Here is a 41,458-nt window from a genome sequence, read left to right as displayed (position 1 = left end):
ACCCTCGTCCTCCGCAAGGACATCGACCACACCATCAACAGGGTCCGCCTCCGCAAGCTCTGACCCACCCCGCTCCCGGGCCTCCCGGATTCAGCACCAACGTCCCTTCCGAGTGACCGTCCCGATTTCAGCGGTGTCGGGTGCGTTTGGTGAGCAGGAGTTGGAGGTGGGTGTTGAGGCGTTCGGTGGCGTCGGCGAGGTCGATGCCCGTGAGGTCGGTGGCGCGGCGGACGCGGTAGCGCAGGGTGTTGGGGTGCACGTGCAGGGCCGAGCTGGCGGCTTTGACGTCACCGAAGTGGTCCAGGTAGGCCAGCAGGCTGCGCGCGAGGTCCGTGGCGTGCTCGGAGTCGTGATCGTGGAGGGCGCTGAGCCGGGCGTCCCGGTAGCGCTCGTTGCCCTGCAGCACGGTCAGGATCTCGCTGATCACCACCTGCGCGCGCACGTCGGAGATCGTGGCGACCTCGGCGTCGATGTCGTGCCCCAAGGCCTCCAGCACCCGGTCGGCCTCGGCCCGCGACTCCGCCACCTCGTCCAGCGTCGGCACCGCGGAGCCCACTCCCGCCTGCACCCGCGAGGTCAGGTGCTGCTTGGCGGCGGCGACGATCTCGCGGGTCAGCGACAGCGCCGACTGCGCGGCGGAGCGCTCGGGCAGCTCCGGCAGCAGCACGTACACCCGCGACCCGATGGTCGTGACCAGTGCGCTGCGCCGGTAGGCCGAGGCGTGCACCGAGATCAGGCCGGTCATCTCCGCCCGCTGCAGCTCCAGCTCCGAGCGGTCGACGCTGCCCACCGGGCGCAGGGTGAACACCGCGACCACCGCGGGCCGGTCCGCGTCAGCGCCGATGTTGTCGGCGACCGAGCGCGCGTCGACCCGGCCTTCCAGCAGCCCGGCCAGCAGGTTCTCCCGGAGCCTCGGCCCCGCCGTGGCCTCTGAGCGCTGCCGGATCAGCTGCAGCGCCGCCAGCCGCGCGGCACCGAGCAGCGCGCGTTCGGACCGCTCCGACAGCGGGCGCCGGCCTTCCTGCACCCAGATCGAGCCGAGCGGTTGGCTGCCCGCGTGGATGCCCACCGCCATCCGGCGCCGGATGCCCAGGTCCGGTCGCTCGTCGATGCGCACCACGTCCTCACCGGCGCGAAGCCGCTGGTAGACGCCCCATTCGCGCAGCATCTCCAGGTACTGCTCGGGACCTTGGCGGCCGAGGATGGACAGCCGCCGCAGCTCGTCGACCTCGTCGTCGGAGCGCGAGTAGGCCAGCACGCGACTCGCGGTGTCCTCGATGCTGACGATGCCGTCGGTCATCGCCGCGACCGTCTGGGCCAGCGAGAACAGGTCGCCCAGCGCCTCGCCGACATCGGCGTCGCTGGTCAGCCGGGCGTTGTCGATCGCGTTGTGGGCGTAGGCCTCCAGCCGTTCCCAGCGGACCTCCGGTCGCACGCCCAGCAGCGCGATGCCGCCCGCGATCGCGGTGTCCCGCAACGATCGCGCCTCGGGCTCGGAGCCGACCTTGACCGCCACGACCGTGGCGCCGTCGCGCGCCGCGGCTCGCACCAGCGGCGCCGCGACCCGGCCGCGCGCGCCGATGACCAGCACGAAATCGCTGTCGCGAGCGCTGCCGGACTCCTCCTCCGGGTCGACAATGACCACATCACGAACCTCGACGTCCAAGCCTCGCGGTGCGGCGAGCACATCCACCAAGGGGTCACCGACCGCGGCCAGCAGCTGCCGCAGCGGCACTCCCACATCGGTCACTCCGACCGACTCGACATCACGTGCCATTTTTGTCCGATCCCACAAACCGACACCGTCAACGATAGCCAACTCAACAAGCTCCGGGCGCGAGTCACACCCTAACCTCCAATCAACACACCCACGGCGTCTCAAGGAGGCGGAACAGGCATGGACGCGATCACCTCGGTGCCGGTGCCCTACAACGAGCCGGTCAAGGGCTACGCGCCCGGCTCGCCGGAACGCGAGTCGCTGCAGAAGCGCGTGGCCGAGCTGGAATCCGAGCGCATCGAGCTCACCCAGACCATCGGCGGCACCCAGCGCATGGCGGGCGGAGACCGCTTCGACGTCGTCCAGCCCCACGACCACGCCCACGTGCTCGGCACGTCCGCCCAGGCCACCGCGGGCGACGTCGCCGACGCCGTGGCCGCCGCCAAGGACGCCGCACCCGGCTGGGCCGCGACCTCCTTCGACGAGCGGGCCGCGGTCATCCTGCGCGCCGCCGACCTGCTGGCCGGCCCCTGGCGCGACACCATCAACGGCGCCACCATCCTCGGCCAGTCCAAATCGGTGCAGCAGGCCGAGATCGACGCCGCCTGTGAGTTCATCGACTTCCTGCGGTTCAACGTCCACTACGCACGCCAGATCATCGCCGAGCAGCCCCGCTCGGTCCCCGGCGAGTGGAACCGCATGGACTACCGGCCCCTGGACGGGTTCGTCACCGCGATCACCCCGTTCAACTTCACCGCCATCGCCGGCAACCTGCCCACCGCGCCCGCGCTGATGGGCAACACCGTGGTGTGGAAACCGACCCCCTCGCAGCAGTTCGCCGCGCACTTCACGATGCGCCTGTTCGAGGCCGCCGGACTGCCCCCGGGCGTGATCAACCTCGTCACGGGCGACGGCCACGCCGTCAGCGACGTCGCGCTGACCGACCCGGGCTTCGCCGGGCTGCACTTCACCGGCTCCACCGCCACCTTCAAGAAGCTCTGGCGCACCATCGGCGAGAACCTCGACTCCTACCGCAGCTACCCGCGCATCGTGGGCGAGACCGGCGGCAAGGACTTCATCGTCGTGCACCCCTCCGCCGACCCCGCGCCGCTGGCCACCGCGTTCGCCCGCGGCGCCTTCGAGTTCCAGGGCCAGAAGTGCTCCGCCGCCTCCCGCGCCTACGTGCCGCGGTCCATCTGGGAGGGCGGCCTGCGCGAGGAGCTCGCCGACCTGGCGCGCACCATCCGCTTCGGCGACGTCACCGACTTCTCCTACTTCGGCGGTGCCGTCATCGACGCCCGCGCCTTCGCCAAGCACAAGGCCGCGCTGGACCGCGCCAAGACCACCGACACCATCGAGGTCCTGGCCGGAGGCGGCTACGACGACTCCGTCGGCTACTTCGTCGAACCCACCGTGCTGGTGTGCACCGACCCCACCGACGAGGTCTTCACCACCGAGTACTTCGGACCGATCCTCGCCGTGCACGTCTACGACGACACCCAGTACTCCCACATCCTCGACGTCGTGGACTCCTCCAGCCCCTACGCGCTGACCGGCGCGGTGTTCTCCACCGACCGCTCCGCCATCGACGAAGCCCACCGCAAGCTGCGCGGCGCGGCCGGCAACTTCTACGTCAACGACAAGCCCACCGGCTCGATCGTCTCCCGCCAGCCCTTCGGCGGCAGCCGCGCCTCCGGCACCAACGACAAGGCCGGGTCCCTGCTCAACATCCAGCGCTGGACCAGCCCCCGCGCCATCAAGGAAACCTGGGACGCGCCGACCGGCCACACCTACCCCCACATGGGATGAGCACGACGGGGCGCCCCGGACGGGTCCGGGGCGCCCCCCTGTATCCGGAACAGCTTGAGCGTGGGGAGAATTCGGTGTTGCGCAGTGCTTTGCTGGCCGCGGGACGCTCGCCTTCGGTGCGACGGCTCGTCGAGGCCAACCCGCTGACCAAGCCCGTGGTTCGGCGTTTCGTGCCCGGCACGTCGGCCGAGGACGCCGTGCGGGCCACCCGTGAGTTGAGCGGCCACGGCTTGTTCGTGACGCTGGACCGGCTCGGCGAGGACACCCTCGACGCGGGCCAAGCCACCGCCACCGTCCGGGACTACCGGCAGGTGCTGGGCGTTCTGGCCGAGCAGGGGCTCGGCGAGCGGGCCGAGGTGTCGGTGAAGCTGTCGGCGGTGGGCCAGTTCCTGCCCTCCGACGGCGAGAAGATCGCGCTGGACAACGCCCGGCTGATCTGCGAGGCCGCGAGCGCGGCGGGCACCACGGTCACCCTGGACATGGAGGACCACACCACCACCGACTCGACCCTGGGGATCCTGCGCGACCTGCGCGTGGACTTCCCGTGGGTGGGCGCGGTGCTGCAGGCCTACCTGCGGCGGACCGAGCAGGACTGCCGCGACCTGGCCACGGCCGGTTCCCGGGTCCGGTTGTGCAAGGGCGCCTACGACGAGCCGGAATCGGTGGCCTACCAGGGCAAGTCGGAGGTCGACCGCTCCTACGTGCGGTGCTTGAAGGTCCTGATGCAGGGCGAGGGCTACCCGATGGTCGCCTCGCACGACCCCCGCATGGTCGCCATCGCCGGTGAGCTGGCCGCCCGCAACGGCCGCACGGACGCGGACTTCGAGTACCAGATGCTCTACGGCATCCGCCCCGACGAGCAGCGCCGCATCGCCGCCGCCGGTGGACGGCTCCGCGTCTACGCCGCCTACGGCGACGAGTGGTACGGCTACTTCATGCGCCGCCTGGCCGAACGCCCGGCCAACCTCGCCTTCTTCCTCCGCTCCCTCGCCACCCAGGGCTGACCCCTACGGCGCCCGGGCAGTCCCCGAGTTCCACTGAAATTCGGGACCGGCCACCCGGGGTGACTCCGGCGGTGAGGTTGGGGAGTCACCCCGGGTGGGTGGTCAGGGCAGGGCCGTGATGCGGTCTGCCGGTGGTGGGGTGATGTTGGGGTGGACGTTGAGGTAGGCGAGGAAGGCGTCGAGGTCTACCGGGCCGCCTACGACGTCGGTGCCCTTGGTCAGTTCGGTGAAGCCGTCGCCGCCTCCGGCGAGGAAGTTGTTCACCGAGACCCGGTACGGGGTGTTGGGGTCGACCGGCTGACCGTTGATGCTGATCTCGGTGACCTTCGAGCCGATCGGCGCACCCGCCGAGTAGCTGTAGTGCAGACCGGCCGAGACCTGCAGGACGTTGGTCCCCTCCGGGGTCCACTGCTGCTCCAGGACCGCCTTGAGCTGGGCGCCGGTGAGCGTCATGGTCTGCATGATGTTGCCGAACGGCTGAACCGCGAACGCCTCGCCGTAGGTGACCACGCCGTCGCCCTCACCGGCCGGTGAGCCGGGGAAGAGCAGGTCGGCGCGGATGCCGCCGGGGTTGGTGATGGCGATCTGCGGCGAGTTGGCCGCGGTGGCCTCGAACTGCGCGTCGGCGATGACGTCGCCCAACGGCGACTCCCCGGACGGGGCGGCGGCGCGGGGCAGGTCGCCGGTGATGCTGCCGACCGGGCGGTTGGCGATCGGGGCCGCCTTGGTGGCCGCCTCGTCGATCAGCGCCTGAGCGGCGGGGTCGGCGGGCACGTCGCGGGTGACGATCTCGTTGCGCGCCTTGGTCTCCGCGCGCACGACGTCCTGGCTGACGCGGTCGATGGTCAGGTCGGCGACCGAGAGAAGGCGGCCGTAGGAGGCGCCTTGCAGCACCTGGCGCGGGTTGCCCGCCGGGTCGTCGATCGTGCAGTTGTACTGGGCGTGGCTGTGCCCGGTGAAGATCACGTCGACGTACGGCGACGCGGCCTTGGCGATCTCGCTCGCCGGCCCCGGCGTCAGGTTGCAGTCGTCGGGCCCACCGCTCTGGGTGCCGTCGCCCTGGTGCAGCAGCACGACCTGCGCCTTCACGCCCATGGTGTCGAGCATCTTCGAGGTGCGGTTGATGGCCTCGACCTCGTCGCCGAACTCGAGACCCTCGATGGCGCCGGGGGCGACCACCGACGGCAGCTCCTCCAGCGTCGCGCCGATGATGCCGACCCGCGTGCCGTTGACGTTCTGCACGTCGAAGGGCTTGAGCGCGGGACGACCGTCCGTGAAGGTGACGTTGGCGCCGAGCTGCTCGAAGTCCGCGCCGGGGTACGGGTCCCGGAACTGGCAGCCGTCGACGGGGTGGCAACCGCCGTCGGACATCCGCCGCAGTTCCTCGTATCCCTCGTCGAACTCGTGGTTCCCGACGACCGATGCGGACACGCCGAGCTGGTCGAGGAATTCGATCGTGGGCTCGTCGTGGAACAGCGCGCTGTTGACCGGCGAGGCGCCGACGTTGTCGCCCGCCGAGAGCACCAGCGAGTTCTTCACCTCTCCGCGCAGCCGCGCCACGTGGGTGGCCAGGAACTGCGCACCGCCGGCGTCGACGGTGCTGCCGTCGGGCAGCGTGACGCGGCCGGACGAGCCCGCCGGGGGTTCGAGGTTGCCGTGCAGGTCGTTGAACGTGATCAGCCGGACCTGGTTGGTCGACGGCGCCGTTCCCGCTGCCGGGGCCGCCGACACGGCCGGGGCCGCCGTCACCGCCGCCACGGCCAGCACGGCGGTCCCCAGCGCCGCCGGACGGCTGAACCGAGCTGTCTTCACACCGATTTCCTTCCGCTGAGTGCCCTCCGCTCCACTTCCCCGACGCGCCGGAGGGTCGCCAGCGGAGATCTTCTCCTGCGGACATGTCCAAGACCAGCACGACCAGGTGAATGTCTGGAAGCGGACACCCACGGCGCCCGGGGCTCGGCGGACCCCCTGAAACCGGTCTGACCAGGCGAGAAAGCACGGGGAAAGCCCTGTTCCTCAGGATGGACTCCGATTTGGACAGGGCCGCTGGCGGACGTCGTTCACTTGGGGGAGTGATCGGGATGGATTCGGGCACGCTGGATCTCTCCACCTTCCCGGAACTGCCCGGTCGCGGTGCTCTGATCACCGACGGGGACGAGCTGCACGCCTCCGACCTCGGCAATCTCGTCGACCGAAGACCCGCCGCGATCCTGCGTCCGCGGTCCACCACCGACATCGCCGTCGCGGCCGCCTGGTGCTGCCGCAACGGCGTCCCGCTGCGCGCCCACGGCACCCTGCACACCACCGGTGGCCAGGCGCTGTGCCCGTCCGGCGGGATCCAGGTCGACATGCGCAGCCTCGACCTCATCCACGCGGTGACCGACGACCACGCCGACGTCGAGGCCGGAGTGCTGCTGCGCGACGTCGTCTGGCACGCCTGGCTGCGCGGACGCCGGTTGACCTCGGGCCCGACCGGATACCTCCAGCTGAGCACGGGTGGAGTGCTCAGCGTCGGCGGCATCTCCAGCCTGCACCGCGAGGGGGCGATCATCGACCGGGTGCAGGCCGTCGAGGTCGTCACGCCGTCGGGAGCTGTGCGGTGGTGCACTCCGGAGCGCAACGGCGAACTGTTCAACGCCGTCCTCGGCGGGCTCGGCTGCGCGGGGATCATCACGCGCGCGCGGCTCGCGCTGACCCCGGTTTCGCCGCTGACCAGGGTGTACGACCTGCACTTCCCGTCGCTGCAGGAAGCGGTGCGGGCTGCTCGCGTGCTGGTCCGGCGCGGTGAGGTCGACGACCTGCTGATCCGCTGGTTCGCCCCGCAGCGCCACCGCTACCAGCTCCGCTTCACCGCCTACCACCGCGCGGACCGCAAGCCCGACGACGCGCACCTGCTGCGCGGGCTCGGCGTGACCGCGCAGATCTGGGACGTCTCCTACTGGGAGTTCGCGACCAGCACCGACAACCGCTACGAGCCGTTCGTGACGGCCGGTTGGAACCGGGTGCACAAGGTGTGGGCGGACTACTTCATGCCCGATTCGGCGCTGGACGAGTTCCTGGCGGGCACCGCACCGGAGATCACCGACCTCGATCTCAGCGAGACCAGCATCGGGTTGCTGTTCCCGCACCGACGCGCGTCGTTCTCCCGTCCCGGCCTGCGCCTCCCGGACGACGAGCTGGTGTGGCTGTTCGACATGTTCTCCGACGCCGCGGGTCAGACCGATCCGTTCTGGCTGCCGGACCGGCTGCGCCGCAACCAGCGCTGGCACCGCCGCGCCGCCGAGCTGGGCGGAACCCTCTACCCCATCGGCACCGACCTCGACCCGGCCTCCCACGACCTGGTGCTCGCCCACCCCGCCCGGATGTCCTTCGCGCAGGAGGACCAGTGCCTCAGGTGAGCGTCCCTCCGGCACGCGGCACGTCGGGTCAGCGCGTGCCTCGGGCTTCGGCGCGGAAGGTCAGCGGGCTTCGGCCGTCGTGCTTGCGGAAGAACTTGCTGAAGTCTCCCGGCGTGCTGAAGCCGAGGTGGCGGGCGATGTCCGCCGAGGCGCGGTCGGTGTGGACGAGCAGCCGCTTGGCCTCCAGGACGATCCGGGCGTCCAGGTAGGACTTCGCCGAGCGTCCCGTCGCGGACAGCGTTGCGCGGGTGAGGGTTCGAGCGCTGTACCCGAGGTCGGCCGCGTAGTCGGCGACTCGGTGGGTGCGGGTGAAGTCGCGCTCCACCGCCGCCTGGAACCGCTCGAACGGGCTGTCGGCCGGGGTGGCGGGCGGCGGTGCTTCACCCGCGTGGGCCAGTCGCAGCAGCAGCACGGCCAGCAGCATCCGCAGCGACCTGTTGTGCGCCTCCAGCGTCATCGAGCCCAGGTCGGCGTAATCGGCGAGCAGGTGCCGCATTGCCAGATCGACCGCGTCGCGGGCCGAACCTGCCGGCAGCAGCGGGATGTCCGGTGGTGGCGGGTCGACGGTGACGAAGCCGGGGCGCCAGATGACGATCGTGCCGCGCGAGCGCGTCAGCGCGCCGTACTGGTGCACCTGGCCGGGGCGCACCCACAGCCAGCCGCCGGGTTCGACGACGTGCTCGGTGAAGTCGACCGCGTGCGGCAGTGGCTCGGCGTCGGCGTGGACGTGGATCAGGTGGTGGAAGTCGGGCCGCTGCGGACCCGCGAGGTCGATCCCGCGGCGCTCGGCGCGCGAGCGCAGCTCGGTGAAGTCGATGACGTCCATGCCGATCGGCGCGTTCAGCCCCGGCCGGTAGCCGACGTCGGTGATCTCAGTCATCCGCCGTACTGTCCGATTCTCCCCATCGCGTGTCGCCAGAATACCTGCTCACCTGCGTGATCGGCGCTTAGCGTGGAGCCATCAGCACGAGGTGACCGAAAAGGAGAAGCGTGCGACTCGTCGTGGGGATGACCGGAGCGACCGGGGCGCCGCTCGGCGTGCGACTGCTGGAGCAGCTGAGCGAACTGCCCGAGGTGGAGACCCACCTGGTGCTCAGCCGCTGGGCGCGGGCAACGGTGGAGTTGGAGACCGGGCTGAGCACCAAGGAGATCGGCGAGCGCGCCGACGTCGTCCACAACCCGGACGACCAGGGCGCGAGCATCTCGTCGGGCTCGTACCGCACCGACGGCATGGTGATCGTGCCGTGCTCGATGAAGACCCTCGCCGGCATCCGCTCCGGTTACGCCGACGGGCTGGTGGCGCGCGCGGCGGACGTGACGATCAAGGAACGCCGCCCGCTGGTGCTCGTGCCGCGCGAGACGCCGCTGAGCGAGATCCACCTGGAGAACATGCTGGCGCTCTCGCGGATGGGCGTGCGGATCGTGCCTCCGATGCCCGCCTTCTACAACAACCCGGCCTCGATCGACGACTTCGTCGAGCACCTCACCGCCCGCGTCCTCGACCAGCTCGACCTGCCGGCTCCGGCCGCCCAGCGCTGGGAAGGGCTGCGCACCGCCAAGCTCAAGGTTTCCTGAGTTCCTTCTGCGGGCTACGCGAAGCCGTAGCCCGCGAGGCGTGAAGACGACCTGAGCAACTGGCACCGCCGGCGTGTCAGGTTCCGCCACCCGCACCCGCCACGCAAAGAGGACCAAAACCGGCCTCTGAAGGAGAAGTCACGATGGCCTACGACGACCTGCGGTCGTTCCTGGACGCCCTGGAGAAGGAGGGGCAGCTGCTGCGGATCAGCGAGGAGGTGTCCCCCGAACCGGACCTTGCCGCCGCGGCGAACGCAGCGGGCCGCATCGGGGAGGGCGCCCCGGCGTTGTGGTTCGACAACGTCTCCGGGTTCACCGACGCGCGGATCGCGATGAACGTGCACGGGTCCTGGCGCAACCACGCGATGGCGCTGGGCCTGCCGAAGGAGACCTCCACCCGCGAGCAGGTCGAGGAGTTCGCCCGCCGCTGGGACGACTTCCCGGTCACCCCGGTCCGCCGGGAGGACGCGCCGTGGAAGGCCAACAGCGTCTCCGGCGCGGACGTGGACCTCTTCGACGTGCTGCCGCTGTTCCGGCTCAACGACGGTGACGGCGGGTTCTACCTGGACAAGGCCGCCGTCGTCTCGCGCGACCCGGACGCGCCGGAGGACTTCGACAAGCAGAACCTGGGCATCTACCGGATCGAGGTGATCGGGACGGATCGGCTCGCGCTGCAACCGGTGCCGATGCACGACATCGCTCAGCACCTGCGCAAGGCCGAGGAGCTCGGCGAGGACCTGCCGGTGGCGATCACCCTCGGCAACGACCCGGTGGTGCCGATCGTGGCGGGCATGCCGATGGCCTACGACCAGTCCGAGTACGAGATGGCCGGTGCGCTGCGCGGCGAGCCGATGCCGATCGCGACCGCCCCGCTGACCGGCTTCGACGTGCCGTGGGGTTCGGAGGTCGTCATCGAGGGCTTCATCGAGTCGCGGGTGCGCCAGATCGAGGGCCCGTTCGGCGAGTTCACCGGGCACTACTCGGGTGGCAGGCGGATGCCGGTGGTGCGCGTCGAGCGGATCTCCTACCGCACCAACCCGATCTTCGAGTCGCTGTACCTGGGCATGCCCTGGACCGAGTGCGACTACCTGGTGGGCCCGAACACCTGCGTCCCGCTGCTCAAGCAGCTGCGCGCCGAGTTCCCGGAGGTCAAGGCCGTCAACGCGATGTACACGCACGGCCTGCTGGTGATCATCTCCACGGCCAAGCGCTACGGCGGTTTCGCCAAGGCGGTGGGCATGCGCGCGATGACCACGCCGCACGGCCTGGGTTACGTCAGCCAGGTGATCCTGGTCGACGAGGACGTCGACCCGTTCGACCTGCCGCAGGTCATGTGGGCGCAGTCGGCGAAGGTCAACCCGTCCGAGGACGTCGTGGTCATCCCGAACCTGTCGGTGGTGGAACTGGCCCCCGCCTCCCAGCCGGCGGGCGTCACCAGCAAGATGATCATCGACGCGACCACTCCCGTGAAGCCCGACGTGCGCGGCAACTTCGGCACTCCGACCAAGGACCTCCCCGAGACCGTCGAGTGGGCCGAACGCCTGCGCTCCGAGCTCGCCAACCGGTGAAGCGCACTGCGCGGAAGGGAAATTCGATGCCGACGATCTGCCCCCGCTGCGCGGATCCGGAGATCCGCACCGTGACGACGTCTCCGGTGCCGGGCGTCTGGGAGGTGCTGCAGTGCCCGCGCTGCCTGTACATGTGGCGCACCACCGAACCCGCCCGCCGCACCACCCGCGAGCACTACCCGGAGCAGTTCCGCCTCACCCCGGAAGCCATCGCCGCCGCCTCCGAGGTCCCGACCATCCCGCCGCTGCGCGGCTGAGAACCGGAGGCTAGAGCCTGTCGGCGAGAACTGCCTTGCCCTCCCCGGTGAGCTCGGTGAAGGCGGCCGACCTCCCGGCGAGGGTCATCAGCAGCGCTTCACCCGGCCCCCGGACTTCGGAGCCCTCGCCGCGGGTCCAGTCGAGGTCCGCGGCCACCAGGCGGAGGCCGGCGGCGCGCTTCTTGGCCCCGACGGGTGGGGCTTTGAACGCCAGGTCCAGAACGGCGCGCAGCCGTTGCGGTGGGATCTCGCGTGGGTGGCCGAGCGGACGGCGGATGTCCTGGTGGTGGATCAGCGCGTCCACCAGCGGGATCATGCCGCCCAGGGCCGTGATCGGGCCGGTGGGCCGGAGGCGGGCGCGCAGTCGGTCGAGCAGTTCGACGGTGCTGCGGGCACGGGTCTCGGCGACGCCGAGATCGTTGATGGCGTTCGGCGCGAAGCCCGCCCGGGCGGCGCGCTTGAGCACGTCGGGCCAGGTGAGGTCGTCGTAGCTGATCGCGTGCGCGACCACGTCGCGCACCCGCCAGCCCGCGCACAGGCTCGGCGCCTCCCACTGCTCGCGGGTGAGCGTGCCGAGGTACTCCGCGAGATCGGTGCGTTCGGCGACGGCCATCGCCATCGTGTCGGCTCGCCCCATGGACCACCTCCAGCTCCGCGTGCGCCGCGCCCGCACCTGCGAACCTGCCACGACCGAGGCCGGTGTGCGCGTGCGAGCGGGTTCACGGTAGCCCCGACCCCTGACAGTCGAGGTCGTCCGCCGGAAGTTCGCCGGTGAGCAGGTAGTTCGCGGCCGCGTCGTCGACGCAGGGGTTGCGCTGGCTGGCGAAGACGCCGTGCGAGTAGGAGTCGTGCAGGGTCACCATGCGCGCGCCGGGAAGCCTGGCCTGCATCCGCCGGGCACCGTCGAGCGGGGTGGTCGGGTCGTGCTCGGCCTGGGTGAGCAGCACCGGCGGCATGTCCGGGTGCCCGAACCGGGCGGGCTCGACGGGTTCCGGCCAGTAGGCGCAGGTGGTCGCTTCGAGCCCGGTGACGATCGGTTCGGGGTCGGCCGCGCGCAGCGCCCGGAGGGAGCCGATGACCTCGTCCTCGGTGGGACGCCTGCTGTCGGCGCACTTGACGGTGCGCAGAGCCGCCTCGTAGTTGCGGGATTCCGGGTCGCTCTCGGGCAGCGCGGGGCTCAGCGGCGCGCCGTGGTGCACGTGGGCGCTGAGATCGCGGGCGAAGGGCTCCCAGCGCTCGGTGCGCGAGAGGGCCTTGTAGACGAGGTTGTCGAACTCCGCCGGGCCGAAGCTGCCGGTCAGCCCGTCCCGCGCCGTCGAATACGTCTTGCGGACCTGCTGCTTCGTCTCGCCGAGCCCGAATTCCGGGTGCGCGGCGATCCATTCGAAGAGGGTGTCGCGCTGGTCGAGCATCGCGAACGCCTGTCGGACGTCGAAGTCGTGCCAGCGGTCCGGGCTCACGACGCTGTCGAGCACCATCCGCCCGACGCGGTCGGGGAACTGCGCTGCGTAGGCGGCACCGAGGTAGCTGCCGTAGGAAACGCCGAGGAAGTTGAGCTTCGGCTCGCCGAGCGCCTCCCGGACGCGGTCCACGTCGCGGGCGGTGCTCGTGGTGTTCATCCACGCCGCGTCCGGGTTGTGCTGCAGGCAGTCCTCGGCCATCGCGCGTAATCGCTGCAGATGTTCGGATTCCGCTCGCCGACCGGCCGGAACCGGCTCGGGCGCGGGGTGTTCGAAGAGCCCGCCCAGTTCACCGCAGTCGAGCGGAGCGCTGCGGCCGACGCCGCGCGGGTCGAACCCGATGATGTCGTAGCTGCGCCGCACCGACTCCGGCAGCTTCGCCCCCTTGCTCACCGCGTACTCCAGCCCGGAACCGCCGGGCCCTCCCGGGTTGACCAGCAGCGCGCCCCGGTGTTCGGCGGGCGTGCCGGTCGCGCGCACGCGCGAGATCGCGATGGAGATCGACCTGCTCCCCTCGCCCAGCGGGACCGACAGCTCGGCGCACTCGGCACCGTCGAAGGGGCAGGCACCGAACTCGGGCGGTTCGGCCGCCGCGGGCGTTGCGGTGAGCAAGGGGGCGAGCAGCGCCAGAGCTACCACCGGGCGAAGCGTTCTCATCACTTCGGGTTCACATCCCTACGGCGTGTTGTCAGACTTATTGAAAACGATTATCATCGCCGAGCGTCAAGCGCAATGACCGGGAGGAGTCGGTGTGAGTCACCTGTTGTTGGTGGAGAGCTGGGTCGGGGCGATGAGCACGTTGCTCCCCAGAGCGATCAACGAGGAGGGCCACCGGTTCAGCTTCGTCACCAGAGATCTCCAGCACTACCTGCGCTCCGCCCCCGGACCCGGCCCGCACCCGCTGCTCGGCGCGGACAACGTGCTCACCTGCGAGACCAACGACCCCGAAGTGCTGCTGCCGCACCTGGAACGGCTGCAACCGGTGCTGGGCTTCGACGGGGTGGCGACCTCCTGCGACTACTACCTGCCCACCGCCGCGAAGATCGCCCAGCGGCTGGGGCTCCCCGGTCCCGCACCGGAAGCCGTCGAGAGCGCCTGCGCCAAGGACCGGACGCGGCGCGCGCTGCACGAGGCCGGAGTTCCCGGACCGGCGTTCGCGCTCGCCGAAACGCTGCGCTGCCTGGAAGAGGCTGCTGCGGCGATGGGTTTCCCGCTGGTGCTCAAGCCCGTCGACCTGTGCGCGGGCATGTTCGTGCGGCGGGTCGACGACGTCGAGCAGCTGCGCGCGGCTTTCGCTGAGCTGCGAGGATTTCCGGTCAACGCTCGTGGCCAGCAACGCAGTCCCGTGGTGTTGCTGGAGGAGCTGTTGACCGGCGCCGAGGTGAGCGTGGAGACGGTCACCTCCGGCGGGCGGACCACGGTCGTCGGCGTCACCGACAAGAGCGTCGCCGGCGCACCGTGGTTCGTCGAAACCGGTCACATGTTCCCGGCCGCGCTCGACGACGAGACCCGCGACGGCGTCACCTCGACCGCCGTGGCCGCGATCGAGGCGCTGGGACTGGACAACACCGTCTGCCACACCGAGATCAAGCTGACCGCCGACGGCCCGCGCATCGTCGAGGTCAACCCGCGTCCGGCGGGCAACCAGATCACCGAGCTGATCCGCCGCGTCACCGGCATCGACCTCGCCGGGGTGTACGCGCAGGTGGCGCTGGGCGAGAAGCCCGATCTCAGCCCGGTCGACACCGGGGCGTCGAGCGCGGCGATCTCGTTCCTGCTGCCGCCGCGCACCGGGCCGATCGCCGAGATCCAGGGCACCGAAGCGCTGCGCGATCCCGCGGTGGCGGAGTTCAAGCTCAAGCCCGCCGGCCACCGGGCCGGTCCCGCGACCAGCAACAACAACTACCTGGGCCACGTGATGGTGACCAGCGACCGGCCGGGCGCGGCGCGTCCGCACGCCGAGCTGCTGATCTCCGGGCTGGACGTGCGCTACGCGGAGGACGCCGCGTGACGGCGCTGGACGACCTGATCGAGGCCGCTCTCCCCGAGGCGGATTCCGAGATCAGCGTGGGTTTCCTGACCCAGCAAGGAGTCCGGCACGCCTCCCGGCAGCGCTCCTACCGCAACCACGTGCTCAGCCTCCGCGTCGGTGACGCCGTCGGATCGTGCGCGGTGGAACCCGGCGAAGTCGGCGAGGACGTCGTGCTGGACTGCGTCGGCGAACCCGTCCGCAAGCTCCTGCGGCACCCGCTGCCCGCCGTGCGGATCGCCGCTCTCGACGCGCACCTGCAGCACCTGCGTCCGCACCACGAGCACGCCGAGGCCGTGCACCTCGACCGCGGTGACTCGTTGCGGAAATCGCTGCACCGCTCGGAGCACGTCGTGAGCCTGCTGCCCTCCGGGGTCCGCCGGGTGCTGGTCGTGGGCGTCGTGAACTCGCTGCTGCAACGCCTGCGGGAACGCGGGATCGGCTACGTGGCCTGCGACCGCAAGGGCGGCCGCACCGAGTGGGACGAACCGGTGATCACCGACGCCGAGAGCGCGCTGGACGACTGCGACGCGGTGCTGGCCTCCGGGATGGTGCTGGGCAGCGGAACCTTCGAGACGCTGCTCGACCACGCGCGCCGGACCGGCGAACCGCTGGTGTTCTTCGCCCAGACCGGCAGCGGCGTCCTCCCGCACTTCCTCGGTGACGGCGTCACCGCCGTGTCCGCCGAGCCGTACCCGTTCTTCTGGCTCGACGGCGGCCCGAGCGTGCTCTACCGCTACTCGGAGGTGACGTGCCGTTGAACGCAGCACCGAACCCCGACCTGTTGGATCTCGTCCGGGAAACACCCCTGGCGAGGGTGTCGGCTCCGCTGCCGCGCCCCCACCCGGGGTTCTGGGCGAAGCTGGAATGCCTCAGCGCGGGTGGGATGAAAGCTCGCGCCGCCCTGTCGATGCTGCGCGGTGCTCGCCTGCGCGGCGAGCTGCGCCCCGGCGCTCCGGTCGTGGAGTCGACCAGCGGAACCCTCGGCGTGGGACTGGCTTTCGCCGGCAACGCGCTGGGACATCCGATCGTGCTGGTCGTCGACAGCGAGCTCGAACCCGGCATGCGCGCGCTGCTGCGGGCCCACGGAGCCCGGCTGGAGGTCGTCGACCGGCCGCATCCGGTGGGCGGCTGGCAGCAGGCGCGACTGGACCGGGTGCAGCGGATCTGCCGCGACCTGCCCGGCGCCTACTGGCCGGACCAGTACAACAACCCCGACAACCCGGCCGGCTACGACGAGATGGGCGCCGAGATCGCCCGCTGTCTGGACCGCGTCGACGTGCTGGTGTGCAGCGTCGGCTCCGGCGGGCACAGCTCGGGTGCGATCCGCGCGGTGCGCAAGCGGTGGCCGCAGGCGCGGCTGATCGGCGTGGACACCGTCGGATCGACGATCTTCGGCCAGCCCGCGCGTCCTCGCGTGATGCGCGGTCTCGGCAGCAGCATCCACCCCCGCAACGTCGCCTACGAGCTCTTCGACGAGGTGCACTGGGTCGGTCCCGCCGAAGCGGTCGCCGCCTGCCGCACCCTGGCCCGCGACTCCTTCGTCACCGGCGGCTGGAGCACCGGGGCGGTGGCGCTGGTCGCGGCGTGGGCGTCGCGGGTGGAGCCGGGCGCGAACGTCGTGACGGTGTTCCCCGACGGTCCGCAGCGCTACCTGGGCACCGTCTTCGACGACGACTACTGCCGCGCGCGCGGACTCCTCGACTGCGCCACGGCCATCCGCCCGGTGGAGGTCGCCGATCCCGAGGTCGAGGCCACGGGGTGGACGCGCTGCCGGGTGATCAGCGACCCGCTGGTGAAGCTGGAGGTGCCCGCGTGAAGCTGAGCTGGCGGGTGGGTGGACTCGCGCTGCGCGAACCGCTGCGGATCTCGCGGTCGGTCATGGCCGAACGCGGCGCGGTCACCGTCATCGCGGAGCACGACGGCGTCGTCGGCCACGGCGAGGTGGTGACCAGCGTCTACTACGGACTGGACGTGGACCGCATCGAGCGCGAGCTCGCAGCGGCGCAACGGGACCTCGCCCCGCTCGACCCCACTTCGGCTCTGGTGGAGGGCATTTCGGCTTCCCCCGGCGTGCGGTCGGGGGTGGACGCCGCGTTGCACGACCTGGTGGCCCGCACGCGCGGCGTCGCCGTCTACGACCTGGTCGGAACGGCGCCGAGCTGGCCGGTGCCCACGGCGCGCACCATCGGCATCACCCCGACCCACCGCGCCGTGGCGTCGGCCTGCGAACTGGCCTCCCAGGGGTTCCGGCTGCTCAAGGTGAAGATCGGCGCCGAGCCCGAGGAGCTCGACCGGGTCAAGGCCCTCCGCGACGCCCTGCCGGACGTCCGGCTGCTGCTGGACCCCAACGGCGCCTGGGAACCCGAGCGGGCGGCCGACATGCTGCGCGCCGCGGCCGAATTCGACATCGACGCGGTGGAGCAGCCCATCGCCCCGGGAACACCCGCCGTGCTCGCCCAGGTGGCGGCGGACTCCCCGATCCCGGTGATCGCCGACGAGGACGCCCGCACCGTCGACGACGTGCGCGCGCTGGGGTCACGGGTGCACGGGATCAACATCAAACTGCCCGAATGCGGTGGCATTCGGGCCGCGCGGGAAATCGTCGACACCGCACGGGACTTCGGCGTCGACGTGATGCTGGGGTGCCAGGTCGCCAGTTCGCTGGGCATCGCCCCGGCCGTGCACCTGACCGGCCTTGCCCGCTGGGTCGACCTCGACGGTCACCTGCTGCTGGCCCGCGACCCCTGGACCGGCATCGGCGGTGAGGACGGGTTGCTGCGCGTCACCGGCACCACCGGACTGGGGGTTCGACCCGCTTGAAGACCTGGCGACTCATCCGCACCTACCCGCTGGCGGTGCAGGTGCTGCTGGTCAACCAGCTCGGCGTGAACACCGGCTTCTACCTGCTCATCCCCTACCTCGCCGGCTACCTCGGGCACGACCTCGGGATGTCGGCGGCGGTGGTCGGGGTGATCCTCGGCGTGCGCAACCTCAGCCAGCAGGGCCTGTTCCTGGTCGGTGGCTCGGCCGCGGACCGGCTCGGCGCGCGCGGCGTCATCATCGCCGGATGCGCGCTGCGCGCGGTGGGCTTCGGGCTGTTCGCCTTCGGCACCTCGGTGCCGGTGCTGCTGGGCGCCTCGGTGCTCAGCGGCCTGGCCGGTGCGCTGTTCAACCCGGCGGTGCGCGCCTACCTCGCGACCGAGGCCGGTGACCGTCGCGCCGAGGTGTTCTCGCTGTTCAACGTCTTCGCCAACAGCGGGATGCTGCTCGGTCCGCTGCTGGGCAGCGCGCTGCTGCTGGTGAACTTCCGGCTCTCGGCGGTGATCGCGGCGGTGATCTTCGCGCTGCTGACGGTCGCGCAGGTGCTGGTGCTGCCGGTGCGGCGGGTGGAGCGCTCGGGGACCTCGGTTCTCACCGACTGGCGCGGTGTGCTCACCGACCGCCGGTTCCTGGCGTTCACCGGAGCGCTGACCGGCATGTTCGCCCTGCAGAACCAGCTGTACCTGGTGCTCCCGATGCACGCCGAGCAGTTCACCGGTTCGCCTGCGGCGGTGTCGGTGATCTTCCTGGTGTCGACGGCGGCGAGCCTGCTGCTGCAGGTGCGCATCACCGCCCGGTTCTCCGAGCGGTGGAGCCGTGGGCGTTCCATCGCCACCGGTCTGGCGCTGATGGGCGGATCGTTCGCGGTCACGGCCGTCGCGGCGAGCCTGCTGCCCGGCGCTGCGCCGGCCTCGCCCGGGGAGGCGCTGCTGCGGCTGACCCCGGTGCTGGTCACCGCGTTCGGGCTGTCCGTCGGCGTGATGCTGGCGCAACCGTTCGTCTACGAGCTCATCCCGTCGTTCGGGGGCACGGCGCTGTCCGGCACCTACTTCGGCGTGTTCTACCTGGCCTCCGGTCTGACGGCCGCCGCGGGCAACGCCCTCATCGGCTGGGCCACCGACCTCGCGGCCCCGCGCCTGCCGTGGCTCCCGTCCGCCCTGTGCGTCCTCATCGGACTCGCCTCCGCACTGGCCGTCCTCGCCGTCCACCGCCGCACCGGCATCGGCCCCCGAACCGAGGAACCCGCATGCGCAACTTCCTGACCGACAACCCCGAGATCTACGAGGCCTGGTTCCCCGACCCCCACCACACCGCGGCCACCTTCGTCCACGACGTCGTCACCCGCTTCACCGGATTTCAGCGGAAACCCGATCCCGGATCTCAGTGGAAATCAGAAACCCGATCTCCACTGAAATCCCAACGCCCGAGCCGGGGCCTGCTCGACGTGGGGTGCGGGACGGGCCGGGACGCGCGGTTCTGGGCGCGCAACGGGTACCGGGTGACCGGCATCGACACCTCCGCCGACATGGTCGCCCACGCCCAACGGCACTGCCCGGAGGCGGAGTTCGTCGTCGCCGACATGCGGGAGTTCTCGCTGGGGCGCGAGTACGACGTGATCACCTGCCTGGACAGCGCGCTGCTGTACTGCCACCGCAACGAGGAGCTGGTGTCGTTCCTGCGGCGGTGCCACGAGCACCTCCGTCCCGGCGGGCTGCTGATCACCGAGGCCCGCAACGGGGCCTTCTTCCTGGGCAACACCGAACTGCTGGACGAGACCACCGAACGCGAGCTCACCTACGACGGGGCGACCTACCGGTCCCGGACGCGGTTGTGGATCGACCACGCCGAACAGCTGCTCCGGCGAGAACGCGTGTGGCGGCACGACGGCTCCGAGCTCGTCCAGCGATCCGCCTGGCGGCTGCTGTTCCCGCAGGAACTGCGCCACTTCGCCGACACCTGCGGATTCGACGTCCTGGCCCTGTTCGACGAACCCGGCCCCCGCACCGACAGCCCGTGGCAGGCCGACGCGGAGCTGTCCGAGCGGATGTCCGGAGACCGCCTGCACCTGATCGCACGCCGACGCTGAAGGAGATCCCCATGCAGAACCTGAACCGCCGCGGCTTCCTGGGCCTGACCGCCGGCGCCGTCCTGCTCACCGGTTGCGCCCCGGGCGGTGGGAGCACCGTCGGAGCGCCGAAACCCGGTGGCCGGTTACGCGCCGCGTTCTCCGGCGGTGGCGCCGCCGAGGTCCTCGACCCGCACGAGACCGACCTCTACATCGAGATCGCCCGCGCCAAGGCCCTCTACGACAAGCTCGCCGACTACGGCTCCGACATGTCCCCGCAGCCCCGGCTGGCCGAGCGCTGGGAACCCTCCGCCGACCTGCTGACCTGGCGGATCATCCTGCGGGAGACGAACTTCCACGACGGCCGCCCGCTGCGCGCCGCCGATGTGCTGGCCAGCTACGCGCGCATCACCGAACCCGGCGGCAGCCGCCGCGCCAAGTCCACCCTGTCGGTGATCGACCTGGCGAACAGCCGCGCGATCGACGACCGCACCGTCGAGTTCCGGCTCAAGCGGCCCTACGCCGAGTTCCCCAACGCGCTGGCCACCCTCGGCGCCTACATCGTCCCCGAGGGCACCACCGACTTCAGCAAGCCGATCGGCACCGGTCCGTTCAAGCTGGTCTCCTTCGAGCCGGGACGCTCGTTCCTCGCAGCGCGCAATCCCGAGTACTTCGACGGCGCGCCGCTGGTCGACGAGCTGCAGATCGTGGTCACCAACGACGAGGCCGCGCGGGTGAACGCGCTGCTGGGCAAGCAGATCGACTACGCCCACGACCTCACCCTCACCAGCGCCCGCACCTACGAGTCCAGCGGGCAGCTCCAGGTCCACCGGTTGCCGCTGGGCAACTTCCACGGCGTGGCGATGAAGGTTGACCGCCCGCCGTTCGACCGCCTCGAGCTGAGGCAGGCCATGTTCCACCTCATCGACCGCGAGGAGCTGCTGCGCTCGGTGCTGCAGAACTCCGGCCAGGTCGGCAACGACCTCTACGGCAAGGGATACCGCTACTACGCCGAACTGCCGCAGCGCCGGCAGGACCTGGCGAAGGCGCGGGCGCTGGTGAAGCAGGCCGGAGCCGAGGGCATGACCATCGACTTCAACACCTCCGACGCCTCCACCGGACTGAAGGAGGCTGCGATGGCCATCGGCGACCAGGCGCGCGCGGTGGGCCTCAACCTCAACGTGCGACTGGGCAACAAGGACACCTACTGGTCCGACATCAACAAGAGCGGTGTCCTGGCCAGCTACCGGTCCGGCGGGATGCCGCTGGACTCGCACTTCTCGCAGCGGTTGCTGTCGGGTTCCACGACCAACAACACCGCGTGGCGGCGCCCGGAGTTCGACGCCCTCTACGACGAGGCGCAGTCCACCCTGGACGAGAACCGCCGCGCCGAGATCTACCGGCGCATGCAGGAGCAGCTGTTCCACGAGGGCGGCTTCGTCTGGTGGGGCGTGTCCGACTGGATCGTCGCCTCGGCCGCCAACGTCGGCGGGGTCGACGACCGGGCGCCCGCCAACACCCTGGACTGGGCGCGCTTCGACAAGGTGTGGCTGGCGTGATCCCTTACCTGCTTCGCCGCGTCCTGCTCGGCGTCGTCCAGGTGTTCCTCGTGGTCGTGGGGATCTTCCTGCTGACCGAAGCGCTCCCCGGCGATGCGGCCGTGACGATCGCCGGGGACAACCCGGATCCGGCCGTCATCGCCGGGCTTCGGGAGCAGCTGGGCCTGGACAGGCCGATGTGGCACCGGTTCGCGGACTGGGTCCTCGCCGCTGCCCGGGGCGATCTCGGCACCTCGCTGGCAGGTCCGCGCAGCGTCGCCGAGGTCATCGGTTCGGCCGCCGGACCGACGCTGCTGCTGGCCTGCCTGGCGCTGGTTCTGCTGGTGCCGCTGTCGACCGGCGTGGGCATGTTGGCCGCCCGCCGGGAAGGCGGCCGGTTGGACCGGGCGATCACCAGCACCACGCTCGGGCTGTACGCGGCACCGGAGTTCGCGATGGCGATCCTGCTGGTGACGGTCTTCGCCGTGCAGCTGGGCTGGTTCCCGCCGACGGCCGTGGGCGGTTCCCTGCTGAGCCGGCCCGACCTGGTGGTGCTGCCGGTCGTCGTGCTGCTGCTGCGGCCGATCTGCTCGCTGAGCCGCCTCGTGCGCGCCGGGATGATCGAGGCGCAGCGCTCCCCCTACGTGCAGCACGCCCGGCGTCTCGGGCTCTCACCTGCCCGGATCCGGTTCGCGCACGCGCTGCCCAACGCTGCTGCCCCGGCGGTGCAGCAGCTGGCCCGGACGGCGGATTGGCTGATCGGAGGCGTGATCGTGGTGGAGGCCATCTTCGTGGTTCCGGGGCTGGGAACCACGCTGCTGGAAGCCGTCTCGGCACGGGACCTGCCGGTGCTGCAGGGGTTGGCGCTGGTCTTCGCGAGCACGACGGTGCTGGTCAACCTCGGTGCCGACGTCGCCGCCCGCATCCTGTCCCCGACCGCGGAGACCCACCGATGAGCAGGTACCTGATCCCCGGCGCGCTGGTCGCCGCACCGGTGCTGGTGGCCCTGTTCGGTCCGCTGTTCGCCACTGACGACCCCGCCAAGGACGTGGCGTTCGTGCTCGGCGGCGGCCACCTGTTCGGCACCGACTTCGTCGGCCGCGACGTGCTCGACGAGGTGCTGCTCGGCGGCCGCTCGCTGGTGTTCACGGCACTGACTGCCACCGCCTGCACCTACCTGCTGGCCCTCCCGCTGGGGCTGCTCGCGGGCATGACCCGAAACCGGCTGCTGGACGAGGTGGTGATGCGCCCGCTGGACCTGCTGCTCGCCGTCCCGTCGATGCTGATGTTGCTGCTGCTGGCGGCGCTGGCACCCGGCCAACCGTGGGTGCTGGTGGCGGTCGTCGCGCTGATCAACCTGCCGGACGTCGTGCGCATCACCCGTGCCGCCGCGCTGTCGCTGGCGGCGCGGCCCGCCGTGGAGGCGATGCGCCTGCAAGGCGAGAGCCGGGCGCGCATCGCGGTGGGCTACGTCGCCCGCGGGATGCGCCGCACGCTCGCGGCCGACCTGGGCACCCGGTTCACCGGGGCGATCTACCTGGTGGCCTCGGCGAGCTTCCTCGGCGTGGGGCTCTCCCCGCAGGCCGGGGACTGGGCGGCGATGGTGGACCGCAACCGCACCGGGCTGTTCCTGCAGCCGTGGGCGGTGGTGCTCCCGGCGTTGCTGATCATCGCGCTGTCGGTCGGCGTGAACCTGTTGTTCGACCGCTGGCTCCGGCAATCCGACACGACCTTCCTGGAGGCCCGGTGACCGCCATCGACGTGCGGAACCTGACCGTCACCCTCGACGACCGCGAGCTGGTCTCGGACGCCACGTTCAGCCTGGCCGGTGGCGAGATCGCAGCGTTGGTCGGCGAGTCCGGCAGCGGCAAGACCACCACCGCGCTCGCGCTGCTCGGCGAGAGTCCGCCGGGCGCGGTGCTCTCCGGTGACGTCGACGTCGACGGGCAGGTGGGGTTCATCCCGCAGCAGCCGTCGGCGGCGCTGAACCCGGTGCGCCGCATCGGTTCGGTGCTCGCCGAGGTCGCCCGGCTGCACGTGCCGAAGCAGCAGGTCCGGCAGCGGGTCCTGGACGCGCTCCGGCGCGCGCAGGTCCCGGACGGCGAGCGTTTCCTGCGCCGCTACCCGCATCAGCTCTCCGGTGGTCAGCAGCAGCGGATCGTGCTGGCCCAGGCCCTCATCGGCGACCCGAAGCTGCTCATCGCCGACGAGCCGACGACCGGCCAGGACCCGGTCACGAGATCGCAGCTGGCCGCGGAGCTCCGGGCGGTCGCCGAGCAGGGCGTGGCGATCCTGCTGCTCACCCACGACCTCGACCTGGTCCACGACCTCGCGCACCGGGTCCTGCTCGTGGAGGCAGGCCGCGTGCGTCCCTCCGATGTGGACGGCATCGCCGAGGCGACGGCGGTCGCACCGGCACCTCCGCAGGCGGCGGACCCGGTCCTGTCCGTGCGGGACCTGACCGCGGGCCATCGCGGGGCCGATACCCTCCACGGCGTTTCGCTGCAGGTCGCGTCGGGTGAGAGGCTCGCGGTGCTGGGCCGTTCCGGCAGCGGGAAGACCACCCTCGCGCGGTGCGTCTCCGGACTCCACCGGTACGGCTCAGGTGAGGTCCTACTCGGGGGTGAACCGCTGTCGCCGGTGCTGCGCCGGCGCACCCGGGAGCAGCTCGCCCGCGTGCAGCACGTCTTCCAGGACGCGCGGGCCTCGTTCAGCGAGTTCACCCCGGTGCTCGACCAGGTGGCGCGGACCGCGGAGCGGTTGCGCGGCGTGCCCGGCGACCGGGCGCGGGCCCGAGCCGCCGATGAGCTGGCGCAGCTGGGGATTCCCGAATCGACCGCGCGGCGGAACCCGGCGGGCCTGTCCGGCGGGGAGTTGCAGCGGGCCGCGCTGGTTCGCGCGGTGCTGGCCGAGCCGGACGTGCTGATCTGCGACGAGATCACCTCCGGTCTGGACCCGAGAAGACGAGCGGACCTGCTGGACGTGCTGGCCAAGCTGCAGCACAACACCGGGTGCGCGCTGCTGGTCATCACCCACGACCTGGCCGGTGTCGCCGGGCTCGCGCACCGCGTCCTGGTGCTCGACGAGGGCCGGGTGGTCGAGGAGGGATCGGCCGCCGAGGTCCTGACATCACCGCGGCACGAGGTCACCAGGTCCCTCGTCATCGCCGAAGCGGGAGGTCGGGAGACATGGCGAGCCGCTAATTGAATATGATTTTCAAAATACTTTTTTTCAGCGGAGGAGGTAGACGTGATCCAGCTCGGGGAACGACAGATCGGCCGCTACGTGGTGCGCGAAGCGACCCGGGCGCACGCGGCCGGCGCCAGGTCGGTCATGCTCGACACCTTCTACCAGGAGTTCGGCTACGGCTACGACCCGCGCTGGCACGACGACGTCGTCGACATGGACACCGCCTACTTCGACAACCCCCGGCAGGCGCTGCTGGTCGCCGCGCTGGACGACGAGATCGTCGCCACCACCTCCGTCCGCGCCGACGGCCCGCAGAGCCCACCGCACGCGCCCTGGCTCGCCGAGCGCTACCCGTCGGGCACGACCGCGCAGATCTTCCGCGTCTACGTCCGCCGCGAGCACCGCCGCCGCGGGCTGGCCGGGGGACTGGTCGAGATGGCCTGCCGCTTCGTCGCGCTGACGCCCGGCTACGAGTCGATCTACCTGCACACCAACGCCGCCATCGACGGCGCCGAGCCGTTCTGGCGCAGCGTCGCCAAGGAGATCCACGACGGTCGCACCGACCCCGCCCACAGTCCGGCCGTGCACTTCGAGATCCCGATCCCGGTCGTCTGACCGTCGGCCGACACACCCACCTCACCACAGGCATCACTCCACGGTGGGGTGACCAAACGTTCTTCGCACCAATCGGTTTCAGCGCGTGACCGATTCGCCACCCCATCCAGCGATGGCTGTTCGCTAGCGTTTCCGAACGCCGCAAGGCACACTTTGAACATCAGTTCGACGAACGGATTTCCGTCCGGCGACTTGTTGTTTGACAAGTGCAGAGTGGGAAAACACAGGCGCTCGACCGAGAAGGCGCCGCTGCGCGATCTCCAGGAATCCACCACGTCCCGACTCCACCGCGTACACGCCCAGTGAAACCGAGAACCGGAACTCCGAGAGGAACCGAACATGCGACACGAATTCAGCTCGCACCCGCCCACCGGCCTGCGCATAGCCCGCGAGCAGCCGCGACAGGCCGCGCTCGCCGAACGCGTTGTGGGCGGCTACGAAGTCCAGCGCCGGGTCGTCGACCGCGGCGTCCGTCCAGTCCAGAACCCCTGTCAGACGACCGGATTCGTCCACCAGGCAATGCCCGGGGTGCAGATCCGCGTGAACCAGGCGCAGATCCGCGGCCCGTGACCAGTGCACGTCGTCGTGGATCCACGACCGCCAGCGCGCCGCCTTCTTCTCGGGAACCTCCATCATGCTCTCCGCCAGCCTCAGGTGATCGTCGGCCTCCTCCCGGAGATCCCGAGCACCTGAGGCCGGCACGCCCAGCCGTGCCACCTCGTCGACCTCGGTGCGGTGCAGCTCCGCGATCACCGCGCCGAGGTCGGCGAAGAACTCCTCGGCGGGCTCACGCCACCACTGGTACTCCAGGGTTTTCGGGTGTTCCGGCCCCAACGGCCGCCCCGGGAGCCTGCGGTAGGCGACGAGCTCGGGGGTGCAGATCTCCCAGTCGGGAACGGCGACGGGCAGCCGTGGCCTCAAGTGCTCCAGCAGGCGCCGCTCGCCCTCGATCAGGTCGCCGACCTCACGGCGCCGGGGTGCGCGCAGCACCCAGCGGGTGCCGTCGGCGTCCACCGCATGTCCGACCTGGAAGTCCCAGCCGGTCTCGTCGACCTCCTGGACCCGGACCCGGAGGCCGTGCCGTTCCGCGAGTTCTGCCAGCACCGCTCCGACGTTAGCGGACCTGTCCACGCCGGATGAGCCGCGAGCGTGCGGCAGCGAGATGGCCCGCGCCGCACGGGTCAGCCGGCGGCGACCTCGCCTGCGGCGGGAACGTCGTCGGGCAGCAGCAGGCAGAGGTCTTCCAACGTCGGGGACGCCGTGCGGCGAAGCCGCTTCGCGTGACGGGTGACCGCGGCGTCCATGACCTGGCGCGCGTAGCGACCGTTGCCGAACGACGGACCTCGGGGCGTGGACACGAAGTGCGCCCGCAGCGCCGCGACCGTCGGCCCGGTGCACTCGTAACCGGCCGCGGCGGCGTGCTGGGTGACGATGGTGACCAGCTCGTCGTTGCTGTAATCGGCGAAGCGCACCCGCTGCGAGAACCGCGAGGACAGACCGGGGTTGGCGGACAGGAACTCCTCCATCTGCCCCTCGTACCCGGCCGCCACCACCACGACCTCGTCGCGGTGGTCCTCCATCAGCTTGACCAGCGTGTCGATGGCCTCCTGACCGAAGTCGGAGCTGGAACCGCGCTGCGAGGACAGCGTGTAGGCCTCGTCGATGAACAGCACGCCACCGCGCGCCCGGTCGAACGCCTCGGTGGTGCGGTGGGCGGTGTGACCGACGTACTCGCCGACCAGGTCGCCGCGACCGACCTCGACGACCTGTCCCCGCTGGAGGATGCCCAGCGCGGCGAGGATCTCGCCGTAGAGCCGGGCGATCGTCGTCTTACCGGTACCGGGAGGCCCGCCGAAGATCAGGTGCCTGCTCAGCGACGGCACCGGGAGTCCGGCGGCCTGGCGCTGCTTGGCCGACGCCAGCAGATCGACCATGTTGCCGACCTCCGACTTCACGTCGGCCAGGCCGACCATGTGGTGCAGCTTGTTGAGCAGGCTCTCCACCTTGGCCGTGTCCGCGTTGGCCGCACCGGCTCCGACACCGCTGCCCGGCAGCGCACCGATGTCCTCCGGCAGCAGACGGGTCATGGCGACGGGGCTGAGCTCGGGGTCGTCGGCGAGGCGGTAGGCCTGGCGGCCGATCATCTCCTCGAAGACCTTGCGGGCCGTGCGGCCGTTGCCGAACGCCTCATCGCGCGGGTACTTGGAGAAGTAGCCGAGCACCGCCTCGCGGGTCTCGAACTCCAGCCGGTAGTCGTTGGCGCGGCACATGCCCTCGACGATGGTGACCAGCTCTTCGTTGCTGTAGTCGGCGAACTCGATGGTCCGCGAGAACCGGGAGCCCAGGCCGGGGTTGGTGGCCAGGAACTTGCGCATCTCCATGGTGTAACCGGCGACGATGACCACCACGTCCTCGCGGTGGTCCTCCATCAGCTTGACCAGCGTGTCCACGGCTTCCTGACCGAAGTCTGCGCCGCCACCACCTCCACCGGAGAGCGTGTAGGCCTCGTCGATGAACAGCACGCCGCCGAGGGCCTTCTCGAAGCACTCGGTGGTCTTCAGCGCGGTGCCGCCGACGACGCTGGCCACCAGGTCGGCGCGTCCGACCTCGATGAGCTGGCCGGCGCGCAGCACACCGAGTTCCTTGAGGATCTGCCCGTAGAGCCGCGCAACCGTCGTTTTACCTGTACCGGGCGAACCCGCGAACACCAGGTGCCTGCTCATCGGCGGCATCGGCAGCCCGACCGCCGCCCGCTTCTCGGCCATCTGCTCCAGGCGCGTCAGGACCTCCACCTCGCGCTTGACGTCGGTGAGACCCACCAGCGCGTCGAGCTCACCGAGGAGCTCCCCCAGCCGGCCTTCCGAGCTCCTCTTGGCCTGCGCGGGTGCGGGTTCGTAGCCGGACTCGCTCGACGGCGCCGCGTCGGCGCTGCGGGAGCTGCCGAAGTGCTGGGAATCGTCGGATTCGGGTGCGGCCTCGCCGGAGTCGCTCTCGGGGTCGCCGTTCTGGGCGCTGGTGATTCCGCTGAGCCGCACGTTGTCGCGGCGGACCTGCAACCGCACACCGGCGCCGCCGTTGTCCTTGGTGACGGTGTCGCGGACGCTGATCGACTCGGTGGAGCCGACGACGATGCCGTCGGCGGCGTTGCCGGAGATCTCGCAGCGGTCGAGCACGCCGGAGGACCCGGCGGCCCACTCCACGCCGTTGACCTGGCAGCCGCGGATGCGGGTCTGCTCCAGGGCCACCGACGAGGTCCCGGAAGCCTTCACACCGTGCTCTCCGGCGTCGGAGAGGTCGCAGCTGCGCAGCACCGATTGGCCATCGGCGACCAGCACCGCGGTTCCCCCGCTGCCCGCGACGGTGACACCGCGCAGGTCGGCGGAGCTCTGCTCGCCGACGCGCACGCCGACGCCGCCGGCGCCGGAGATCGCGACGTCCTCGACCTCGATCTGCCCCTTCGCGGCCAGCAGCACCGCATCGCCGGTCGCCTCCGCGACAGCGCCACCGGAGATGGTGGCCTTCGCACCGCGCACCTCGATGCCGGGACCGGCCGGGCGTCGCAGCGTCAGCTCGCGGAAGGTTCCGGTGCCGTTCTCGGTCACGACCACCCCGGCGCCACCGGCACCGGTCACGTCGAGCGAGGAGAACGACGGCGATGCCCCGGCGATCCACACCCCGGCGTCGCGGGAGCCCACGACGGTGCACTCGTCGAACTCGCCCTGGGAGCCTTCGAGCACGTGCACGCCGTACCCGGCGGGCTTGTCGATGCGCAGCCGGTGGATCTCGGGGTCGCCCTGCTGCACCAGCACGACGCCCTGCGCCCCGGGGGAGGTGATCGTGCAGTCCTCGATCACCGGCGTCGACCGGGAGGCGATGAGCAGACCGACACCCGCCGGCTCGGTGACGGACGTGCCGCTCAGCCGGAAGGAGCTGTTGCCCTCCACCACCACGGCGGGGTTGCCGGCTCGCACGATCCGGGAGTCGCGCATCGCGCCCCGGGCGCGTTCCGCGGCCAGCACGGCGCTGCCTTCGGCATCGGTGATGGTGCATCCGACGAACTGCGGGTCGGCATCCGTGCGGATCACGACTGCGGCGGCCTTGACGTTGCTGATCGTGCAGTTCCCGAAGTGGCCCTCGGCGCCGTCGATGGCTATCACCCCGGCCCCGGCCGGGTTGGTGAACTCGGTTCCGCTGGCGCTGGCCTCGGCTTGGCCGTGCACGTAGAGCGCTGCCGCCGACGACGCCTCGACGCGGCATTCCTCCATCCTCAACCGGCCGGTGGAGACGTCGATGACCGAGGTCTCGGCTCCGCTGTGGACCAGGACCAAGCCCGAGAGCACCGCGGTTTCGGCCGCCATCACGATGGCCGGGTCACCGGTGGACTCGATCCGCACGCCCCCTTCGGCTCCCGCAGCCGACAGCGTGACGTCGCGGCTGAGCAACACCGATTCGGTGTAGGTGCCGGGCTGGATGGAGATGACGTCACCGGTGGTCGCCGCGGCGATGGCGTCGCCGATGGTGCGGAACGAGTCCGGGGCCGTCGCCGAGACCGACAGCATCGATCGTGTGTTGGTCATTCTCGCCCCAGTTCTTCTTCAGCCGATTCGGTTTTCGATGGTTCGGTGAGAACGCCCATCGCGCGGTGCAGGTTCAGCCGGTCGAGCGCGGGAGGCTCGGTGCTCGCCGCCACCACGTGGGAGACCAGGTCGGGATCCGGCGCCAGGTGGTAGCGGTCGAGGTAGTAGTGGACCGCGTCGTTCCAGACCCAGGTTCCGTCCGAGCGGAAGTTCAGCGGCACGGTGCGGTTCGGATCGATCACATCGGGCATGACGTGGTCGGTGGCCATCGCGATCGGCGCCGAGCGCAGGTAACCGAGCACGCGCTTCCGCTCCGCCGCTTCGGCGCGCGGGTGGTCGGGCCGGAAGAACGGTGTGCCGAGGCTGTCGGCACCGTCGAAGACGCGCGCCAGCCGCGCGGGCGGAGCCGGGTTCCAGACCAGTTCCGACGCCGCCAGCGCGGCGTCGTGGTACCGGGTCGGGGCGGCGTCGGCGTGGAAGACCTCGACGCGCGGTTCGGCGCCCGCTTCGGTGAGTTCGTGCTGGATCTCGGCGGTGAGCTCGACGAGATCGGCGTCCTGCTCCGCTTCGACGAGGTACACCGGTTCTGTCGTCTCCGCCGAAACCCGACCGCTGCGCCACAGCGCCCGCACTCCCCCGACCCGCTCGGCGGCCCGCACTGCGGCCTCGTCGGCGTCGTCGGCGGATTCCCCGGTGAATCGCCACGACGGTGGTTCGCCGGCCCGCGGTGCCTCCGCGAGCGCGGCAGCATCGATGTCCTGGGCCTGCGCAAGAGCCGTGAGCAGTGCGACCTCCGGCTCGGTCAGCGCCAGGCCCAGGTCGACGGCGCTGATGAGGGAGTCGGCGATCTCGTCGAGCTCTTCGTCGGCCAGGCAGGTGCGCAGCACGGCGAGCTCGCCGTCGGGCATCCGGCCCGCCAGCTGGAGCAGCAGCCGGTGCACCTCGGGTGGTTCCGGGCTCACCGATCGACTCCGGCGGCCTTGGCGAACGGGCTCGTCGGCTCGCCGAGCAGCACCGAGTACCGCTCGCGGTCGGGTTCGGTGGCATCGGCGGCGGGCCGCTCGTCGCGGTTCTTGGCGGCCTCGGTCAGGCGCTCCAGCACGCGGGCGTCGTGCCGCTTGCAGGCTTCCTCGGACCGCTGCTTCTTCCCGACCTCGGTGAGCAGCACCCGGCCGGCGTCGGCTTCCACGGCCAGCACCCGGTAGGACGTGGCGGGTGGGAACACGACGTCGGCCGAGTTCTCGTCGGCGGCAAGGCCTCCGAGCCGCCGCGCGGTCACCGACCAGATCAGCAGTTCCACCGAGCCGGGCACGGACGCCGACTCGTCCGAGACGCCGAGCATCGGCGCGGGCTCGACGAGTTCGCTCCCGACCACGTAGTCCTCGACGGTCTCGGCATCGCCGGGGCCGCCGCGCACGACCAGCCCTTGCAGCGACGGGAGCCGCCGCAGGCCGCCCGCCAGGCAGGAGATGAACGGGTAGTGCGAGGCCACGTCGCCGGTGCGGATCGCGTTGACGAACTCGCGCTGGTCAGAGGTCGCGAACACGTGCACGGCGGCGAGTTCGGTGAGCATCGCGTCGTCCACCGGCATGCCGCCTCGCAAGCCCGGCCGCTCGGCGAGCAGTCGGGTCACCGAGCGCGTGGCCGCGTCGTACTTCCAGCCGAGGGACTTCTTGAACTGCTGCCGGTCCTCCTCGGTGCTGGCGTGGTCGACCAGCAGCAGCGGTTTCAACACCGCCGCGGCGGCCTGATCACGGGTCTCGGCCTCCGCGACGGCTTCGGACGCATCCGCGCTCGTCTCGGCGGCCTCGGCGAACGACACCTGCTCCGTCGCAGCGGTTTCCCCCTGGTGCGCGGAGTCCGCCTCTGCGGAACCTTCGTGCACGGCCGTCGCTCGGATGTCGGCCAGGTTCAGCGTCGTCGTCCGCTCCGCGGCCGACTGCGACTCGGCGGTGTCCTGAGCGACCTCGTTCTTCGAGTCCTCCGCCGCTGCGGAGTTGACCGCGCCGGAAACCGCCTGCTGCACCGCAGGTTCGGCGGGCACAGCGGTGGTCGACACCGGAACGGCCGCGACGGTCTGCTCCGGTGCGGGCCGCTGGGCCACCGCCGCTGGATCCAGTGTCGGGGCAGGTGCGTGACCCGGTGGGCCCACCGGCGCCGAAACCGCCGGTGCTGCAGCAGGAGCGGACATCCGGTTGATCGCGGCAGCGGGAGCGACCGGCGCCGGACCAGGCGCAGCGGCAGCCGGAGGAGGCGTGGGCTGCGCTGCGGGTGCCATCGGTGAAGGTGCTGGGCGCGGCGCAGGTGTGGCCGACGGCGGGGCCGGGGCAGCCGAAACGCGCGGTGCCGCGGCCGGCGGCCCACCCGCCGACGCGACGGGCGGCGATGCCACGGGTGCCGGGGCTTCCGGTACCGCCTCGGTCCGCACCGGAGCGGCCGGTTCCGGCTCGGGCTCAGGTTCGGGCTCCGCGGGCTTCATCGACGGGAGCGGGGTGCTGGACGCGACGGCCGGGATCTGCACCGACGTCGCCGTGACGGGCACCGCGACCGGACTCGCAACGACCGGTCTCCGCTCCTCAACAGGTTTTTCCGGTCCAGCGGGCGTGTCGGCTTCGGCGATGGCGGCGAGCGCCGGCGTGATCGGCCCGCGCGCTTCGTGATCGGTGGACGGCTGGGCGTCCGGCGCCGAGGGCTCCGGTGCTTGCGCTTGCGCCGACTGCGGTGGGGACAACTGCGGAAGCGGTGTGGCCGGTCCCAGCGCCGCGGGCACCGGCGGAACGGACACCACGTCGGCAGCGGGAGCGACCAGGGGTGCCGCGTCGGCCTGGCCGGGGCGCCATCCGTCTCCGATGGGCCGCATCCGTCCCTCGGCGTCGACGACGACCGGCGAGACGATGCGCAACGGCTCCGTCGGCTGGTGCGGAATCGGCTGCGGCGCCGCACCAGCCGAGCCCGTGGCTGGCTCGTTCCCAGCGGGCGCGGCAGGACTCCGCTGCGCCACCGTCGGCAACTGCGCGGTGGGTTGGTCCACCGAGGAGGCCCCGGACGGGGGCGCGGGAATCCAGGCGACGGTCTGACCACCGATTCCCGCCGGAACAACACCCGTGGACGCTTCCCAGGGGTGCGCGCCCAGCGGCGCGCTCGCGAAGCTCTCGACGGCGGGGCCCGGGCCCGCGGCGCCGAGCACGTGCACGTCGACCTTCAGCGAGGCGGCCAGCCGCCCCAGGTAAGTGGGATCGGCGTGGGGCGTGGCGATCAGGCGCAGGCGTTCCCGCGCGGCAGCGGGCAGTTCACCGGCGAGTCGTTCCACCGCGGTCAGGACGCGCTGCGGCGGTGGTCCACCCGCGGAGCTGATGACGAAGTTGACGGCGTCCGGCGAGATGGGAAGCCTCGAGGCGACGGGGTCGACCGGCACGCGGACGGGACGCACGAGCAGACCGGCAGGCAGCACGTCGACGAGCCATCCGTCCTGCAGCCAGAACGTCCCGGTCCCGGCCTCGGTGAGCCCGGACACCGGCGGCAGCCAATTTCGCGGGATCGGCGGAACTCCGGGCTGGTAAGTGCTCTCCAGCACGAACGGGAGCCAGCTGGGGCGGCCCGAATCGTCGGGCACCAGCCAGGTCTGACCGCCTGCGGGCAGGTACTGCGGCACGGCGTGGCAGCCGTGCACGGCTTGTCCGATCAGCTCGGCGAGCTGCTGCGCGATGGGCCGGACGCTCACCGGTTCGGGCCCGTACCCGATCAGCCCGAACGTCTCGCGCAGCTGCGCGGGGAGTCCGCCGACGAACGCGGCGAGGGCTTCGGCCGCCGGCAGCGGCTCACCGGGCGCGCCGACGACGATGGCCAGCCGGTTGCGCGACAGCGGCACCCGGAACCCGATGTCGGAGTGGGGCCTGGCCGGTTGACCGGCGGTGCGCACCCAGACCCCGGCCGGGATGGGGGTGACGCTGATCCGCGGGTCGATCGGCCGGGTCCGCAGGCTCGTGGAGAGCCCGTCCTGCCATTCCGGGACGGGAAAGCTGGGGCCGTCGTGCAGCTTCGACCGGCCGGGGCGAAATCCGACCCATCCGGTCTGCGGACCAGCGGAGAAGAGCTCGCCACCCGGGAGCATGACCAGTTCGCCGTCGGGGGCCACGACCTCGACGTCGAGGGCTTCGGACAGCCTCAGCGCCAGGGGGCGTGAGCCGTTCGGCGCCGCGAGCCCCGCTCGGGGCGAGAGCAGCCGGATCGCGGGCAGGCCGACGCCGTCGGGGCGCAGTTCGGCGCGCAAGGCTGCCAGCACCTCGGGTTCGAGCTGGTCGAAAGCGGGCAGCGCGGACTCGTCGATGTAGACCTGCGTGCGACCGTCCGCCAGGGTGAACGGTGGCGGCGGTATCGGCTCACCGGATTCCTCCGCGCGCACGATCACGCCTGCACCCGTTCGCTCGACGAGCAATGCGCCCATGTGCTGCCTGCCTCCTCCCTGTGGCCCCGTTACTTCCACGGATGGCGAGCGCGAGGAGGTTCAACGTGTTCGCGGGCTGCGGTGGGCTCGGGTGGTCACAGACCCCGGTAGTAGGACGACGAGGACGGGTAGTCGTCGTACTCGTCCTCGTAGGAGGGTGAGCGCCGCCGCCTCGGCGAACGTCCCAGTCCCAGATCGGTTTCTCGGGTGAAGCCGCTGGTGGGATCGGCGTGCGGGTCATAACCCCGATACCCGGGCACGTAGTCCCGGTTCTCGACGTTGTGGAGCCGCGGCGTCGTGCCCGGCAGGATCGTGCGGCGGCCGTCGGGGCCCTGGTGGAAGTGGCCGCTGACGGTCATCGCCGAGTGGATGTTGCGCCGATCGACGTGGCGGACGGAATCCCACTCGGTCTGGTACTGCATGCGGTCCAGCAGATCCTGAGGGAGATCCTGCGAGGCCATGTGAATCATGTTGCCCGAGGACTCGATCTGGTAGATCTGCCCCGACATCGGCACGTACCAACGACCATTGTAAAAAACGGGTTCTCCGCCGTCAGGCACCACGAACTGGTGCGCCGCCGCCGCACTCGGCGTGACCGACACGTAGCCGGAGTTGCGCGCCGCATCCCCACCGTGCACGTGCGACACGAGGTTGTAGTCCCGTCCCCACGACGTCATCCCATCGCGGAAGATCACCTCCGGCGGACGCGTATCACCCCGGTACATCCACGACGGACGCGGCGGATTCGCCCGCAACTGCGGATTGTCCAACCGCACCGGACCAGCAGACCGCGACGAACCACTCGCCTGAACAGACGACGACGGAACCACCGTGTACGTCGAATACGCCGGCCGACCCGACGACGAATGATGCGACCCAGACGAATGATGCGCCTCGGACGAATGAAGCGACCCCGAGGAATGGTGCGACCGCGACGAGTGGTGCGACCGCGAGGACTCGTGCGAACGACGCGACGAATACCGTTCCGACGGCGGCAAACCAGGCGAGATGTCGGCCGATCCGGTGTGCGGAGCGGGTTCCTGGCGGGGCCGGATCTCGGCGTTGCCCAATAACCGGGAGACGTCCTGGATCGCGCGCACGTCGGTGTTCGCGGTCTCCAGCACGACCCTGCGGTCCTGGTCGAAGCCGGGGTGCAGCCGCACGTAGTTGGTGAAGTCGCGCGCCGTGTGGTCCTTGCCGTCCCAGAGGCTCACGCGGTCGCCGTCCTGGCTGGGGGTCACGCGGATGACCTGCTCGTCGGGGTTCGGGTGGGTGTCGCGGCCCTGCTCGACCAGCGCCGACACGTCGTCGTTCGGGCTCGGGTAGTGCAGCCCGTCGCGGGTGGGCACCGCCAAGGTCTGGAAGTCGTCGGTGGCCCCGCTGCGCCGCCAAGGTTCGGTGGCAGCGAACAGCTCGACGATCTGCTGTTCCGCCGACTTGCTCAGCGGCAACACGTCCAGCAGGTCCAGCAGGTCGTTGAGCTGGGCTTCCTCCGAGCGGTCCCCGGTTTCGTCACCGAGCAGCCTCGGGTCGGACAGCAGCGCCTCGATGCGGTCGTGGGTGGCCGGGTCCTGCGCTGCGGCGACCATCGCCGAGGCGAGTTCCACCCGAGCCTGCCACTCCCCCTTGTTGGTGCTGCTGGGGAACATCCGGAACTCCCAGCGGTCCTGGGGCCCGCCTTGGACGTGCTCGAAGTTGAGCCCTTCGTTGCGGCTGGAGTTCAGGGTGCGCACGTCCTCCGGGGCGCGCAGGGCGTTGGCGCGCGGCGGGACGGGCATCGCGCCGACGGCGCGGAGTTCGCGCTGGCGTCCGCCCATCGTGGAGTTCGCCATCCGGTACAGCGACTGCTCACGCGCCTTGGCCAGACCGGCGAGAGCCACGCTCGATTGAGGAGTGAAGGTGGCGCCGTCGAAGCTGACGTTGACGTGCCCGCCGCCCTCGTCCACCGAGCCGCCGTACTTCTCCACGACGGAGCGGATGATGTCGGCCGCGGTTTCGAAGCGCTGCCAGGAGCGCGAGTCCCCGCCGAGCTTCTCCGACACCGCCTCGATGCCGTTGTCGAGGGTGTCCTCGTCCACCAGTCGCCAGCGGTCCGGAGCCTTCTTGACCAGGCCCGACCCCAGTTCCTGGCCGTCGCGCCAGTCACCGAGGCCGGCGTCGCGGAAGGCGGTGCCGAGTTCCTGCACGGCGACGTCGAAGTGCTCTTCGGGGACGGTGAACTCGATCTCGGTGCCGAACCGCGCGTCGGGCCGGCTGCTGACACCGCCGGGAACGCCCTCGGCGTGGTACTGGACGGGGTTGACGCCCGAGGACACCGCGGATCGCGCGGCCCGGTAGGTGTCGAGCATCGCGGCGAAGCGCTGGTCGCGCGGCACGGATGAGGACGGCGCGGGGTCATGGGACCGGTTCGTGCCGTCGCCGATCGGCCCGGCCTGCGAGGGCGGGAGTCCCGGTCGTCGGTCGTAGTAGTAGTACGAGCTGCTGCTCGACGGCGGGTAATACGTCGACGAGGAGGAGCTGGTGGTCGGGTAGTAGCCGGAGGTCGTCGGGTACGTCGAGGACGACGGCGCCGAACGGGTCGACTCCTGCGAGGAACGACTGGGCAGAGGCGGTGGGGCGAGCCCGAGATCGGTGTGGCGGGTGAATCCGCTGCGGGAGTCGGCGTGCGGGTCGTACCCCCGGTAGCCCTCTTCGTAGTAGCGGTTCTCCACGTTGGTGAGCTGCGGCGTCGTGCCGGGCAGGATCGTGCGGCGGCCGTCGGGCCCCTGGTGGAAGTAGCCGCGCACCGTCATCGCGGAGTGGATGTTGCGCCGGTCGATGTGGCGGACCGAGTCCCACTCGGTCTGGTACTGCATGCGGTCGAGCAGATCCTGCGGAAGGTTCTGCGAGGCCATGTGAATCATGTTGCCCGAGGACTCGATCTGGTAGATCTGCCCCGACATCGGCACGTACCACCGTCCGTGGTGGCGGATGGGCTCGCCGCCGTCGGGCACGACGAACTGGTGCGCGGCCACGGAACTCGGGGTGACCGACACGTAGCCGGAGTTGCGCGCGGCGTCGCCGCCGTGCACGTGGGCGACCAGGTTGTAGTCCCGGCCCCACGCGCTCATGCCGTTGCGGAAGATCTCCTCCGGCGGACGCGTGTCGCCCCGGTACATCCAGCGCGGGCGCGGTGGGTTCGCGCGCAGCTGCGGGTTGTCGAGCCGCACGGGTCCGGCCGGTTGTGCCGGCGCGGCCGTGTAGGTCGAGTACGGCGGTGCGTGGTGGCTCGACGAGGAGTGGTGCGACCGCGAGGAGTGGTGCGAGCGCGAGGACCGGTGCGACCGCGAGGACTCGTACGAGCTGCGGTAGCGGTCGTCGGGCGAGACGCCGGGAGAAAGGTCGGCCGGGTTGGCCTCGCGCTGGGAGGACGTGGTGGTGGCCGACGAAGGCGGGACCACACCATCGGTCACCAGCGACCCGGGCAGGTGCGGCGACGCCACGTCCATGATCTGCTGCAAGTGACGGTCGAGAATCCGGTAGTCGACACCGTCCCGGCGGGTGTCCATCAGGTCGCCCGGCACGGGGCTGTCCGAGGTGTTCAGCAGCTGACGCGGATGCGGATACGCATCCCGCACACCGAAGAAGTGCATCACCTCGTGCGTGAACTCCGACGGAGCAGCACCCGCAGCCCACCGATGCTGATCCATCGGATTCTTCACATCATCCGGCCGACCCGGAACCACGTCGATGGTGCCGTCCGCATCAGCCGGGTCATCGACGAAGACCACCTGGCCGTGCGCGCGGACGTGGGGTCCGGGCAGGACGTTCTCGGGCTGGTTGAGCAGGCGCTCGATGCCGTCGGCGGTGTTGGCGCGCACCGCCGCCAGGTCCGCCGGGCTGACGCCGTCGGCCGGACGCAGGTGCAGCTTCGTCTCGAAGTTCCAGCGACCCGCCTCGGGGGTGAGGCTGTAGCGGACCTCCTGTCGGATGCCGCTGGCCGGACCGCGCTGGATCGTCCTGCGGTCGCCGTTGCCGTCCACCACGAAGGCGTTGTCCAGCGGCTTCCACCGCTCGGCCGCGACCGTGAACGTCGGCGGCCGCCGGCGAGCGAACTGCGGATCCGTCGACTGCGTCGGGCGGTCGTCCGAGGGCGTCGAGGCAGCCGTGGGCGTGTCGTCGCGAACGACGCGCGGCCGGGATCCGTCGGGCTGGAAGCTGCGCCACTGGAACTTGCCGCGACCGTTGTCGACCAGCGCGACGACTTCCTTGCCGAGGTCGATGGCGACCCGGGTGCCGCTGTCGGCGAACTCGACGCCGCGAGCGCCGGGGGCCGGGATGAGCACGACGCGGCCCGCGCTGGGGTCGACCTGGGCGGACAGTGTCTCGGTGCTGACGGGACCCGCCGGAGCCTGGATCCTGGGGCTGTCGGCGATCGCGCTGGGCGCGGGGACCTGGCCGGCGCCGTCCTGGGCGCGGTGTGCTTCGGCGGGAACGTTCGTCGATTCCGGGGGGAGTCCCGGTCGCCGGTCGTAGTAGTACCTGTCGTTCGACGTCGGGTAGTACCGCGACGACGAGGAGGACGAACTCGCCGGGTAGTACGAGGACGACGGCGCCGAACGGGTGGACTCGTGCGAGGACCGGCTCGGCCGGGGAAGTTCGGCGAGCCCGAGGTCCGTGTCTCGGGTGAAGCCGCTGGTGGGATCGGCGTGCGGGTCATAACCCCGATACCCGGGCACATAATCCCGATTCTCCACGTTGGTGACCCTCGGCGTCGTGCCCGGCAAGATCGTCCGGCGACCGTCCGGCGCCTGGTGGAAATGACCGCTCACCGTCATCGCCGAGTGAATGTTGCGCCGATCGACGTGCCGGACGGAATCCCACTCCGTCTGGTACTGCATCCGATCCAGCAAATCCTGCGGCAGGTTCTGCGACGCCATGTGAATCATGTTGCCCGAAGACTCGATCTGATAGATCTGCCCCGACATCGGCACATACCAACGACCGTTGTACCGAACCGGCTCACCACCATCGGGCACCACGAACTGATGCGCCGCCGCCGCACTCGGCGTCACCGACACATAACCCGAATTGCGCGCGGCGTCACCACCATGAACGTGGCTGACCAGATTGTAATCCCGACCCCACGACGTCATCCCGTCACGGAAAATCTCCTCCGGCGGACGCGTATCACCCCGGTACATCCACGACGGACGCGGCGGATTCGCCCGCAACTGCGGACTGTCCAACCGCACCGGACCAGACTGCGACGAACCACTCCCCTGAACAGACGACGACGGAACAACCGTGTACGTCGAATACGCCGGCCGACCCGACGACGAATGATGCGACCCCGAGGAATGGTGCGACCGCGAGGACTCGTGCGAACGACGCGACGAGTAGCCCTCCGACGGCGGCAAACCAGGCGAGATGTCGGCCGATCCGCTGTTGCGAGCGGAGTCCTCGGCGAGCCCGAGGTCGCTGTCGCGGGTGAACCCGCTGTCCTGGTCGGCGTGCGGGTCGTAACCCCGGTGGCCTGGAACGAAGTTCTCGTTGTCGACGTTGGTGAGCTTCGGCGTCGTGCCGGGCAGGATGGTGCGCTTGCCGTCGGGGCCCTGGTGGAAGTAGCCCTCGACGGTCATCGCGGAGTGGATGTTCTCCGAATCGACGTGGCGGACGGCGTCCCACTCGGTCTGGAACTGCATGCGGTCCAGCAGCGCCTGCGGGAGGTTCTGCGAGGCCATGTGGATCACGTTGCCCGAGGACTCGATCTGGTAGATCTGCCCGGCCATCGGGAAGTACCACTTGCCGTCGCGCTGGATCGGCTGGTCGCCGTTGGGCACCACGAACTGGAGCGCCGCAACGGAACTGGGCGTCACCGACACGTAGCCGGAGCTCTTGGCCTGGTCGCCACCGTGCACGTGGGCCACGAGGTCGTAGTCGCGGCCCCAGGAGGTCATGCCGTCCCGGAAGATCTCCTCCGGCGGACGCGTGTCACCGCGGTACATCCAGCGCGGACGCGGCGGGTTCGCCCGCAGCTGAGGGTTGTCGAGCACGACCTCGCCGGTGGCGGTCTGCTGAGCGTCGGGAGAGGTTGCGGAACTGGAGCTCTCCGCGCTGGGCGGCAGCCCCGGGCCCCGGTCGTAGTAGTTGCCGTACGAGCTCGAATACCTCGGGTAGTAGGACGACGAGCTCGTGGTGGCCGGGTAGTCGTCGTAGCCGTCGTCGGACGGCGAGCGCCGCCTGGGTGAACGACCGAGTCCGAGATCGGTGTAGCGGGTGAATCCGCTGTCCCGGTCGGCGTGCGGGTCATAACCCCGGTATCCGTCGACGAAACCGTCGTTGTCGACGTTGGTCAAGCGAGGCGTCGTGCCCGGCAGGATCGTCCGCCGACCGTCCGGCCCCTGGTGGAAGTGGCCGCTGACGGTCATCGCCGAGTGGATGTTGCGCCGGTCGATGTGCCGGACCGAGTCCCACTCCGTCTGGTACTGCATGCGCTCCAGCAGGTCCCGCGGGAGGTTCTGCGAGGCCATGTGGATCATGTTGCCCGAGGACTGGATCTGGTAGATCTGCCCCGACATCGGCACGTACCACCGTCCGTCGTGCCGGATCGGTTCGCCACCGTCGGGCACGACGAACTGGTGCGCGGCGGTCGCGCTGGGGGTCACCGACACGTAGCCGGAGTGGCGCGCGGCGTCACCTCCGTGCACGTGCGAAACCAGGTTGTAGTCCCGGCCCCACGACGTCATGCCGTCGCGGAAGATCACCTCCGGCGGACGCGTGTCACCCCGGTACATCCACGACGGACGCGGCGGATTCGCCCGCAACTGAGGGTTGTCGAGGGCGACCGGACCGGTCGAAGTCGTCGGGTACGACGAGGACGATGCCGTGCTGTAGGTCGGGTACGCGGACGACGAGGTGGTCGCGTAGGACGGGTCGTGCGAGCGCGGCGCGTGCGAGGACCGGGAGGGCCGGGACGAGCCCGCGTACGGGTCGTGGTGGCTGCCGCGGTGCCTGCGCGGCCGGTCGCTCGGCGGGACCGCCGGCGAGACGTCGGCCTGGTTCGTCTCGCGCTGGGACGAGGTCGTGGTGCCCGACGAGGACGGAACCACACCATCGGTCACCAGCGACCCGGGCAGGTGCGGCGACGCCACGTCCATGATCTGCTGCAAGTGACGGTCGAGAATCCGGTAGTCGACACCGTCCCGGCGGGTGTCCATCAGGTCGCCCGGCACGGGGCTGTCCGAGGTGTTCAGCAGCTGACGCGGATGCGGATACGCATCCCGCACACCGAAGAAGTGCATCACCTCGTGCGTGAACTCCGACGGAGCAGCACCCGCAGCCCACCGATGCTGATCCATCGGATTCTTCACATCATCCGGCCGACCCGGAACCACGTCGATGGTGCCGT

At 70.8% G+C, this 41,458-nt stretch carries 28 protein-coding genes; 18 read left to right on the top strand and 10 right to left on the bottom strand.

What is annotated here, in order from left to right:
* Positions 1 to 127: 127 nt before the first annotated feature.
* Positions 128 to 1,777 carry a PucR family transcriptional regulator gene (locus E1202_RS26000; protein WP_132685758.1) on the bottom strand — a complete coding sequence of 550 codons (1,650 nt, stop codon included), beginning with the start codon at positions 1,775 to 1,777 and terminating at the stop codon, positions 128 to 130.
* Positions 1,778 to 1,897: 120 nt separating this feature from the next.
* On the opposite strand from E1202_RS26000, the gene pruA reads away from it, so the two are divergent.
* Together pruA and E1202_RS25990 are read left to right on the top strand one after the other, a co-directional pair.
* Entirely contained in the window at positions 1,898 to 3,526 is a 1,629-nt protein-coding gene (gene pruA, locus E1202_RS25995) for an L-glutamate gamma-semialdehyde dehydrogenase (RefSeq protein ID WP_132685757.1), read from the top strand.
* A gap of 74 nt (positions 3,527 to 3,600) precedes the next feature.
* On the top strand, positions 3,601 to 4,530 hold the full coding sequence (locus E1202_RS25990) for a proline dehydrogenase family protein (RefSeq protein ID WP_132685756.1): 930 nt from the start codon (positions 3,601 to 3,603) through the stop codon (positions 4,528 to 4,530).
* 102 nt (positions 4,531 to 4,632) lie between these two features.
* Here E1202_RS25990 and E1202_RS25985 read toward each other — a convergent pair whose 3' ends face one another.
* Positions 4,633 to 6,342 carry a bifunctional metallophosphatase/5'-nucleotidase gene (locus E1202_RS25985; RefSeq protein ID WP_207918925.1) on the bottom strand — a complete coding sequence of 570 codons (1,710 nt, stop codon included), beginning with the start codon at positions 6,340 to 6,342 and terminating at the stop codon, positions 4,633 to 4,635.
* A gap of 269 nt (positions 6,343 to 6,611) precedes the next feature.
* On the opposite strand from E1202_RS25985, the gene E1202_RS25980 reads away from it, so the two are divergent.
* Positions 6,612 to 7,928, top strand: coding sequence for an FAD-binding protein (locus tag E1202_RS25980; protein ID WP_165943994.1), 1,317 nt, complete (start codon positions 6,612 to 6,614; stop codon positions 7,926 to 7,928).
* A 28-nt stretch (positions 7,929 to 7,956) separates the two neighbouring features.
* Here the strand turns inward: E1202_RS25980 and E1202_RS25975 are convergent, their stop codons facing one another.
* Positions 7,957 to 8,808, bottom strand: a complete 852-nt coding sequence (locus tag E1202_RS25975; RefSeq protein ID WP_207918924.1) for a helix-turn-helix domain-containing protein — start codon at positions 8,806 to 8,808, stop codon at positions 7,957 to 7,959.
* A 110-nt stretch (positions 8,809 to 8,918) separates the two neighbouring features.
* Between E1202_RS25975 and E1202_RS25970 the strand changes: the two genes are divergently transcribed.
* From E1202_RS25970 to E1202_RS25960, 3 genes are all read left to right on the top strand, one after another.
* Positions 8,919 to 9,503: a non-oxidative hydroxyarylic acid decarboxylases subunit B gene (locus E1202_RS25970; RefSeq protein ID WP_132685754.1), complete on the top strand. Its 585-nt coding sequence runs from the start codon at positions 8,919 to 8,921 to the stop codon at positions 9,501 to 9,503.
* Positions 9,504 to 9,646: 143 nt separating this feature from the next.
* Positions 9,647 to 11,071: a non-oxidative hydroxyarylic acid decarboxylases subunit C gene (locus E1202_RS25965; protein ID WP_132685753.1), complete on the top strand. Its 1,425-nt coding sequence runs from the start codon at positions 9,647 to 9,649 to the stop codon at positions 11,069 to 11,071.
* 26 nt (positions 11,072 to 11,097) lie between these two features.
* A complete protein-coding gene (locus E1202_RS25960) occupies positions 11,098 to 11,328 on the top strand; it encodes a non-oxidative hydroxyarylic acid decarboxylases subunit D (protein WP_132685752.1) in 231 nt (76 codons plus the stop codon).
* A 10-nt stretch (positions 11,329 to 11,338) separates the two neighbouring features.
* Here the strand turns inward: E1202_RS25960 and E1202_RS25955 are convergent, their stop codons facing one another.
* Positions 11,339 to 11,965, bottom strand: a complete 627-nt coding sequence (locus tag E1202_RS25955) for a maleylpyruvate isomerase family mycothiol-dependent enzyme (protein WP_207918923.1) — start codon at positions 11,963 to 11,965, stop codon at positions 11,339 to 11,341.
* A gap of 82 nt (positions 11,966 to 12,047) precedes the next feature.
* The gene (locus E1202_RS25950; protein WP_235879021.1) at positions 12,048 to 13,427 is read right to left on the bottom strand and encodes an alpha/beta hydrolase; all 1,380 of its coding nucleotides are present in this window, start codon (positions 13,425 to 13,427) and stop codon (positions 12,048 to 12,050) included.
* Positions 13,428 to 13,539: 112 nt separating this feature from the next.
* On the opposite strand from E1202_RS25950, the gene E1202_RS25945 reads away from it, so the two are divergent.
* The 11 genes from E1202_RS25945 to E1202_RS25895 are packed head-to-tail and all read left to right on the top strand — an operon-like array spanning position 13,540 to position 25,047.
* The gene (locus E1202_RS25945; protein ID WP_132685750.1) at positions 13,540 to 14,799 is read left to right on the top strand and encodes an ATP-grasp domain-containing protein; all 1,260 of its coding nucleotides are present in this window, start codon (positions 13,540 to 13,542) and stop codon (positions 14,797 to 14,799) included.
* Entirely contained in the window at positions 14,796 to 15,578 is a 783-nt protein-coding gene (locus tag E1202_RS25940; RefSeq protein ID WP_165943993.1) for a Rossmann-like domain-containing protein, read from the top strand. The genes E1202_RS25945 and E1202_RS25940 overlap by 4 nt, the downstream gene beginning before the upstream one ends.
* A complete protein-coding gene (locus E1202_RS25935) occupies positions 15,569 to 16,636 on the top strand; it encodes a PLP-dependent cysteine synthase family protein (protein WP_132685749.1) in 1,068 nt (355 codons plus the stop codon). Before E1202_RS25940 ends, E1202_RS25935 begins: the two co-directional genes overlap by 10 nt.
* Complete coding sequence (locus E1202_RS25930; protein WP_235879020.1) at positions 16,633 to 17,640, top strand: dipeptide epimerase; 1,008 nt, start codon at positions 16,633 to 16,635, stop codon at positions 17,638 to 17,640. The genes E1202_RS25935 and E1202_RS25930 overlap by 4 nt, the downstream gene beginning before the upstream one ends.
* Complete coding sequence (locus E1202_RS25925; RefSeq protein ID WP_132685748.1) at positions 17,637 to 18,902, top strand: MFS transporter; 1,266 nt, start codon at positions 17,637 to 17,639, stop codon at positions 18,900 to 18,902. The genes E1202_RS25930 and E1202_RS25925 overlap by 4 nt, the downstream gene beginning before the upstream one ends.
* A complete protein-coding gene (locus tag E1202_RS25920; RefSeq protein ID WP_132685747.1) occupies positions 18,887 to 19,726 on the top strand; it encodes a class I SAM-dependent methyltransferase in 840 nt (279 codons plus the stop codon). The genes E1202_RS25925 and E1202_RS25920 overlap by 16 nt, the downstream gene beginning before the upstream one ends.
* Before the next feature lie 11 nt (positions 19,727 to 19,737).
* Entirely contained in the window at positions 19,738 to 21,264 is a 1,527-nt protein-coding gene (locus E1202_RS25915) for an ABC transporter substrate-binding protein (RefSeq protein ID WP_132685746.1), read from the top strand.
* On the top strand, positions 21,261 to 22,199 hold the full coding sequence (locus E1202_RS25910) for an ABC transporter permease (RefSeq protein ID WP_235879019.1): 939 nt from the start codon (positions 21,261 to 21,263) through the stop codon (positions 22,197 to 22,199). Before E1202_RS25915 ends, E1202_RS25910 begins: the two co-directional genes overlap by 4 nt.
* Positions 22,196 to 22,993, top strand: a complete 798-nt coding sequence (locus E1202_RS25905; protein ID WP_207918920.1) for an ABC transporter permease — start codon at positions 22,196 to 22,198, stop codon at positions 22,991 to 22,993. Before E1202_RS25910 ends, E1202_RS25905 begins: the two co-directional genes overlap by 4 nt.
* Entirely contained in the window at positions 22,990 to 24,450 is a 1,461-nt protein-coding gene (locus tag E1202_RS25900) for an ABC transporter ATP-binding protein (protein ID WP_235879018.1), read from the top strand. The genes E1202_RS25905 and E1202_RS25900 overlap by 4 nt, the downstream gene beginning before the upstream one ends.
* Before the next feature lie 42 nt (positions 24,451 to 24,492).
* Positions 24,493 to 25,047, top strand: coding sequence for a GNAT family N-acetyltransferase (locus E1202_RS25895; RefSeq protein WP_235879017.1), 555 nt, complete (start codon positions 24,493 to 24,495; stop codon positions 25,045 to 25,047).
* Positions 25,048 to 25,170: 123 nt separating this feature from the next.
* On the opposite strand, the gene E1202_RS25890 is transcribed toward E1202_RS25895, so the two are convergent.
* Entirely contained in the window at positions 25,171 to 26,061 is an 891-nt protein-coding gene (locus E1202_RS25890; protein WP_165943992.1) for a macrolide 2'-phosphotransferase, read from the bottom strand.
* 3 nt (positions 26,062 to 26,064) lie between these two features.
* Here E1202_RS25890 and E1202_RS32690 point away from each other — a divergent pair, with 3 nt between their 5' ends.
* Positions 26,065 to 26,187: a hypothetical protein gene (locus E1202_RS32690; RefSeq protein ID WP_268952365.1), complete on the top strand. Its 123-nt coding sequence runs from the start codon at positions 26,065 to 26,067 to the stop codon at positions 26,185 to 26,187.
* Positions 26,188 to 26,228: 41 nt separating this feature from the next.
* On the opposite strand, the gene E1202_RS25885 is transcribed toward E1202_RS32690, so the two are convergent.
* The 4 genes from E1202_RS25885 to E1202_RS25870 all read right to left on the bottom strand — a co-directional run bounded on the left by E1202_RS25885 (position 26,229) and on the right by E1202_RS25870 (position 41,408).
* On the bottom strand, positions 26,229 to 29,624 hold the full coding sequence (locus E1202_RS25885; RefSeq protein WP_132685744.1) for a right-handed parallel beta-helix repeat-containing protein: 3,396 nt from the start codon (positions 29,622 to 29,624) through the stop codon (positions 26,229 to 26,231).
* Positions 29,621 to 30,586, bottom strand: a complete 966-nt coding sequence (locus tag E1202_RS25880) for a hypothetical protein (protein WP_132685743.1) — start codon at positions 30,584 to 30,586, stop codon at positions 29,621 to 29,623. Before E1202_RS25880 ends, E1202_RS25885 begins: the two co-directional genes overlap by 4 nt.
* Positions 30,583 to 34,068: a hypothetical protein gene (locus E1202_RS25875; protein ID WP_132685742.1), complete on the bottom strand. Its 3,486-nt coding sequence runs from the start codon at positions 34,066 to 34,068 to the stop codon at positions 30,583 to 30,585. The genes E1202_RS25880 and E1202_RS25875 overlap by 4 nt, the downstream gene beginning before the upstream one ends.
* 95 nt (positions 34,069 to 34,163) lie before the next feature.
* Positions 34,164 to 41,408: a hypothetical protein gene (locus tag E1202_RS25870; protein ID WP_132685741.1), complete on the bottom strand. Its 7,245-nt coding sequence runs from the start codon at positions 41,406 to 41,408 to the stop codon at positions 34,164 to 34,166.
* Between the last annotated feature and the right edge of the window lie 50 nt (positions 41,409 to 41,458).

The sequence above is a fragment of the Saccharopolyspora karakumensis genome, assembly GCF_004349225.1.
GTDB classification, from domain to species: domain Bacteria; phylum Actinomycetota; class Actinomycetes; order Mycobacteriales; family Pseudonocardiaceae; genus Saccharopolyspora; species Saccharopolyspora endophytica.
This window is presented reverse-complemented; position numbering and strand designations above follow the sequence as displayed.

Coding starts and splice junctions, on each gene's coding strand:
- E1202_RS26000 (WP_132685758.1), bottom strand. CDS start 1,777: ATGGCACGTGATGTCGAGTCGGTCGGAGTGACCGATGTGGGAGTGCCG.
- pruA (WP_132685757.1), top strand. CDS start 1,898: ATGGACGCGATCACCTCGGTGCCGGTGCCCTACAACGAGCCGGTCAAG.
- E1202_RS25980 (WP_165943994.1), top strand. CDS start 6,612: ATGGATTCGGGCACGCTGGATCTCTCCACCTTCCCGGAACTGCCCGGT.
- E1202_RS25975 (WP_207918924.1), bottom strand. CDS start 8,808: ATGACTGAGATCACCGACGTCGGCTACCGGCCGGGGCTGAACGCGCCG.
- E1202_RS25965 (WP_132685753.1), top strand. CDS start 9,647: ATGGCCTACGACGACCTGCGGTCGTTCCTGGACGCCCTGGAGAAGGAG.
- E1202_RS25960 (WP_132685752.1), top strand. CDS start 11,098: ATGCCGACGATCTGCCCCCGCTGCGCGGATCCGGAGATCCGCACCGTG.
- E1202_RS25955 (WP_207918923.1), bottom strand. CDS start 11,965: ATGGGGCGAGCCGACACGATGGCGATGGCCGTCGCCGAACGCACCGAT.
- E1202_RS25920 (WP_132685747.1), top strand. CDS start 18,887: ATGCGCAACTTCCTGACCGACAACCCCGAGATCTACGAGGCCTGGTTC.
- E1202_RS25915 (WP_132685746.1), top strand. CDS start 19,738: ATGCAGAACCTGAACCGCCGCGGCTTCCTGGGCCTGACCGCCGGCGCC.
- E1202_RS25905 (WP_207918920.1), top strand. CDS start 22,196: ATGAGCAGGTACCTGATCCCCGGCGCGCTGGTCGCCGCACCGGTGCTG.
- E1202_RS32690 (WP_268952365.1), top strand. CDS start 26,065: ATGTCCGACCTGGAAGTCCCAGCCGGTCTCGTCGACCTCCTGGACCCG.
- E1202_RS25885 (WP_132685744.1), bottom strand. CDS start 29,624: ATGACCAACACACGATCGATGCTGTCGGTCTCGGCGACGGCCCCGGAC.
- E1202_RS25875 (WP_132685742.1), bottom strand. CDS start 34,068: ATGGGCGCATTGCTCGTCGAGCGAACGGGTGCAGGCGTGATCGTGCGC.
- E1202_RS25870 (WP_132685741.1), bottom strand. CDS start 41,408: ATGGATCAGCATCGGTGGGCTGCGGGTGCTGCTCCGTCGGAGTTCACG.